Source organism: Phyllobacterium sp. A18/5-2 (genome assembly GCF_025452215.1).
Taxonomy (GTDB): Bacteria; Pseudomonadota; Alphaproteobacteria; order Rhizobiales; family Rhizobiaceae; genus Phyllobacterium; species Phyllobacterium sophorae.
The window spans coordinates 3346212-3403262 of sequence record NZ_CP104966.1 but is presented as its reverse complement, the minus strand read 5'-3'; the positions used below and the strand labels follow the sequence as shown (position 1 = coordinate 3403262).

Genomic DNA, 57051 nt, shown 5'->3' with positions numbered 1-57051 from the left:
GGCCCGATGCCGCAGACGCGCGAGCACATCCTGCTTGCCCGTCAGGTTGGCGTTCCGGCGATCGTTGTGTTCCTGAACAAGGTTGACCAGGTTGACGATGCCGAGCTTCTGGAGCTGGTTGAACTGGAAGTGCGCGAGCTTTTGTCGAAGTACGACTTCCCGGGCGACGACATTCCGATCGTCAAGGGTTCGGCTTTGGCTGCGCTTGAAGACTCCAACAAGGAAATCGGCGAAGACGCGGTGCGTGCGCTGATGGCGGAAGTCGACAAGTACATCCCGACGCCGGAACGTCCGGTCGACCTGCCGTTCCTGATGCCGATCGAAGACGTTTTCTCGATTTCGGGCCGTGGTACGGTTGTGACGGGCCGCGTTGAACGCGGGATCGTCAAGGTTGGTGAAGAAGTCGAGATCATCGGCATCAAGCCGACGACGAAGACGACGGTGACCGGCGTTGAAATGTTCCGCAAGCTGCTCGATCAGGGCCAGGCAGGCGACAACATCGGTGCGCTGATCCGCGGCGTTGGCCGTGAAGACGTGGAGCGCGGCCAGATCCTTGCCAAGCCGGGTTCGGTCAAGCCGCACACGAAGTTCAAGGCAGAAGCCTATATCCTGACGAAGGACGAAGGTGGCCGTCATACGCCATTCTTCTCCAACTACCGTCCGCAGTTCTACTTCCGCACGACCGACGTGACGGGTGTTGTGACGCTGCCGGAAGGCACGGAAATGGTCATGCCCGGCGACAACATCGCAGTCGATGTGACGCTGATCGTGCCGATCGCGATGGAAGAGAAGCTGCGCTTCGCTATCCGTGAAGGTGGCCGCACCGTCGGTGCAGGGATTGTTTCTTCGATTATCGAATAATCGAAGAACAAATCCCGGTTGCTACCAACCGGAACCGAAGATTGCGAGGCGAAAGCTCGCAGCTGGTGCAGGCATCGTATCGTCGATCATTGAATAAATTCGTCGAAAGACGGAACAATAGAAGGCGGTCCATCGGGCCGCCTTTATTATTAATGCCGAACGACCGTCGCGCTTCGGAGCGCAGTGTCCCGATTCGGCAAGCAAAATCTCATGCAGCCTTGAAAGCGTCTCGGCAGCATAACTATATGGTTTATGCGGTTCGCGAGATGCCAAGCCAGCGGTTCGCCCGAGCTGCAATGCCCAGGATTGTCGAACTCACGCATGAATTTTGCTCGAAGGTGCAAGAAGTCGTATGATGGGCCTTGAAAAGGCAGCGGCTTTGTGGAATGTACGCCCCGGACGTAGGGGAGTAGCTCAGTTGGTAGAGCGGCGGTCTCCAAAACCGTAGGTCGCAGGTTCGAACCCTGTCTCCCCTGCCAACGCATAGTCTGCCGGTACACGATTGGATGGTGCACTGACAGATGTTTGGAAAGAAACAAATCCGGGGGCCTTGTGTTTTTCCGGAATCGGTTCTATGTAACATTAACAGACACGCGGTGCGTGGAGCTGAACAGTCAGCTTTACGGGCCGCAATGGTGTGGACAGATGGTGTTGCATTGATTGCAGCGCAGCATGTTTACAGCAACATGACACGCACGAGCGGTAAATGGCATCCAAAACGAGATCCAATAACTTTTTTTCAGCAAGTGCGCGCTGAAACCGCAAAGGTCACATGGCCTTCGCGTCGCGAAACGCTCATTTCCACCGCGATGGTGATGGTAATGGCGTTTTTTGCTGCGATCTTTTTCTTCGCAGCTGATCAGTTGATGGCGTACGGGATCGATCTCGTTCTCGGTCTTGGTCGTTAACGCAGGCTGACAAGAAAATCGGGATTGGGAATCAATAATGACCGCGCGCTGGTATATCGTTCACGCCTATTCGAATTTTGAAAAGAAGGTCGCAGAGTCGATCGAAGAAAAGGCAAGGCAGAAGGGTCTGTCTCACCTTTTCGAGAAGATTCTCGTGCCGACCGAAAAAGTCGTCGAAGTGCGCCGTGGCCGTAAGGTTGATGCGGAGCGCAAGTTCTTCCCGGGTTATGTTCTGGTTCGTGCTGATCTGACCGACGATGCCTATCACCTGATCAAGAACACGCCGAAGGTTACGGGCTTTCTCGGTTCGGACAACAAGCCAATCGCGATTTCCGATAAGGAAGCCGAGCGTATCCTGACCCAGGTCCAGGAGGGTGTCGAGCGTCCAAAGGCTTCGATCTCATTCGAGATCGGCGAAAGTGTTCGCGTTGCCGATGGTCCGTTCGCTTCGTTCAATGGCACTGTTCAAGAAGTCGACGAAGAGCGTTCGCGTCTCAAGGTGGAAGTTTCGATTTTCGGCCGCGCCACGCCGGTCGATCTGGAATTTGGTCAGGTCGAAAAGGTCTGACTATTTGGCGGCTCTTTGAGCTGCCCGCCACGTCAGTGGCGATCATGGTGGGAGGTGAAGCGGCCTTTAGCCGGGCCATCAAGCCGCACCACCAAACTGCAACCGCTGGTTTTCCGGCATAATGTAAAGGCAGAGAAGTTATGGCTAAGAAAGTAGCAGGCCAGCTCAAGCTGCAGGTTTCGGCAGGATCGGCAACGCCGTCCCCGCCGATCGGACCGGCACTTGGTCAGCGCGGCATCAACATCATGGAATTCTGCAAGGCCTTCAACGCGGCTACGCAGGAGCTGGAAAAGGGTTCGCCCATTCCGGTCGTGATTACGTATTATCAGGACAAGTCCTTCACGTTTGCGATGAAGACGCCGCCGGTGTCTTACTTCCTCAAGAAGGCTGCAAACCTGAAGTCCGGCTCGAAAGAGCCAGGCAAGGTTGTTGCCGGCAAGATCTCGCGCGACAAGGTCCGCGAAATCGCCGAGGCAAAGATGAAAGACCTGAATGCAGCGGACGTTGAAGCCGCCATGCGCATGGTCGAAGGTTCTGCCCGTTCGATGGGCCTGGAAGTGGTGGGCTGAGACGATGGCAAAACTTTCAAAGCGTGTAGCGAAGGTTCGTGAAGGCGTTGATCGCAACAAGCTCTATGATCTGACTTCGGCGATTGCCATGGTCAAGGAGCGTGCGGTTGCCAAGTTCGACGAGACGATCGAAGTTGCAATGAATCTCGGCGTTGATCCTCGCCATGCGGACCAGATGGTTCGCGGCGTTGTCAATCTTCCGAATGGTACGGGCCGTACGGTTCGCGTGGCTGTTTTTGCCCGCGGCGAGAAGGCCGAAGAAGCTAAGAAGGCCGGTGCCGATATCGTCGGTGCAGAGGATCTGTTCGAGATCGTCAATGGCGGTAAGATCGATTTCGATCGCTGCATTGCCACGCCGGACATGATGCCGCTCGTCGGCCGTCTCGGTAAAGTTCTCGGCCCGCGCGGCATGATGCCAAATCCGAAGGTTGGCACGGTTACGGCTGACGTTGCCGCTGCCGTCAAGGCTTCCAAGGGCGGTGCTGTCGAATTCCGCGTTGAGAAGGCCGGTATTGTTCATGCTGGCGTCGGCAAGGCATCCTTCGATGCCAAGGCTCTGGAAGAGAACATCAAGGCATTCGCTGATGCCGTCACCAAGGCAAAGCCAGCTGGCGCCAAGGGTGAATACGTCAAGCGTGTCGCGATTTCTTCGACGATGGGCGCTGGCGTCAAGATCGATCCATCAACCGTACGTCCTGCGTAACTGTTGATTGAAGTCTCAAGCCTAACCGTTTGAGATAAAAGAATTCCAGGCCTTTCGGGGCCTGGATAACCGGATGAAAGTCCGGTTATCCTGTCCGAGATTGCGGGTGGTTCGCCTTAATATCGCAAGAACCCGCATGAGACGTGGAACAACCAGGTTTTGAGGGCTTCGCCCAATGAACAAGGTTCGAACCGTAGTTGCCTTTCGCTTGCAGCCGATTTCGGCGAAGCAGGGGGGACAGGATCCTCAAGTGCTGTGTGGTTCCAGTTTCAAATTGGCTCCTTGCAGCAAAAGGCAACCCGGCAGGGGCGCAATCAAGCGTTTCTGTCAAATGGAGAGAGACAGTGGAAAAAGCGGAAAAGCGCGAATTCGTCGCGTGGCTGAATGGAGTCTTCAAGGACTCTGGTTCAGTTGTCGTGGCCCACTATACCGGTCTCACCGTTGCGCAGCTGAGCGATCTTCGCTCCAAGATGCGTGATGCTGGTGGCACCGTTAAAGTCGCGAAGAACCGCCTTGCCAAGATCGCTCTTCAGGGCACGGATTCGGAAGGCATCGCTGATCTGTTCACAGGTCAGACACTCGTTGCTTATTCCAACGATCCGATTACGGCACCAAAGATCGCCATCGAATTTGCCAAGGGTAACGACAAGCTCGTCATCCTCGGTGGCTCGATGGGAGCAACAACTCTCGACCCTGATGGGGTAAAGGCTCTTGCCGCACTTCCATCACTCGACGAGTTGCGCGCAAAGCTGGTTGGTATGATCCAGACACCGGCAACACGCATCGCTCAGATCGTCAACGCACCGGCAGGTCAGCTTGCCCGCGTTTTCGGCGCCTATGCCCGGAAGGACGAAGCGGCATAAGGCCGTTCTCGCTGTCACAATATATCGAACCTTGTAAAGGAATACCAAAATGACTGATCTCGCAAAGATCGTAGACGACCTGTCCAACCTGACCGTTCTCGAAGCTGCTGAACTTTCGAAGCTTCTTGAAGAGAAGTGGGGCGTTTCTGCCGCTGCTCCTGTTGCTGTTGCTGCTGCCGCTGGCGGTGGTGCAGCTGCTGCCGCAGTTGAAGAAAAGACTGAATTCGACGTCGTTCTGACCGAAGCCGGTGCTAACAAGATCAACGTGATCAAGGAAGTCCGCGCTATCACCGGTCTCGGCCTCAAGGAAGCCAAGGACCTCGTTGAAGCCGCTCCCAAGGCGGTCAAGGAAGCTGCTACCAAGGACGAAGCTGACAAGATCAAGGCACAGCTCGAAGCTGCTGGCGCCAAGGTCGAACTCAAGTAAGTCTTGCGTTATTGGCGGGCAGGGCAACCTGTCCGCCAACTTGCCCCTCCGGGGGTTCCGGTACTGAACCCTTTTCCTGACGGCAATTTCGATGCTTTCAGGAAACGGGTTTTGTCCCGTTCACGGGGCCGCAGAAGCGGTTTTAAGAAACAGGCCAGTTTCTGGCATAAAGACGAGGAGCGACGATGGCTCAGACCCATTCTTTCAATGGTCGTAGGCGCGTACGCAAGTTTTTCGGTAAGATTCCGGAAGTCGCAGAGATGCCGAACCTCATCGAGGTTCAGAAAGCTTCCTACGATCAGTTTCTGATGGTGGAAGAGCCCAAGGGCGGGCGTCTGGATGAAGGTCTGCAGGCGGTATTCAAGTCTGTCTTCCCGATTTCGGATTTCTCGGGTGCTTCCATGCTCGAATTCGTCAAGTACGAGTTCGAGGCTCCAAAATTCGACGTTGACGAATGCCGTCAGCGCGATTTGACCTATGCCGCGCCGCTCAAGGTGACGCTGCGCCTGATCGTGTTCGATATCGACGAGGATACGGGCGCGAAGTCAATCAAGGACATCAAGGAACAGGACGTTTACATGGGCGACATGCCGCTCATGACGGACAACGGCACGTTCATTGTTAACGGCACCGAACGTGTGATCGTATCGCAGATGCACCGTTCACCAGGTGTTTTCTTCGATCACGACAAGGGCAAGACGCATTCCTCAGGCAAGCTGTTGTTCGCCGCTCGCGTTATTCCTTACCGCGGTTCGTGGCTCGACATCGAAGTTCGACGCAAAGGATGTCGTCTATGCGCGTATCGATCGCCGCCGCAAGATTCCGGCGACGTCGCTGCTGATGGCGCTTGGCATGGACTCGGAAGAGATCCTGTCGACCTTCTATAACGCCATCACTTTCAGCCGTGATGGCGATACCTGGCGGATTCCTTTCTCTGTCGATCGTTTCAAGGGCTTCAAGGCCACGACGGACGTGATCGATGCGGATACCGGTGAAGTCATTCTTGAATCCGGCAAGAAGCTGACGGCACGCAGTGCAAAGCAGCTGGCAGAGAAGGGTCTCAAGTTCATCAAGGCGACGGAAGACGACCTGTTCGGCTCCTATCTTGCCGAAGACATCGTCAACTTCGAGACGGGTGAAGTCTATCTCGAAGCCGGCGACGAACTCGACGAGAAGACCCTCAAGGTTCTTCTCGACACGGGTGTTTCGGAGATCAATGTCCTCGATATCGATCACGTCAATATCGGACCGTACATCCGCAACACGCTCGCCGTGGACAAGAACGAAAGCCGTCAGGACGCGCTGTTCGACATCTACCGCGTGATGCGTCCGGGTGAACCGCCAACGATCGACTCGGCCGAAGCCATGTTCAAGTCGCTGTTCTTCGACTCAGAGCGTTATGATCTCTCGGCTGTTGGCCGCGTGAAGATGAACATGCGCCTTGATCTCGATGCGGAAGACACCGTTCGCATCCTGCGCAAGGAAGACATCCTTGCCGTGGTCAAGATGCTGGTCGATCTGCGCGACGGCCGTGGCGAAATCGACGACATCGACAATCTCGGCAACCGCCGTGTGCGCTCGGTCGGCGAATTGATGGAAAACCAGTACCGTGTCGGTCTGCTCCGCATGGAGCGCGCCATCAAGGAACGCATGTCGTCCATCGAAATCGACACTGTGATGCCGCAGGACCTGATCAATGCGAAGCCGGCAGCTGCTGCTGTCCGCGAATTCTTCGGTTCTTCGCAGCTGTCACAGTTCATGGATCAGACCAACCCGCTGTCTGAGATCACGCACAAGCGTCGTCTTTCGGCATTGGGACCTGGCGGCTTGACCCGTGAGCGTGCAGGCTTCGAGGTACGCGACGTTCATCCGACGCATTACGGCCGTATCTGCCCGATTGAAACGCCGGAAGGCCCAAATATTGGTCTGATCAACTCGCTCGCAACCTTTGCCCGCGTCAACAAGTACGGCTTCATCGAAAGCCCGTACCGCAAGATCGTGGACGGCAAGGTGACGGACGAAGTCGTCTATCTGTCGGCAATGGAAGAAGCCAAGTACCATGTGGCGCAGGCCAATGTGGAACTCGACGCTTCCGGCGCGTTCACGGACGAATTCGTTGTCTGCCGTCATGCGGGTGAAGTTCTGATGGCGCCGCGTGAAAACGTGGATCTGATGGACGTTTCGCCGAAGCAGCTTGTCTCGGTTGCCGCAGCGCTTATTCCGTTCCTGGAAAACGACGACGCCAACCGCGCCCTGATGGGCTCGAACATGCAGCGTCAGGCCGTTCCCCTGGTTCGTGCCGAAGCGCCGTTCGTCGGTACAGGCATGGAACCGGTTGTTGCTCGCGACTCCGGTGCCGCCATCGGCGCACGCCGTACAGGTATCGTCGACCAGGTCGATGCGACCCGTATCGTTATCCGTGCAACGGAAGATCTCGTTCCTGGCAAGTCAGGCGTCGATATCTATCGCCTGATGAAGTTCCAGCGCTCGAACCAGAACACCTGCATCAACCAGCGTCCGCTGGTTCGTGTTGGCGACCGGATCGAAAAGGGTGACATCATCGCCGACGGTCCTTCGACGGATCTGGGCGACCTGGCTCTCGGCCGTAACGTGCTCGTCGCGTTCATGCCGTGGAATGGCTACAACTACGAAGACTCCATCCTGCTTTCTGAAAAGATCGTTTCGGATGACGTCTTCACCTCGATCCATATCGAGGAGTTTGAAGTCATGGCCCGCGATACGAAGCTTGGACCGGAAGAAATCACGCGTGACATTCCGAACGTTTCGGAAGAAGCGCTGAAGAACCTGGATGAGGCTGGTATCGTCTATATCGGTGCCGAAGTTCAACCAGGCGATATCCTCGTTGGCAAGATCACACCGAAGGGCGAAAGCCCGATGACGCCGGAAGAGAAGCTTCTGCGTGCCATCTTCGGTGAAAAGGCTTCGGACGTGCGTGACACCTCGATGCGCATGCCGCCCGGGACTTACGGTACAGTTGTGGAAGTTCGCGTTTTCAATCGCCACGGCGTTGAGAAGGACGAACGCGCCATGGCAATCGAGCGCGAGGAAATCGAGCGTTTGGCCAAGGACCGCGACGACGAGCAGGCTATTCTGGACCGCAACGTCTATGGCCGTCTGGCCGATGTTCTCAATGGCAAGTCTGCCGTTGCCGGACCGAAGGCGTTCAAAAAGGGCACTGTTGTCACGCAGGACGTCATGGGCGAATACCCGCGTTCCCAGTGGTGGCAGTTTGCCGTCGAGGACGAGAAGATCCAGGGCGAAATCGAAGCTCTGCGCAACCAGTACGACGACTCCAAGAAACTGCTCGAGCAGCGTTTCATGGACAAGGTCGAGAAGGTCCAGCGCGGCGATGAGATGCCTCCAGGCGTCATGAAGATGGTCAAGGTCTTTGTCGCTGTGAAGCGCAAGATCCAGCCAGGCGACAAGATGGCTGGCCGTCACGGCAACAAGGGCGTTGTTTCGCGTATCGCCGCTGTTGAGGATATGCCGTTCCTGGAGGACGGAACGCATGTCGACATCGTGCTCAATCCGCTTGGCGTGCCGAGCCGCATGAATGTCGGGCAGATCCTTGAAACGCATCTGGGCTGGGCCTGCGCCGGAATGGGCAAGAAGATCGGGGAACTGATCGAAGCCTACAAGGCACAGCACGCACAGGGCAACGGCGACATTGGTCCGCTGCGGGCGACGATCGAGTCGATCATTCCGGACAATGACCGCAATGAGCCGGTTCGCAACTATGACGATGAGAGCATCGTTCGTCTTGGCGAGCAGATGAAGCGCGGCGTGTCGATCGCAACACCGGTGTTTGACGGTGCGCATGAGCCAGACATCAATGTGATGCTGGAACAGGCGGGCCTGAAGTCTTCGGGTCAGTCGACGCTCTATGACGGACGTACGGGTGAAACTTTCGATCGTCAGGTGACTGTCGGCTACATCTACATGCTGAAGCTGCACCACCTGGTGGACGACAAGATCCACGCCCGTTCGATCGGACCATACTCACTCGTTACGCAGCAGCCCCTGGGTGGTAAGGCCCAGTTCGGCGGCCAGCGCTTCGGTGAAATGGAGGTCTGGGCCCTTGAAGCATACGGTGCGGCTTACACGCTGCAGGAAATGCTTACGGTCAAGTCCGATGACGTCGCCGGTCGTACCAAGGTCTACGAAGCCATCGTCCGTGGTGACGACACATTCGAGGCCGGTATTCCGGAGAGCTTCAACGTTCTCGTCAAGGAAATGCGTTCGCTCGGCCTTAATGTCGAGCTGGACGATACGCGCCAGCAGGAGCAGCAACAGGCCCTGCCGGACGCTGCAGAGTAAGAAGGGAAGGGTGCGCAGTTCGCTGCGCACCCGACCAGTTTGTTTCGAGCCGCTGCAGAAGCGGCATTTGATCTAGATGGACCGCGGCGGCGGATATCCATCGCAAGCAGAGGGCACTTTCTGCCCCATGGAGAAACGGCATGAACCAAGAGGTCATGAATCTTTTCAATCCTCAGGTACCTGTGCAGGCATTCGATTCCATCCGGATTTCGATCGCCAGCCCTGAGAAGATTCTGTCCTGGTCATACGGAGAGATCAAGAAGCCGGAGACGATCAACTACCGCACCTTCAAGCCGGAGCGGGATGGTCTCTTCTGTGCTCGGATCTTCGGGCCGATCAAGGACTATGAATGCTTGTGCGGCAAGTACAAGCGCATGAAATACAAGGGTATCATCTGCGAAAAGTGCGGTGTGGAAGTCACACTGTCACGTGTTCGCCGTGAGCGCATGGGCCATATCGAACTCGCGGCCCCGGTTGCGCATATCTGGTTCCTGAAGTCGCTGCCCAGCCGTATCGGCACGTTGCTCGACATGACCCTCAAGGGCATCGAGCGCGTTCTCTATTTCGAGAACTACATCGTGACCGAGCCAGGCCTGACTGCCCTGAAGGAGCACCAGCTCCTTTCGGAAGAAGAATACATGATTGCCGTCGATGAGTACGGCGAGGACTCCTTCACCGCACTGATCGGTGCTGAAGCCATTCATGAACTTCTGGCATCGATGGATCTGGAAAAGATCGCTGGCGATCTGCGCGAAGAACTGGCGACAACGACGTCGGATCTGAAGCAGAAGAAGCTGATGAAACGTCTCAAGATCGTCGAAAACTTCCTGGAATCGGGTAATCGTCCGGAATGGATGATCATGAAGATCGTTCCGGTCATTCCGCCGGATCTGCGTCCTCTGGTTCCGCTGGATGGCGGCCGTTTCGCGACTTCCGATCTGAACGACCTCTATCGCCGCGTGATCAACCGCAACAACCGTCTGAAGCGCCTGATCGAACTGCGCGCTCCTGGCATCATCATCCGCAACGAGAAGCGCATGCTTCAGGAATCGGTCGATGCGTTGTTCGACAATGGCCGTCGCGGCCGTGTGATCACCGGTGCCAACAAGCGTCCGCTGAAGTCTCTGTCCGATATGCTCAAGGGCAAGCAGGGCCGTTTCCGTCAGAACCTGCTCGGCAAGCGCGTTGACTACTCAGGCCGCTCGGTCATCGTGACCGGTCCGGAGCTGAAACTGCACCAGTGCGGTCTGCCCAAGAAAATGGCGCTCGAACTGTTCAAGCCGTTCATCTATGCCCGGCTTGACGCCAAGGGTTATTCCTCGACTGTCAAGCAGGCGAAGAAGCTCGTTGAAAAGGAAAAGCCGGAAGTCTGGGATATTCTCGATGAGGTCATCCGCGAGCATCCGGTTCTCCTGAACCGTGCGCCGACGCTGCACCGTCTTGGTATCCAGGCATTCGAACCCACCCTGATCGAGGGCAAGGCAATCCAGCTGCATCCGCTCGTCTGTACCGCTTTCAATGCGGACTTCGACGGTGACCAGATGGCTGTTCACGTTCCGCTTTCTCTGGAAGCGCAGCTTGAAGCCCGCGTTCTGATGATGTCGACGAACAACATCCTGCATCCCGCGAACGGTCTGCCGGTTATCGTTCCGTCGCAGGACATGGTTCTCGGCCTTTACTATCTGTCGATCGTTGCGGCCAAGGAGCCGGGCGAAGGCATGGCTTTTGCCGATATGGGCGAACTTCACCATGCCATCGGCAGCGGTGCTGTGACCCTGCACACCAAGATCAAGGGCCGCTTCAAGAGCATTGATGCGGACGGTAAGCCGACCTCGAAGATCTTCGAGACGACGCCCGGCCGCATGATCATCGGTGAGCTTCTGCCCAAGCACCACAATGTGCCTTTCGACATTTGCAATCAGGAAATGACCAAGAAGAACATCTCCAAGATGATCGACACGGTCTATCGCCATTGCGGTCAGAAAGAGACGGTCATTTTCTGCGATCGCATCATGCAGCTCGGCTTCAGCCATGCCTGCCGCGCCGGTATTTCTTTCGGCAAGGACGATATGGTCATTCCGGAAACCAAGGCAAAGCTGGTTGCTGAAACCGAAGCTTTGGCGACGGAATACGAGCAGCAGTACAATGACGGCCTGATCACTCAGGGCGAGAAGTACAACAAGGTCGTTGACGCTTGGGGCAAGTGCACCGAGAAGGTCGCCGATGAAATGATGGCGCGCATCAAGGCCGTCGAGTTCGATCCTGTCACTGGCCGCCAGAAGCAGATGAACTCGATCTACATGATGTCGCACTCTGGTGCCCGTGGTTCGCCGAACCAGATGCGTCAGTTGGGCGGTATGCGCGGTCTGATGGCCAAGCCTTCCGGCGAAATCATCGAAACGCCGATCATTTCGAACTTCAAGGAAGGCCTGACCGTGAACGAGTACTTCAACTCGACCCACGGTGCCCGTAAGGGTCTCGCCGACACCGCTTTGAAGACGGCTAACTCCGGTTACCTGACACGCCGTCTTGTTGACGTCGCGCAGGATTGCATTGTCATCTCTGTGGATTGCGGCACGACGACGGGCCTCACCATGCAGCCGATCGTTGATGCGGGCCAGGTCGTTGCGACCCTCGGTCAGCGTGTTCTCGGCCGGACCGCACTCGAAGACATCCTGCATCCGGTGTCAGGAGACGTGCTTGTCACCGGTGGCAACATCATCGACGAGTTCGATGTCGATGCCATTGAAAAGGCTGGCGTTCAGTCGATCCGCATCCGTTCGGCCCTTACCTGTGAGACCCGTGGCGGCATCTGCGCCAAGTGCTACGGCCGCGATCTGGCCCGTGGTACTCCAGTGAACCAGGGTGAGGCTGTCGGCGTTATCGCTGCCCAGTCGATCGGTGAGCCAGGCACGCAGTTGACGATGCGCACGTTCCACCTTGGTGGTACGGCACAGGTGGTCGATCAGTCGTTCCTCGAAGCCAGCTATGAAGGCACCGTGCAGATCCGCAACCGCAATGTGGTGCGTAACTCTGATGGCCATCTGGTCGTCATGGGCCGCAACATGGCCGTCGTCATCCTCGATGCGACCGGCAAGGAACGCGCTACACACCGCGTCACCTACGGTTCGCGCATCTATGTCGATGACGGCGATAACGTTAAGCGCGGCCAGCGTGTAGCCGAATGGGATCCGTACACTCGTCCGGTCATGACGGAAGTCGAAGGTCATGTCGAATTCGAAGACATGGTCGATGGTCTTTCGGTTACGGAAACGACGGACGAGATCCACCGGTATCACCAAGCGCGTGGTCATCGACTGGCGCTCGACTCCGCGTGGTTCGGATCTGAAGCCTGCTATCGTCGTCAAGGACAAGGCCGGCAAGGTTCTGAAACTGGCAAAGGGCGGCGATGCACGCTTCCAGCTGTCCGTGGAATCGATCCTTTCGGTCGAGCCCGGTTCACATGTGAAGGCGGGTGACGTTCTTGCCCGTATTCCGATGGAAAGCGCCAAGACCAAGGACATCACCGGTGGTCTGCCGCGCGTTGCGGAACTGTTCGAGGCCCGCCGTCCGAAGGATCACGCGATCATCGCCGAAATCGATGGTACGGTTCGTTTCGGCCGCGACTACAAGAACAAGCGCCGCATCGTCATCGAACCGAACGACGAGACGCTTGAACCTGTCGAATATCTGATCCCCAAGGGCAAGCCTTTCCATCTTCAGGACGGCGATGCCATTGAAAAGGGCGATTATATTCTCGATGGAAACCCGGCACCGCACGACATCCTGGCCATCAAGGGCGTGGAGGCTCTGGCTTCATACCTCGTCAACGAGATCCAGGAAGTCTATCGTCTGCAGGGCGTTCTGATCAACGACAAGCACATCGAAGTGATTGTTCGTCAGATGCTGCAGAAGGTCGAGATTACCGAGTCGGGTGATACCGGGTTCATCCCTGGCGACCACGTCGACCGGATTGAGCTGGACGAAATTAATGAGCGTCTTGAAGAGGATGGCAAGAAGCCAGGCTACGGCACTCCGGTGCTGCTCGGCATCACCAAGGCCTCGCTCCAGACGCCGTCGTTCATCTCGGCAGCGTCCTTCCAGGAAACAACACGCGTCCTTACGGAAGCGGCTGTTGCCGGCAAGATGGATGCTCTGCAGGGCCTGAAGGAAAACGTCATCGTTGGACGTCTCATCCCGGCAGGTACCGGCGGCACGGTCAAGCAGATCCGCCGCATTGCCGGTGCCCGCGATGAATTGATCATCGACGAACGGCGCAAGGAGTCGGGTGCAACAGCCGCCAAGGCAGGCCCGATGCTGACGGACATGACAGGCCAGCCGGCCGAATAAACCGGTTCCTGTAACAATGAACAAGGCCGCCCCGGGGAGATCCGGGACGGCCTTGTCTGTTTCAAGATTCAACCGAACGCACCAGAATTGCTCGTTGTAGTAGAGAATATTGGGTCAGATTCGCCGATTGTTGGGTAAGAACCGGCCAAGCTTGGGCCAAATTCGCAATGTTGCGCACAACCTCTCTACAAGAATGCACGTCGCCCGCCTCCCGGCTAGTCTGGCCGCGATTGAACGAAGCACCCGCCTGACAGCCAACCGTAACGTTTGGTACGGTTCGTAAGAATCTCAATTCCAGATTGCGGACAGCTGCATGAACCGGCAAGGCAGCACGCTACTCATTGAACTCTATGAGTGCAGCCTGACCGGTAAGGGCATTCTTGTAGGCGGAGAGGTGGGGTTCCTCGTCTGGCTCTTCGGTTAGCGTCCCGATCTCGAGAAGTTCCGCTTCGTCATAGCCTTCATTGGCGAGAATTTGCAGAGCGACGCTGACGAGATTGTCGGTGTCGTCCGTCATCAGCAGCAGATGGACCTGCCGCGGTTCCTCTTCCTTGTTTTTCCAGACATCGGCGACGATGAGCTGGACAGGTTTCGACTCGGATGGTGCTGATGACATTGAATGATTCTCGATTCCTGGTTTCAAGGGTGCAGAATGGATATTTTGACGCCTCTTATCATAATCCGGCGCGAAAACGCTGTGCACGATGTGAAATTTTGCTTGAATTAATGCCTCCTCGGCGAAACTATCTTTCATTCAGGCCACAAAGCGCCTGTAAACGCTGCAATCCTTAATAATATTTGGGGTTCAGGCTTGACGAGAGCCCGGGGACGAAGTATCAGCAGCCCATCTGAGCCGATGTGAGATTGGCTGTTTCGGAGCGACACGCTCTGGAGTTCATCTCAAACAGGGTTCGTTTTACGATCGAAATGCAATTTGCCGCTCGCATGAAGCCAACAGGGCTTCCTCTGCTTTTATTCGGGCAACCACCTCGCGGTGGTTTATTTGCCCGAATTCGTGCATGAGCATGGCGCTGAAACGGCCCTGACGGGCGAAGATACGAGATTTGTGAAAGAGGGAAGGTTGAATGCCTACCGTAAACCAGCTGATCCGCAAGCCGCGCACTGCGCCGGTAAAGCGCAATAAAGTCCCTGCTCTGCAGGAAAACCCGCAGAAGCGCGGCGTTTGCACTCGCGTCTATACGACGACACCGAAGAAGCCGAACTCGGCTCTCCGTAAGGTCGCCAAGGTGCGTCTGACGAACGGATTTGAAGTCATCGGATATATTCCGGGTGAGGGGCATAACCTTCAGGAGCACTCTGTCGTGATGATCCGCGGCGGCCGTGTGAAGGATTTGCCGGGTGTTCGTTACCACATCATCCGCGGTGTTCTGGATACCCAGGGCGTCAAGAACCGCAAGCAGCGCCGTTCCAAGTACGGTGCGAAGCGTCCGAAGTAAGATTTTCCGGGACTTTGGCCACCAGGTGGGTCAACCCGATGCAGATAAGAGACAAAGAATATGTCCAGACGCCATAGTGCAGAAAAGCGTGAGATCAATCCGGATCCGAAATTCGGCGATCTCGTTCTTACCAAGTTCATGAATGCAGTCATGCATCATGGCAAGAAGTCGATTGCTGAGCGTATCGTTTACGGTGCGCTTGAGTCCGTTGAGGCCAAGAGCAAGCAGGAGCCGGTTGCCCTGTTCCATCAGGCTCTCGACAATGTCGCGCCGCACGTAGAAGTTCGTTCGCGCCGCGTTGGTGGTGCGACCTACCAGGTTCCGGTCGATGTTCGTCCGGAGCGTCGTCAGGCTCTCGCTATCCGCTGGCTCATCAATGCAGCTCGCGGCCGCAATGAGACGACGATGATCGATCGCCTGTCCGGTGAGCTCCTGGATGCTGCGAACAATCGTGGCTCGGCCGTGAAGAAGCGTGAAGACACGCATCGCATGGCGGAAGCCAACCGCGCATTCTCGCATTACCGCTGGTAAGCGTCGAAACCCTATTCTTGAAGGCACCCTATCATGGCCCGCGAATATAAAATCGAAGACTACCGTAATTTCGGTATCATGGCGCACATCGACGCCGGCAAGACCACGACCACCGAGCGTATCCTTTATTACACCGGTAAGTCGCACAAGATCGGTGAAGTCCACGATGGCGCCGCAACCATGGACTGGATGGAACAGGAGCAGGAGCGTGGCATCACGATCACTTCGGCTGCGACCACCACGTTCTGGAAGGGCCGCGACGGCAAGATGCGCCGTTTCAACATCATTGATACGCCTGGCCACGTCGACTTCACGATCGAAGTAGAGCGTTCGCTGCGCGTTCTCGACGGCGCAATTGCGCTGCTCGATGCCAATGCCGGTGTTGAGCCGCAGACCGAAACCGTCTGGCGTCAGGCTGAGAAGTATCACGTTCCGCGTATGATCTTCGTCAACAAGATGGACAAGACCGGCGCTGACTTCTATCGCTGCGTCGATATGGTCAAGTCCCGTCTCGGTGCCAAGGCGCTTGTCATGCAGCTGCCGATCGGTGCTGAGAACGAGTTCAAGGGCGTTGTCGATCTGATCGAGATGAAGGCCCTGGTCTGGCGCGACGAGCAGCTCGGTGCACAGTGGGATGTCGTTGAGATCCCGGCTGACCTGAAGGACCGTGCAGAAGAGTTTCGTGAAAAGCTGATCGAGACCGCTGTTGAGGTCGAGGAAGCTGCCATGGAAGCTTATCTCGAAGGCAACATGCCCGACAACGAGAAGCTGCGTCAGTTGATCCGTATCGGCACCTGCCGCGTAGAATTCCATCCAGTATTCTGCGGTTCTGCTTTCAAGAACAAGGGCGTACAGCCGCTTCTTGACGGTGTCGTTGAATTCTTGCCTTCTCCGGTCGATGTTCCGGCGATCAAGGGTATCGATCCGAAGACCGATGCAGAAACAGTTCGTAAGTCGTCGGACGAAGAGCCTTTGTCGATGCTGGCATTCAAGATCATGAATGACCCGTTCGTTGGCTCGCTGACATTCTGCCGCATCTATTCCGGCAAGCTGACCAAGGGCATCTCGCTCGATAACACGGTGAAGCTGAAGCGCGAGCGTATCGGCCGCATGCTGCAGATGCACTCCAATTCGCGTGAAGACATCGAAGAAGCATTTGCCGGTGACATTGTTGCCTTGGCAGGCCTCAAGGAAACCACTACGGGTGACACGCTTTGCGATCCGCTGAAGCCGGTTATCCTGGAACGCATGGTGTTCCCGGAGCCAGTTATCTCGATCGCGATCGAGCCGAAGACCAAGGCTGACCAGGAAAAGATGGGCCTCGCGCTTAATCGTCTTGCTGCTGAAGATCCTTCCTTCCGCGTCAAGTCGGACGAAGAATCCGGCCAGACCATCATTTCCGGCATGGGCGAGCTTCATCTCGACATTCTCGTCGATCGTATGCGCCGCGAGTTCAAGGTCGAGGCGAATGTCGGTAATCCGCAGGTTGCCTATCGTGAATCGATCACCCGCAAGGCTGAAATCGACTACACACACAAGAAGCAGTCCGGTGGTTCGGGTCAGTTCGCTCGCATCAAGGTCGTCTTCGAGCCGCATGATGGCGATGAGTTCATCTTCGAGATCGAAGATCGTCGGTGGTGCAATTCCGAAGGAATACATCCCTGGCGTCGAAAAGGGTATCTTGAGCGTCATGGGTGCGGGTCCGCTCGCAGGCTTCCCGATGCTCGGCGTGAAAGCCACGCTGATCGACGGCGCCTACCATGATGTGGACTCTTCGGTTCTCGCCTTCGAAATCGCAGCTCGCGCTGCATTCCGCGAAGGTGCGCAGAAGGCCGGTGCCCAGCTGCTCGAGCCGATCATGAAGGTCGAGGTAGTAACCCCTGAAGATTACGTCGGTGACGTGATCGGCGATCTGAATTCACGTCGTGGTCAGATCTCGGGCACGGAAGCTCGTGGTATCGCTACCGTCGTCAATGCAAACGTGCCGCTGGCCAACATGTTCGGTTACGTGAGCAACCTGCGTTCGATGAGCCAGGGTCGTGCACAGTACACCATGCAGTTCGATCACTACGAACCTGTTCCGACAGCAGTCGCACAGGAAATTCAGAAGAAGTTTGCGTAACCAACCGGTTGCGCGTGACAGTTGAGTTGAGCCTGAGCAGGCGAACATAATAACGGAGAGCTCAGATGGCTAAGAGCAAGTTTGAACGTAACAAGCCGCACGTCAACATTGGCACGATTGGTCACGTTGACCATGGCAAGACGTCGTTGACGGCAGCGATTACGAAGTATTTCGGAGAGTACAAGGCGTACGATCAGATCGACGCAGCGCCGGAAGAGAAGGCGCGCGGGATCACGATCTCGACGGCACACGTCGAGTATGAGACGCCGGCGCGTCACTATGCGCACGTCGATTGCCCGGGCCACGCCGACTATGTGAAGAACATGATCACGGGTGCGGCGCAGATGGACGGTGCGATCCTGGTTGTCTCGGCTGCCGACGGCCCGATGCCGCAGACGCGCGAGCACATCCTGCTTGCCCGTCAGGTTGGCGTTCCGGCGATCGTTGTGTTCCTGAACAAGGTTGACCAGGTTGACGATGCCGAGCTTCTGGAGCTGGTTGAACTGGAAGTGCGCGAGCTTTTGTCGAAGTACGACTTCCCGGGCGACGACATTCCGATCGTCAAGGGTTCGGCTTTGGCTGCGCTTGAAGACTCCAACAAGGAAATCGGCGAAGACGCGGTGCGTGCGCTGATGGCGGAAGTCGACAAGTACATCCCGACGCCGGAACGTCCGGTCGACCTGCCGTTCCTGATGCCGATCGAAGACGTTTTCTCGATTTCGGGCCGTGGTACGGTTGTGACGGGCCGCGTTGAACGCGGGATCGTCAAGGTTGGTGAAGAAGTCGAGATCATCGGCATCAAGCCGACGACGAAGACGACGGTGACCGGCGTTGAAATGTTCCGCAAGCTGCTCGATCAGGGCCAGGCAGGCGACAACATCGGTGCGCTGATCCGCGGCGTTGGCCGTGAAGACGTGGAGCGCGGCCAGATCCTTGCCAAGCCGGGTTCGGTCAAGCCGCACACGAAGTTCAAGGCAGAAGCCTATATCCTGACGAAGGACGAAGGTGGCCGTCATACGCCATTCTTCTCCAACTACCGTCCGCAGTTCTACTTCCGCACGACCGACGTGACGGGTGTTGTGACGCTGCCGGAAGGCACGGAAATGGTCATGCCCGGCGACAACATCGCAGTCGATGTGACGCTGATCGTGCCGATCGCGATGGAAGAGAAGCTGCGCTTCGCTATCCGTGAAGGTGGCCGCACCGTCGGTGCAGGCATCGTATCGTCGATCATTGAATAAATTAAGGTTTTATGCGGAAGACGCCTGCTATAGGGCGTCTCCGCTAAACAAGGAAAAGATGAAATGAACGGTCAAAACATCCGCATTCGCCTCAAGGCGTTTGATCATCGGATCCTTGACGATCTCGACGCGGGAAATCGTGTCGACTGCCAAGCGTACCGGTGCCAACGTGCGCGGACCGATCCCGCTCCCTACACGGATCGAAAAGTTCACTGTTAACCGCTCGCCGCATATCGACAAGAAAAGCCGCGAACAGTTCGAGATGCGCACTCATAAGCGTCTTCTCGATATCGTAGACCCAACCCCGCAGACAGTTGACGCGCTGATGAAGCTCGATCTTTCCGCTGGTGTTGATGTCGAGATCAAGCTGTAAGGCTTGAGGACGGAAGGACGAACCGATGCGTTCAGGTGTAATTGCACAGAAACTGGGCATGACTCGCGTCTACAACGACGCAGGTGAGCATGTGCCGGTGACAGTACTCCGGATGGAGAACTGCCAGGTTGTGGCTCAGCGTACAGTCGAGAAGAATGGCTACACTGCCGTTCAGCTCGGTGTTGGACTGGCCAAGGTAAAGAATACGACAAAGAGCTTGCGCGGTCATTTCGCGACGGCTTCCGTCGAGCCAAAGGCGAAGGTCGCGGAATTCCGCGTCTCGGCCGACAATCTTCTTGATGTCGGTGTTGAGATCACCGCCGAACATTACGTTGCCGGCCAGAAGGTCGATGTGACTGGCACTTCGATCGGTAAGGGTTTTGCCGGTTCGATGAAGCGCCATAACTTCGGCGGTCACCGCGCTACGCACGGTAACTCGGTTACTCACCGCGCTCACGGTTCTACCGGTCAGCGTCAGGATCCGGGCAAGGTGTTCAAGGGCAAGAAGATGGCCGGTCACATGGGTCAGACCCGCGTGACGACACAGAACATCGAAGTCGTTTCGACGGACCTCGATCGTGGCCTCATTCTGGTCCGTGGTGCAGTTCCTGGTTCCAAGGGTGCATGGATCCTGGTACGCGATGCCGTCAAGGTAGCGCTGCCGGACAATGCTCCCAAGCCAGCAGGTCTCCGTCAGGCCGCAAATATCGAAGCAGCCGTGTCTGATGCAGAAGTCGCACAGACAACCGAGGGAGCCGAATAATGGATCTCACAATTACAACACTTGAAGGCGCCGAAGCCGGCAAGGTGAAACTCTCCGAGGAGATTTTCGGTCTTGAGCCGCGCGACGATATCCTTCAGCGCATGGTCCGTTACCAGCTCGCCCGCAAGCAGCAGGGTACGCACAAGGCAAAGGGCCGTTCGGAAATCGCACGGACCGGCGCCAAGATGTACAAGCAGAAGGGTACGGGCCGCGCCCGTCACCATTCGGCACGTGCACCGCAGTTCCGCGGCGGCGGCAAGGCTCACGGTCCGGTTGTTCACAGCCACGATCATGACCTGCCCAAGAAGGTTCGTGCTCTTGCGCTCCGTCATGCCCTGTCCGCCAAGGTCAAGGCTTCCGACCTGATCATCGTCGATGATCTGCTGTCGGCTGAAGCCAAGACCAAGGTACTTGTTTCGCAGTTCGCCAAGCTTGGCCTCGAAAATGCGCTTCTCATCGGCGGTGCCGAGATCGATGCGAATTTCCGTCGCGCTGCTTCGAACATCCCGAACATCGATGTTCTGCCAATTCAGGGCATCAATGTTTACGACATTCTGCGTCGTGGCAAGCTCGTGCTTTCCAAGGCAGCAGTTGAAGCTCTCGAGGAGCGTTTCAAATGACTGATCTTCGCCACTACGACGTGATCGTCAGCCCGGTCATCACGGAAAAGTCGACCATGGTTTCTGAACACAACCAGGTCGTCTTCAACGTCGCCAAGAAGGCAACGAAGCCGGAAATCAAGGCCGCAGTCGAAGCGCTGTTCCGCGTGAAGGTTACTGCAGTCAATACAGCTGTGCGCAAAGGCAAGGTGAAGCGGTTCCGCGGCATCGTCGGGCGCCAGAGTGATGTCAAGAAAGCAGTCGTGACGCTCGCCGAAGGGCAGTCGATCGATGTTTCGACTGGTCTCTGAGGGGCCGTGGAGTAAAGACAATGGCACTCAAACATTATAATCCAACCACACCAAGCCAGCGTCAGCTGGTGATCGTGGACCGTTCGGAGCTCTACAAGGGCAAGCCTGTCAAGGCCTTGACCGAGGGTCTGTCGTCGAAGGGTGGTCGTAACAACTCCGGTCGCGTGACTGCACGCTACCAGGGTGGCGGACACAAGCGCACATACCGCTTCGTCGACTTCAAGCGCCGCAAGCACGATGTAGCGGCCAAGGTTGAACGCCTTGAATACGATCCGAACCGGACCGCATTCATTGCGCTCATCCGCTACGAAGATGGCGAGTTGAGCTATATCCTGGCTCCGCAGCGTCTGGCAGTTGGCGACAGCGTTATCGCTGGCGCACAGACCGACGTGAAGCCGGGCAATGCGATGCCTCTGTCTTCGATCCCGGTCGGCACCATCATCCACAATGTGGAGATGAAGCCAGGCAAGGGCGGTCAGATCGCTCGCTCCGCCGGTACCTATGCGCAGCTCGTCGGCCGCGACCAGGGCATGGCAATTCTTCGCCTGAATTCAGGTGAACAGCGCCTCGTCCACGGTTCGTGCTTTGCCACGGTCGGTGCAGTATCCAATCCTGACCATGGCAATATCAGCCTTGGTAAGGCAGGTCGCAGCCGTTGGCTCGGTAAGCGTCCGCACGTTCGCGGTGTTGCCATGAACCCGGTCGATCACCCCCACGGTGGTGGTGAAGGCCGTACGTCGGGTGGACGTCATCCAGTTTCTCCGTGGGGCAAACCCACGAAGGGCAAGAAGACGCGCTCCAACAAGTCGACGGACAAGTTCATCGCTCGTTCGCGTCATCAGCGCAAGAAGTAAGAGAGGTAGTCTGAAATGGCTCGTTCAGTTTGGAAAGGCCCGTTCATCGATGGCTATCTTCTCAAGAAGGCTGAGAAGGTACGTGAGGGCGGTCGCAGTGAAGTTATCAAGATCTGGAGCCGCCGCTCCACGATCCTGCCGCAGTTCGTTGGACTGACCTTCGGCGTGTACAACGGTAACAAGCACGTTCCTGTTTCGGTCAACGAAGAGATGATCGGACACAAGTTTGGTGAATTCGCACCGACGCGTACCTATTACGGGCACGGCGCGGACAAGAAAGCGAAGAGGAAATAAAGATGGGCAAGGCTAAGGCTCCGCGCCAGCTTAAGGACAACGAGGCGAAAGCCGTTGCCCGCACGCTCCGCATCAGCCCTCAGAAGCTTAATCTGGTGGCTGCTTTGATCCGTGGCAAGAAGGTGAATGCCGCTCTTGCCGACCTTGAATTTTCGCGCAAGCGGATTGCAGGGACGGTGAAAAAGACTCTCAGAATCAGCTATCGCCAACGCAGAAAACAACCATGACCTGGATGTTGATGCTCTGGTTGTTGCTGAAGCCTATGTAGGCAAGTCAGTCGTGATGAAGCGTTTCCATGTTCGTGGCCGCGGTCGTGCAAGCCGGATCGAGAAGCCATTCTCGCATCTGACGATCGTCGTTCGCGAAGCTGAGGAAAAAGGGGAGGCCGCATAATGGGCCAGAAGATTAATCCGATTGGCTTCCGCCTTGGCATCAATCGGACCTGGGACTCGCGTTGGTACGCGAACACAGGTGAATACGGCAAGCTGCTGCATGAAGACCTGAAGATCCGCAAGTATCTGATGGACGAACTGAAGCAGGCCGCCATTTCCAAGGTGGTGATCGAGCGTCCGCACAAGAAGTGCCGCGTCACGATCCATGCTGCACGTCCGGGTCTGATCATCGGTAAGAAGGGCGCCGATATCGAGAAGCTGCGCCGCAAGCTGTCAGAAATGACCAATGCAGATGCCGCACTCAATATCGTTGAAGTCCGCAAGCCGGAAACAGACGCGGTTCTCGTTGCTCAGTCTATCGCTCAGCAGCTGGAACGCCGTGTTGCATTCCGCCGTGCCATGAAGCGCGCCGTTCAGTCGGCCATGCGTCTTGGTGCAGAAGGCATTCGTATCAATTGCTCGGGCCGTCTCGGCGGCGCGGAAATTGCGCGTATGGAATGGTACCGCGAGGGCCGTGTGCCTTTGCATACACTTCGTGCCGATATCGATTACGGAACTGCTGAAGCACACACTGCCTACGGCATTTGCGGCGTCAAGGTCTGGGTCTTCAAGGGCGAAATCCTTGAACACGATCCAATGGCCTCCGAGCGCCGTGCTGTTGAAGGTGATGCCAGCCATCAGGGTTCGGGCCGTCGCCGCGAAAACGCTTAAAATAGCGTCTTTCGGAAACGAGAATTTTGGAGTAGAGAACAATGCTGCAGCCTAAGCGCACAAAGTTCCGCAAGCAGTTCAAGGGCCGTATCCACGGCGCGTCGAAAGGCGGCACGGATCTGAATTTTGGTGCTTTCGGCCTGAAGGCCCTCGAGCCGAACCGCGTTACGGCGCGTGAGATCGAAGCCGCTCGCCGTGCAATTACCCGTCACATGAAACGTGCCGGTCGTGTGTGGATCCGGATTTTCCCGGATGTACCGGTCACCTCGAAGCCTACCGAAGTCCGCATGGGTAAAGGTAAGGGTTCAGTTGATTATTGGGCTTCCCGTGTCGCACCAGGCCGCGTCATGTTCGAGCTCGACGGCGTTTCGGAAGAAGTCGCTCGTGAGGCACTTCGTCTCGGAGCGGCCAAGCTTTCGGTCAAGACGCGCTTTATTCAGCGCATCGCAGAATAAGGGGTGGATGTCATGAAATCCGCAGAAGTCCGGGCGATGAGCCTCGATCAGTTGAATGAAGAATTGGGTTCCCTGAAGAAAGAGCAGTTCAACCTGCGCTTCCAGAAGGCAACCGGCCAGTTGGAAAAAACCGCTCGCGTCCGGCAGATCCGCCGTGATATTGCGCGCATCAAGACTGTCGCCCGCCAAAAAGCGGTCGAGAGCAAGGCTTAAGGAAGAAAACCATGCCTAAACGCATTCTGCAGGGCGTTGTCGTGAGCGACAAAAACGACAAGACCGTTGTGGTCAAGGTCGAGCGGCGCTATTCGCATCCGCTCCTCCAGAAGACTGTGCGCCAGTCCAAGAAGTACAAGGCGCACGACGAGAGCAATCAGTTCAAGGTCGGCGATGCCGTTTCCATCCAGGAATCGAAGCCGATTTCGAAAGACAAGCGTTGGGTTGTCGTTACAGACGCCCCGGCGAGCTAAAAATCTGTAGGTAAGTACGCAGCAATCGCGAGGGGCAAGGAAAGCCCAGTCCGGTTGAACAAGAAGAAGGCGGCTAGTCATGATTCAGATGCAAACAAACCTCGACGTGGCGGATAATTCCGGCGCACGTCGTGTCATGTGCATCAAGGTGCTGGGCGGTTCGAAGCGGAAATATGCTTCGGTCGGCGACATTATTGTCGTTTCGATCAAGGAAGCAATTCCGCGCGGCCGTGTAAAAAAGGGTGACGTGATGAAGGCGGTGGTTGTTCGCACCGCCAAGGACATCCGTCGCGCGGACGGGAGCGTTATTCGTTTCGACAAGAACGCCGCCGTCCTGATCGACAACAAGAAAGAGCCTATCGGCACGCGTATCTTCGGACCGGTTCCGCGCGAACTCCGCGCAAAGAGCCACATGAAGATCATCTCGCTGGCTCCAGAAGTATTGTAAGGAGCAGACGATGCAGAAGATCCGTAAAGGCGACCGCGTTGTCGTTCTTGCTGGTAAGGACAAGGGCCGTACCGGCGAAGTAATCAAAGTTTTGCCGAAGGACGAGCAAGCGCTCGTTCGCGGTATCAATGTTGTCAAGCGTCACCAGAAGCAGACACAGAATCAGGAAGCCGGCATCATTTCGAAAGAAGCGCCGCTCCATCTGTCGAATATTGCGATCGCCGACAAGGATGGCAAGCCGACCCGCGTTGGCTTCAAGATCCTCGAAGACGGCAAGAAGGTACGTGTAGCAAAGCGTTCAGGAGATCTGATCGATGGCTGATGCAAAGATCGAACCCCGTCTGAAGAAGCAGTACTTTGAAGTAGTACGTAAAGCGCTTCTCGAGGAGTTCAAATACGACAACGAGATGCAGATCCCCCGCATCACCAAGGTTGTCCTCAACATGGGCGTGGGTGAAGCTACGGCTGACTCCAAGAAGCCAACTGTCGCAGCCGAAGATCTGGCATTGATTGCTGGTCAGAAGCCGGTTATTACCCGTGCGCGCAATTCGATCGCTACCTTCAAGGTGCGTGAGAATATGCCGATCGGTACGAAGGTCACCCTTCGTAAAGAGCGCATGTATGAATTCATCGACCGTCTGATTACGATTGCGCTCCCGCGCGTTCGAGATTTCCGCGGCTTGAATCCAAAAAGCTTTGACGGTCGTGGCAATTTTGCCATGGGCATCAAGGAACACATTGTGTTCCCGGAAATCAACTACGACAAGGTTGATCAGATCTGGGGCATGGACATCATCGTTTGTACGACTGCAAAGACGGATGATGAAGCACGCGCTCTTCTGCGCGCCTTCAACTTCCCCTTCCGCCAGTAACGGCAAGCGTAGCGAGGTATATGAAATGGCTAAGACGAGCGCAGTCGAAAAGAACAAGCGCCGTGGTCTTCTGGTAAAGCGTTTCGCTGCAAAGCGCGCGCGCCTGAAGGCTATCGTGATGAATCAGTCGCTGCCGTTGGACGAGCGCTTCCGCGCTACCATCCAGCTGGCAGAACTGCCACGCAATTCCACCAAGGTTCGTATTCGCAACCGTTGCGAAGTTTCGGGCCGTCCGCGCGGTTACTACCGCAAGATCAAGATGTCGCGTATCGCATTGCGCCAGCTGGGTTCGCTCGGCCAGGTGCCCGGCGTCGTGAAGTCGAGCTGGTAAGGGAGAAGACGGATGTCTATGACAGATCCTCTCGGCGATATGCTGACACGTATCCGTAACGCAACGATGCGCAAGAAGGGCAAGGTTTCCACGCCTGCCTCCAAACTGCGTGCACGTGTTCTGGATGTTCTTCAGGCCGAAGGCTATATCCGCGGATATAGCCAGGTTGATTTCGAGAACGGCAAGTCCGAGATCGAAATCGAACTGAAATATTTTGAAAATGTACCGGTAATTCGCGAGATCACCCGTATTTCGAAGCCCGGCCGTCGTGTTTACGTTTCGGTCAAGTCGATTCCGCAGGTTGCGAATGGTCTTGGTATTTCCATCCTGTCGACGCCGAAGGGCGTGATGGCAGACCACGAGGCACGTGAACAGAATGTCGGCGGCGAATTGCTCTGCCGTATATTCTAAGCAGCGGCTTGGAAAGGTTTGAAAAATGTCTCGTATCGGTAAAAAACCCGTGGCAGTCCCGCAGGGCGTAACAGCCAGCGTAGACGGCCAGACCATCAAGGCCAAAGGTCCGAAGGGGGAACTCTCCTTCGTCGCCAATGACGATGTTGTGGTCAAGTTTGAAGACGGCGCCGTCAGCGTTAACCCGCGTGACGATTCCAAGGTCGCTCGTTCGAAGTGGGGCATGAGCCGCACGATGGTCGTCAACATCTTCACCGGTGTTAAAGACGGCTTCGAAAAGCGCCTTGAAATCAGCGGCGTCGGTTATCGTGCGGCCATGCAGGGCAAGAACCTGCAGCTGTCGCTCGGCTTCAGCCACGAAGTAGTCTACCAGGTGCCGGAAGGCATCACAGTTGCTGTCCCGAAGCCGACGGAAATCGTCGTCACCGGCATCGACAAGCAGCAGGTTGGCCAGGTCGCAGCTGAAATTCGCGAATATCGTAGCCCAGAGCCTTACAAGGGCAAGGGCGTGAAATATGCGGGCGAGAAGATCGTTCGTAAAGAAGGCAAGAAGAAGTAAGGAATTCGTGTCATGGCATCGCCGAAAGAAATCATTCAGCGTCGCGCTTCGCGTGTTCGCCGCCAGCTCAAGGCGGTTGCCGGTGACCGTCCGCGGCTCAGCGTCCACCGTTCTTCAAAGAATATCTATGCGCAAATCATCGATGATGCGCGTGGTCACACTATTGCATCCGCATCCACTCTCGAAGCTGACCTCAAGGGCAAGCTGAAGACTGGTGCAGATTCGGACGCAGCGGCACTGATCGGCAAGCTCGTTGCAGAGCGCGCTGTCAAGGCCGGCATCAAGGAAGTCGTCTTCGATCGTGGTGCTTATATTTACCACGGCCGTGTAAAGGCGCTTGCTGAAGCTGCCCGCGAAGCTGGTCTCAGCTTCTAAGGTAAAACTTTCGAAATCCGGAACTGCAAGGGCTTGTCTCTTGCAAGCCGGATTTCGCAAATATCATTCGTGCTACCGGAAAAGAAAAAGGAATTAGGAGCATGGCGCAGGAAAAGAGAAGCCGCGAGGATCGCGGCCGCAACGAAGAGCGCGATAGCGAATTCGTTGACAAGCTCGTGCATATCAACCGCGTCGCCAAGGTCGTCAAGGGCGGCCGGCGTTTTGGCTTTGCTGCTCTCGTCGTTGTCGGCGATCAGAAGGGCCGCGTAGGTTTTGGTCATGGCAAGGCACGTGAAGTGCCGGAAGCTATCCGCAAGGCGACTGAGTCCGCCAAGCGCGAAATGATTTTCGTGCCGCTGCGCTCGGGCCGCACCCTTCATCACGACGTTGAAGGCCGTCATGGCGCCGGCAAGGTTCTGCTTCGCGCAGCCACAGCTGGTACAGGCATCATCGCCGGCGGACCAATGCGCGCTGTCTTCGAGACGCTTGGCGTGCAGGACGTTGTCGCAAAGTCGCTCGGTTCGTCGAACCCGTACAACATGGTTCGCGCGACATTTGATGCCCTGAAGCATCAGATGCATCCGAAGGACATTGCTGCCCAGCGCGGTATCAAGTATTCGACACTGCAGGCTCGCCGCCGCGACGTGGTCGGTTCGGAAGAATAGGCCAGAAGCTGGCGCAGCAGGGCAGGGCCTTTGGTCCCTGCTCACTGTAGAGACTAAAGGACAAAGTCATGGTTGAGAAGAAGAAGGGTAAGACGGTTACGGTCGAACAGATCGGCAGCCCTATCCGCCGTCCAGCAGAACAGCGCGCAACGCTGATCGGCCTGGGCCTCAATAAGATGCATCGCCGCCGTACACTTGAAGATACGCCTTCAATACGCGGCATGATTGCCAAGGTTCAACATCTCGTCCGCGTTGTGGACGAGGCTTGATACCGGAGATTAGACAAATGAAACTCAATGATCTGAGTGAAAATCCAGGCGCCACCAAGGCCCGCAAGCGCGTCGGCCGTGGTATCGGTTCTGGTTCCGGCAAGACTGCCGGTCGTGGTGTCAAGGGTCAGAAGTCGCGTTCGGGCGTTGCCATCAACGGTTTCGAGGGCGGTCAGATGCCGGTTTACCGTCGCTTGCCAAAGCGCGGTTTTACCAACATCTTCTCGAAGAACTTCAACACCGTATCGGTTGGCCGCATCCAGACTGCGATCGACGCCAAGAAGCTCGACGCCAAGGCACCAGTCACGATCGAAGCTCTCAAGGCTGCCGGCGTTATCCGCCGCCCCAAGGACGGCGTTCGTCTCTTGTCGGACGGCGAGATCACGACTGCGGTAACGTTCGAGGTTTCCGGTGCATCCAAGGCTGCGATCGAGAAGATCGAAAAGGCCGGCGGTACCGTCAAGCTTCCAGCTGCTCCTGCAGCCGCAGAATAAATCGGACTATTCAGGCGGCGATCTTCACGATCGCCGCTTGTACCTTTTATCAAGGGCACATATCTGGGTAAAGCCGCCGATTCCCGTTTCGGGTGGCGAGGCCCTGACGGGCACAGACCGGAGACTATAATGGCTTCAGCCGCAGAACAGCTCGCGTCAAATCTCAATTTCTCTGCTTTCTCGAAGGCCGAAGAGCTCAAAAAGCGCATTTGGTTTACGCTCGGCGCATTGCTGGTCTACCGGCTCGGCACTTATATCCCGTTGCCGGGGATCAATCTCGAGGCCTATGCGCAGGCGTTCAACAATCAGGCGCAGGGCATCCTCGGGATGTTCAACATGTTCGCCGGCGGCGCCGTTGCCCGCATGGCGATTTTTGCGCTCGGCATCATGCCCTATATTTCGGCATCGATTATCGTCCAGCTGATGACTTCCGTCGTTCCGGCCCTGGAACAGCTGAAGAAGGATGGCGAGCAGGGCCGCAAGGTCATCAACCAGTATACACGCTACGGCACCGTGCTTCTGGCAACGGTTCAAGCCTATGCGATTGCGGTTGGTCTGCAGGGCAGCCAGGGAATCGTCGCCGATCCGGGTCCGTTCTTCCTGTTCTCGACCGTCATCACGCTTGTCGGCGGCACCATGTTCCTCATGTGGCTGGGCGAGCAGATCACTGCGCGCGGTATCGGTAACGGCATCTCGCTGATCATCTTCTCCGGCATCGTCGCCAACCTGCCGCAAGCTATATCCGGCACGCTGGAACTTGGCCGTACCGGCGCCCTGTCGACCGGCATCATCCTTGCCATCATCGTGCTGACGGTGGCGGTCATCGGGGTCATCGTTTTCGTAGAGCGCGCACAGCGCCGCCTGCTGATCCAATACCCGAAGCGCCAGGTCGGTAACCGCATGTTCCAGGGCGACACGTCGCACCTGCCGCTGAAGCTCAACACAGCGGGCGTTATTCCGCCGATCTTCGCTTCGTCGCTGCTGCTGCTGCCTGCCACGATTGCCGGCTTTGCCAATAGCCAGAACATGCCGGCCTGGGCGACGACGATCCTGTCATCGCTTGGTCATGGCCAGCCTGCCTATATGTTCCTTTATGCTGCGATGATCGTCTTCTTCGCCTTCTTCTATACGGCGCTCGTCTTCAACCCGAAGGATACTGCCGACCAGCTGAAGAAGCATTCTGGCTTCATTCCCGGCATCCGCCCCGGCGAACGCACGGCTGAATATATCGACTACGTTCTGACACGTGTCACGGTTCTTGGCGCCATCTACCTGGTCATCATCTGCATGCTGCCTGAATTCCTGATCTCGTGGGCCGGTGTTCCTTTCTATCTCGGCGGGACGTCGCTGCTGATTGTCGTGAGCGTGACTCTCGATACGGTTGCGCAGATCCAAGGGCACCTGATTGCGCACCAGTATGAAGGGCTGATCAAGAAGTCGAAGCTCCGTGGGGGGAAACGTAACAGATGAGATTAATACTTCTCGGACCACCGGGGGCAGGTAAGGGAACTCAGTCTCAGCGCTTGGTAGAAAAACTTGGTGTACCGCAACTCTCCACCGGAGACATGTTGCGCGAGGCGGTGAAGGCCGGAACAGATGTCGGCCTGCGGGCCAAGGCTGTCATGGATGCCGGCAACCTGGTTTCCGACGAAATCGTCAATGCGATCGTTTCTGACCGCATCGACCAGCCCGATGCGGTCAAGGGGTTTATCCTCGATGGCTATCCGCGCACACTTGTTCAGGCCGATGCCGTCGAACAGATGCTGGCCGACAAGGGCCTCGAACTCGATGGTGTCATCGAGCTTGAAGTGGACGACAATGTTCTGGTGGAGCGTATATCCGGTCGTTACTCCTGTGCGAAGTGCGGTACCGGTTATCACGATACGAACAAGAAGCCGCATGTCGCGGGTGTCTGCGACAAATGCGGTTCGACGGAATTCAAGCGCCGTCCGGACGACAATGCCGAAACGGTGCGCACGCGCCTGGAGGCATACTACAAGCAGACTTCGCCATTGATTGGCTACTACTATGCCAAGGGGAAGCTGAAGAAGGTCGATGGCATGGCGGACATGGAAGATGTCACCGCGTCGATCGAAAAAATTCTGTCGGAATTGTAACTCTGACAAAAAACTATCGGGGGAGTTGACTTTTCACAGCGATTCCTTCAAGTACGGCGCAAATTCGCTTGGATATAAAGCGGTCGGCGCCGATCCGGTAAAGCAGGTTCGGGGCTGATCGTTTGTGTTTGTCCCGGATATCATTTTTCATCCCGTCATCTGGCTGCCGCGTTGGCACTCCAGCTCTGCCGGTTAACAAGGAGAACAGACGTGGCTCGTATCGCTGGCGTCAACATCCCGACGAACAAGCGCGTTGTTATCGCGCTTCAGTACATTCACGGGATTGGTCAAAAGTTTGCTCAGGAAATCGTCGCGAAAGTCGGCATTCCTGCAGAGCGTCGCGTCAACCAGTTGACCGATGCGGAAGTCTTGCAGATTCGCGAGACCATCGATCGTGATTACCAGGTTGAGGGTGATCTGCGTCGGGAAGTTTCGATGAATATCAAGCGTCTGATGGATCTGGGCTGCTACCGCGGTCTGCGTCATCGCCGCTCGCTGCCGGTTCGCGGTCAGCGCACGCATACCAATGCGCGTACCCGCAAGGGTCCTGCCAAGGCAATCGCCGGCAAGAAGAAGTAAGTTTATTCCGGCGCGGTCCGCTGCGCCGGTTCTGCTTTTGCAGAGATCAGTGCTGGTTTCGCACTCTAACTGAAACCACGGTGGAGCCTCTGGAAATACGGAGGCGTCGAGATCAACTGAAAGGACTACCATGGCCAAAGAAGCCACGCGCGTTCGCCGTCGCGAGCGCAAGAATATTTCGTCGGGCGTTGCCCACGTCAATTCGACATTCAACAACACGATGATCACCATTACGGATGCACAGGGCAACGCGATTGCCTGGTCCTCCGCCGGTGCGCAGGGCTTCAAGGGTTCGCGTAAATCCACGCCTTTCGCTGCACAGATGGCTGCCGAAGACTGCGCCAAGAAGGCACAGGAACATGGCATGCGTTCGCTCGAGGTTGAAGTTTGCGGACCTGGCTCCGGCCGTGAATCGGCTCTGCGCGCACTCCAGGCTGCCGGTTTCACGATTACGTCCATTCGCGACGTAACGCCGATCCCGCACAATGGCTGCCGCCCGCGCAAGCGCTCGCCGCGTCTAATCTTTTGCGACAGGATTTGGCCGCATGAGCTGATTTTCAGCTCCTCTGCGGTTTCCACGCCTCAATGCCACGATTGGATGGTGGTAAAGGCAAGGATGAAGGAAAATTAAATGATCCAGAAGAACTGGCAAGAATTGATCAAGCCGAACAAGGTCGAGTTTCAGACCTCCGGCTCGAAGACCAAGGCAACGGTCGTCGCTGAGCCGCTTGAACGCGGCTATGGCTTGACGCTCGGCAATGCCTTGCGCCGTGTGCTCCTGTCCTCGCTGCGCGGCGCTGCCGTAACAGCTGTGCAGATCGACGGCGTTCTGCATGAATTCTCGTCGATCCCCGGCGTGCGTGAAGATGTGACGGACATCGTCCTCAACATCAAGGAAATCGCGATCCATATGGAGAGCGACGGTCCAAAGCGCATGGTCGTCCGCAAGGAAGGTCCGGGCGTCGTAACGGCTGGCGATATCCAGACCGTTGGCGATATCGAAATCCTCAATCCGGAACACGTGATCTGCACGCTGGATGAAGGCGCTGAAATCCGCATGGAATTCACTGTCAACACTGGCAAGGGCTACGTTCCGGCTGACCGCAACCGCGCAGAAGATGCTCCGATCGGCTTGATTCCGGTCGACAGCCTTTATTCTCCGGTTCGCAAGGTGTCTTACAAGATCGAGAACACCCGCGAAGGTCAGGTTCTCGATTACGACAAGCTGATCCTGCAGATCGAGACCGATGGTTCGATCTCCGGCGAAGATGCCGTTGCCTATGCAGCGCGCATTCTTCAGGACCAGCTGGCAATCTTCGTCAACTTCGACGAGCCGCAGAAGGAAGTTCAGCAGGAACAGGTTACCGAACTTGCGTTCAACCCGGCTCTGCTCAAGAAGGTCGATGAACTCGAACTCTCGGTTCGTTCGGCAAACTGCCTGAAGAATGATAACATCGTCTACATTGGCGATCTTATCCAGAAGACAGAAGCAGAAATGCTGCGCACACCGAACTTCGGCCGCAAGTCACTGAACGAAATCAAGGAAGTTCTGGCTTCCATGGGTCTCCATCTCGGTATGGAAGTTCCTTCATGGCCGCCGGAGAACATCGAAGATCTCGCGAAGCGTTACGAAGACCAATATTAAGAACCCGGGCTCTTGCCCGACAACAAAGCCCGGGCCGTGAGCCCGAAAAAGAGAAACTGAAGGAGAAGGCTCATGCGCCACGGTAATTCAGGCCGCAAGCTTAACCGGACTGCCAGCCATCGTAAGGCGATGTTTGCCAATATGGCTGCATCATTGATTGAGCATGAGCAGATCGTGACAACGCTGCCCAAGGCCAAGGAAATTCGCCCCATCGTTGAAAAGCTTGTCACGCTCGGCAAGCGCGGTGACCTGCACGCACGTCGTCAGGCCATTTCGGCAATCCGCGATGCGAAGCTCGTCGCCAAGTTGTTCGATACACTTGCTCCGCGCTACGGCCAGCGCAACGGCGGCTACATCCGCATCATGAAGGCGGGTTTCCGCACCGGTGACAATGCACCGCTCGCAGTCGTCGAATTCGTCGATCGCGATACCAGTGCCAAGGGTTCCAAGGACCTGGCCCGCGTTGCCGCCGAACAGGCTAGCGAAGCCGAAGCAGCGTAATCGACGCTTCGACGCTATAGGAATTGAAAAGGGGGCCCGCGCCCCCTTTTTTGTGTTTGTTGATTTGCCGGCGACGGCCCGGGAGAATTCAGCCTCCAATTTTTCCGGTGTAACCGTTACGTACTTGAATCGTTCAGATCGCTTCTCCAACCTTTCCGTATGAAAAGCTCCAGGGAGGGTTCGATGAACAGGAGTCAGCGAGAAAACACGCAACTCAATACAGCAATCGCAAATCGCAATCGCCGTTGGGTATCAGGAATGGCATTGCCAGTATGGTTGGCGGCTTGCGTCTTTGCCGGTGCTGCAGCGGCCCAGCAGCCGACACAAGCGCAGCAAAATGCGATCAAATCAGCCTGCCGCTCTGATTTCATGGCACAGTGCTCGGGTGTCCAGCCAGGCGGTCAGGCCGCCCTTTCGTGCTTGCAACAGCATAGCTCGTCACTGTCAGCCGGTTGCCAACAGGCGATTGGTGCCCTTGGAGGCGGGAAAACCGCACCGGCAGCGACTACGGGGAAAGCTTCTTCTGCAACTGCGCCAGCTGCGGCTGCGCCTGCCACACCCGCACCGACGTTTACGCCCCGCGAAGAAATGGCCATCGCGCGTCAGGAGTGCGGTCCGGACTTCAGGTCACTTTGCAGTTCGGTAGCACTTGGCGGGGGTCGCGGAATTGCCTGCCTGAGGAAGAACATGGCACGACTGTCGCCAGGCTGTCAGAAGGTGCTGACGGCGGGCAGGTAGCAGCTTCTTGCAGACACTGCCGGCTAATATCCCAACTCAAGTCCAACGCAGCTGGTGTCGGGCGTCGCCGGCCCGCATTTCGTGTTCGGGGGTGCCGCCCAAGACATGGCCACGATCGTCCGACGGTCACGCTTGACTAACACATATCTCCGTGGTTATAAGTCAATCAATAGCCAGCGGGTTATCGATCTAAATGACAAATGCTCACGATGTGCTCTTCAGAACGCTCGCGGATCCGACCCGGCGGGCCCTCTTCGAACGGTTGTGCCATGAAGGAGAGCAGACGGTAGGGGCACTGACAGCTCAGTCCGGGGTCTCGCAACCGGCTGTGTCGAAGCACCTCGGGGTCCTGAGGCGAGCCGGGCTGGTACGTGACCGCCATGAAGGACGACAGACCCATTATAGCGCGCAGCTCGGTGCCTTGGCCCCGCTGCTCGACTGGACAAAGGAAATGGCTGGGTTCTGGCAGAACCGGTTCGACCACCTCGAAGACTTGCTGAAAAGGATGGACCAATGAGCAAACCTGCTACCGAAGCGCTCTCCGTCAATGCCAAAAAGACATCCAGGGGGCCGGCGAAGGTCGCAAATGACGCCGCCGCCAAGGGGGCAAAGGCGGCCAAGCCGCGTATGGCGAAACCGAAGGTGCAGCCGAGCGAGCCCGGGAAGCCGGTCCTCCTCGCGGGCGGTAACCCGCAGATCGCGAAAGCCTATGGCGACGCCCCCGTGCAGGCTTACATTGCGGCGATGCCCGGTTGGAAGAGCGATGTCGGGCGCCGGCTCGATGCACTCATTGTGCGCACCGTACCGGGCGTGTACAAGGCGGTCAAATGGAACACGCCGCTCTACGGTTTTGAGGGCGAAGGCTGGTTCCTCGGCGTCCATTGCTTTGAGAAGTACGTCAAAATTACCTTCTTTCGTGGCACCTCGCTGCGTCCCGTTCCTCCCGTCGCGTCCAAGATGCACGACGTACGCTATTACCACATCCACGAGAACGACCAGCTTGACGAAGCGCAGCTTGCCGCTTGGGTAAAACAGGCGAGCGAATTGCCCGGCGAGCGCATGTGAATGGTCAGATGAAGAAAGCAGCCTGGAAAACACCAAGAGGACGAATCCAATGAGCCAAAGCGCGACCGAAACACGCTCAGTCGTTATCGAACGGGAGATGCCGCATCCGCCGGAAAAGATCTGGCGCGCGCTCACGCAACCACACCTGATCGCGGAGTGGCTGATGAACAACGACTTCAAACCGGACATGGGCCACCGTTTCAATCTTCGCGCCGACTGGGGCGCTGTAGACTGTCAGGTGCTTGCGATCGAGCCGAACAAGACGCTGTCGTACACGTGGGCGGCCTACGGGCTTGAGAGCGTCGTCACCTGGACCCTGACCCCGATGGGAACGGGGACCCATCTGCGCATGGAGCAGGCGGGTTTCCGTGCGGATCAGCAGCAGGCCTACGGGGGCGCCAAGAGCGGCTGGCAGCAGTTCTTCGGAAATCTGGAGCAAGTCCTGGCACGGATAGACTGAAATTCTGCCGGCACAGTTCAAAGTCAGGTCCTGTTTGGTCGCAAGATAGAAAAACAGCGGAATGAGGTGCAAACAACATGAAAAATAGCGCAACGACCACGGGCGAGATCGCCTTCCCGGCTGATCGACGCGAGGATCAAGGAACTGGATGATTGGCGGGGCAAGACGCTCTCCCATGTCCGCGCACTCATCAAACAGGCTGTCCCCGAGGTTGTCGAGGAGTGGAAGTGGAGAGGTGTCCCGGTTTGGTATAAAGATGGAATGATCTGCACCGGCGAGACGTACAAGAGCGCCGTGAAGGTGACCTTCGCCAAGGGCGCCTCGGTTGATGACCCTTCAGGACTGTTTAATTCCAGCCTGGAAGGCAACACCAGGCGCGCTATCGATTTCCATGAGGGGGATGAAATAGATGAGGATGCCTTCAAGACGCTCATACGCGCCGCTGCTGCCCTGAACAGGTCACCGGCGCGAAAGTCAACCACTTCCACCTGACTTCACCGGTCCGCCAGAGCCAGCTTGACCCCCAGCGCAACGAACGCTCCGGCAAATGTCCGGCGCATCCACGTCAATATCCGCGGACGCGAGATGACATGGTTGCGCACGGACGCGGCGAATAGACCGTAGGCGACGAACACGACGAAGGTCATCGCCATGAAGACACCGCTCAAGCTGAGCATGCGCATGAGCGGCTGGGGCTCGGCGCCACTGACGAATTGCGGCAGGAACGCCAGAAAGAAAATCGACAGTTTTGGATTGAGTATGTTGATCAGGATTGCGGTGATGGTCACTTGCATCAATGACCTTTCACCGCCGTCATCCTCGACATTCAGCGATCCCTTTTCGCGCAACGCGTTCCAGGCCATATAGAGAAGATAGGCGACACCCACATATTTGAAGGTGTGGAAGGCGAGGGCGCTTGTGTGCAGGATCGCCGCCAAACCTCCGATAGCCGCTGCCATATGTGGAATGATGCCGATTGTGCAGCCGGTTGCTGCCGCGAGCGCTCGCCTTGGCTCCCCGCGCGAGGCCGGTCGCCAGAGTATAGACCACCCCTGTCCCGGGCGAGATCACGATGATGAATGATGTAATGAGGAACTCGATGCCCACGATAATGCTCCTTAAGGGTTCAGTTAACGCACTGAAACCGAACGGGAGCCGTTCGTCTTGAACAGGATTGCAAGAGGAGCAAAAAATCAGGCGACAGCGGCAGCATAAGCACCCGGAGAGACACCGTATATGCGAACGAACAGGCGTGTCATATGGCTTTGGTCGGCGAAGCCGCTTGCTGCGGCGGCATCTGCCAGACCAGATCCTCGCGCGATCAGGCGGCGGGCGGCATCAATCCGCCGCTGCATGAGATAGGCGTGTGGCGTGAGACCAGTTGCCTTGGCAAAGCCGCGCAGGAGCTGAAACCGGCTCAGGCCGGATTCCCGGGCGAGATCCGCCAGTGTGATCGGGGCGGCCGGCTGATCGTCGATCAGAACCTGTGCCTTGCGCACGGCGAAAGGTGCCGGGCGGGATACCTTATTTTCTTGCCGTTTGTCGATGATGCCGTCAAGCAATGCCAACAAGAGCTCTTCGCGATGGAGTTGGGATGACGTGTTGCAGGGCGTTATCATGGTTGAAAACAGCTGCTGGAACAGCGCCGCCACGCTGGCATTGTCCATCACCGGCTGTGCAAACTCGCAACCCGGCCGACCGCCTTCATTCATGTCGCAAACGGCCTGACTGACAATCTCCGGGTCGAAATAGAGCATTCGCCACGAGCGGCCGGCATCGCCTATGGGCATGCCGTCATGCACCTCGCCGGGATTGACGGTGATGACATTGCCTGGCCCCGCTTCCACCGTGCCGCGACCGCTATGGGATTTCTGCGCGCCTTGATGAATGACGCCAATGCCATACTGCTCATGCGTATGCCGTGGAAAGGAATGGCGCGTTGCAGCCTCGATGACCTCAATACCGGCCACTTCGCAGGGATAAATCCTGAATTGACCCTTCAACACCCCATTTCCATTCCGCTTCTGCATGCGTACCGGGTCCCAAACAGACAAAACTTGCTCTAAGTTATCCCAAATCCCCGGTCTCAAGAAGGTGCAACCTGGGGCGGGATAAGAGGTGTAATCATATGTCTCAAATTTGCTTTGTTTCTTGGCTGGTATCTCCGTTCAAAATCACCACATTGGTCGAGACAGTTTGACTGATTCATTACGTATCCGGAGATTGATATGAGTTTCAAAGTCCCACCATCGACCCGGGCATTTTTCCTGTGCACCGCAGTTCTTGCCGGCATGGTGGCGCCACTTCATGCACAGACGGCCACCGATACGGCCAAGCAACTGCCCGCAACCCGCAGCGAGCTTCAGCTCTCCTTCGCGCCGCTCGTGAAGCAAACGGCTGGCGCCGTCGTCAATGTCTATGCGGCGCAAGCGGTACAGACACGCTCGCCCTTTGCCGGCGATCCGTTCTTCGAGCAATTCTTCGGTGGACAGCAGTTCAACGGCCCTCCGCGCGTGCAATCCTCGCTCGGTTCCGGCGTGATTGCCGATGCGTCGGGGATCATCGTGACGAACAATCACGTCATTCGCAATGCCGATACGGTGAAGGTTGCGCTATCGGATGGGCGGGAGTTTGACTCGAAAGTTCTTCTGAAAGACGAGATCCACCGACCTCGCGATCCTGAAGATCGATGCCGGTGAGCCGCTGCCCGCCTTGCCATTGGCCGATTCCGACCAGGTGGAGGTGGGCGATCTCGTGCTGGCCATCGGCAATCCGTTCGGTGTCGGGCAGACGGTGACGAGCGGTATCGTTTCGGCGCAGGCGCGAACACGTGTCGGAATTTCCGACTTCGATTTCTTCATACAGACCGATGCAGCGATCAATCCCGGCAATTCGGGCGGTGCACTGATCGATATGACCGGCAAGCTCATTGGCATCAACACCGCGATCTTTTCGCGTTCCGGCGGATCAATCAGGATCGGATTTGCCATTCCTTCCAATATGGTACGGGCGGTTGTTGAGACGGCAAAGGGCGGTGCGGACACGTTTGAACGCCCGTACATCGGTGCTGCTTTTCAGAATGTGACTCCGGATGTCGCTGAAGGGCTTGGCATGAAACAGCCCTATGGCGCCCTGGTGACGAATATCACCAAGAACGGACCGGCAGAGAAGGGCGGGCTGCTCGTCGGCGATGTGGTTTTATCGGTGGATGAGATGCGGATCGAAAATCCGGACGGGCTTGGTTACCGCCTGAGCACCGCAGGCATAGGCAAGACGATAAGGCTGGACGTATTGAGCCGCTCGAAGGAAAAGACCATCACGGTCGTCTTGGAAAAGCCGGGACCGGACTCCCCGGACAATCAGATGCTCATTCAGGGCAGAAATCCCCTTTCCGGTGCGCATGTTATCAAGCTCACTCCGGAAGGTGCGGCGCGTCTGCGCCTGCCGTCCGATACGGAGGGCGTGGCGGTTGACAAAATTTTCCCGAATACGCCCGCCGCGCGGATCGGCTTGCAGCCCGGCGATATTGTGCGTGGGATAAACGGCGCGGAAATCGCAACCATGGCCGATCTGACAAAGGCAATGTCAAGCAAGCCGGTGCTTTGGCGCTTCGAATTTGAGCGGGGTGGTGACATAATCAGGCAAGTCATTCGCTAGAAGAGATAGGTAGAGAGTATGGCGGATCTGTTTTCGGTCCATGACGATCCGGCATTGGACAGGAGCCGGCCGCTTGCCGACCGGCTGCGGCCGAAAACGCTGGGGGAAGTCACCGGACAGGAGCACCTGACCGGCCCGGAAGGTGTATTGACGCGCATGATCGATGCCGGTTCGCTTGGCTCGATGATTTTCTGGGGCCCGCCGGGAACCGGCAAGACGACAGTGGCACGGCTGCTTGCCAATGAGACCAATCTGGCTTTCGAACAGATTTCCGCTATCTTTTCCGGTGTCGCCGACCTGAAGAAGGTCTTTGACATGGCGCGGGCACGCAAAATGTCCGGCCGCCAAACTCTGTTGTTTGTCGACGAGATCCATCGCTTCAACCGGGCGCAGCAGGATTCATTCCTGCCGGTAATGGAGGACGGGACAATCGTCCTCGTCGGAGCGACCACGGAAAACCCTTCATTCGAACTGAACGCCGCTCTCCTGTCTCGCGCCAGGGTTCTGGTGTTTCACCCGCATGACGAGGCAAGCCTCAGCGCCCTGCTGGAGCGTGCGGAGGGCCATGAGAGCAAAGCCTTGCCCTTGACTGCGGAGGCACGCGCGAGCCTTGTCCGGATGGCTGACGGCGACGGACGGGCAATCCTGACGCTTGCCGAGGAAGTCTGGCGCGCGGCACGCGACGGCGAGCTATTCGATGCCGAGCGGGTGCAGCAGATCGTGCAGCGCCGGGCGCCGGTCTATGACAAGAGCCAGGACGGACACTACAATCTTATCTCGGCCCTGCATAAGTCTGTGCGCGGATCCGATCCCGATGCTGCGCTCTATTACCTTTGCCGGATGTTCGACGCGGGCGAGGACCCGCTTTATCTCGGCCGGCGGCTGGTACGCATGGCCAGCGAGGATATCGGCATGGCTGATCCGCAGGCGCTCGTGATCTGCATTGCCGCGAAGGATGCCTATGACTATCTGGGCTCGCCGGAAGGCGAACTCGCCTTGGCGCAGGCCTGCGTCTATCTCGCCACCGCGCCGAAATCCAACGCTGTCTATACGGCCTACAAGGCCGCCATGGCGGTCGCAAAACAGAATGGCTCGCTCGTTCCGCCGAAGCACATCCTCAATGCTCCGACCAAGCTGATGAAGGGCGAAGGGTATGGCAAGGGTTACGCCTATGACCATGATCAGCCCGATGCCTTTTCCGGCCAGAACTATTTTCCGGACGCCCTCGGCCGGCAGACGTTCTACGATCCGCCGGAGCGCGGCTTTGAACGTGAGATCCGCAAACGGATCGATTACTGGAACAAGCTTCGCCAGGAACGCGGAGAAGAATAAGGAAAGGCCGCTCAATAGCGGCCTTTCGTTTGCGTGGACGTTTGCGCGTTAGAGCCCGAGGCTCTTAAGCAGCTTCCGGCTTGCGCGGGAATGGCGTGACGTTTGCCGTGTCGTCGTCGAGCTTCAGGCCGCCGGCTTTGAGCAGCGAGGTGAAGCGGCCGTTCTGACGCGCCAGCTCATCGAAGCTGCCGGATTCGATTACTTCACCCTGATCCATGAAGAGCACGATATCGGCGTCGCGGACCGTGGAAAGACGGTGTGCGATGATGAACGTCGTGCGGTTCTGGCACAGCTTGTCCACTGCAACCTTGACGCGTGCTTCGGTTTCGACGTCGAGCGCACTGGTTGCCTCGTCGAGCACGAGGATCGGCGCGTCCTTGAGGATGGCACGGGCAATGGCAACCCGCTGGCGTTCACCGCCGGAGAGCTGCGAACCGCGTTCGCCAACAACCGTGCCGTAGCCGCCGGACTTCGCGAGGATGAAGTCGCTTGCATCGGCAGCTTCGGCAGCAGCAAGCACGTCCTCGGCACTGGCTTTCGGGCGGCCAATACGGATATTGTCCTCGATCGAACGGTTGAACATGCCGGCATCCTGGAACACCGTAGCGATGGCGTTGCGCAGCGAACGGCGGCTGATCGTGCGCGTATCTATGTCATCGACAAGAATACGGCCTTCCTTTGGATCATAGACACGCTGCAGCAGGTTGATCAGCGTCGTCTTGCCGGCACCGGTCGGGCCGACAATCGCAACTGTCTGACCGGCCTTTGCCTTGAACGAGACATTCTTCAGGCCCTGGGTCGAATTGGCGAATTCGAACGACACATTCTTGAATTCGACATCGCCGCTGACATTGTCAATGTCATGAACCGTCTTTGGTTCTACCGCATAGGCCGCGGAGGCTTCCATATCGAAGAAATCCTCAAGCTTTGCGCGGGCCGCGAAAATCTGGTTCACAAAGGCGCTGAGCTGATCCAGGCGACCAATGAGCAGGCCGGCGAAGCCGATGAACGACACGACCTGACCGACCAGCATTTGGCCTTGCATGACGAAATGTGCGCCGAGGGCCAGAACCACGAGGATGGATATAGTAGACGCCATGCGGTTGATGCCGGCGGCCAGGGCCCACCAGTTCAGTACAGGGTATTGCGCGGCAAGCAGCTGCTTCGCGTAGGACTGCAGCGCACGCGTTTCTTCGTCGATACGATTGTAGCTTTGCAGGACAGAGATATTGCCCATCGAGTCGGTAACGTGGCTGAAGGCCGTAATGTGATGACGCTCGACCTGAGCCTGACCGTCCTTGGTCTTTGCTGTCACAAAGCGGCTCACGAGGACATAAACGACACCCAGAACCGCCAATACGGAAGCCAGACGCCAGTCCTGCGCCACAGCCATGGGAATGAGCCCGACGAGCGCAACGGTGGTCGCGAGGTGAGTGCGCATGAATTCGAGCCACAGGCCGAACAATGTCTCGATGGCGCGCAAAAGCGTATGCATCGCATTGGATGTGCCGCGCTGGTGGTGCCACGAAAGCGGCATGCTGATCACGCGATTGTAAGATTCGGTGAGTACGGCGAGTTTGCGCCGATGCGCAAGCCGGTCGGCCTCCCTCGCAACGAGTACATTGGCGCCGATGTGGAACAAGCCAACTGCAGCCAATTGAGTAAGGGGAACCCATATGTCCGCCTTGTCAGCAATTGCCTGGATGACGAGGCCCATTAGCAACGGCTCAAACAGCATCGTCAGAGCCAAGGCGATGTTGACCACGCAGATAAACACGGTCGCGCGCTTTTCAGCGCCGAGATATTGGAGCGATTTCCAATAGATGTTCAACAATGACACTATGCCACTCCGCTTGCTTGGGCTGCTACTCACGCCGCAGATTGACTCTGCATCAGACTCTTGTGCACCGCAATATTCAATGCTCTAAAGTCTTCGTAGTTGTGCGTTCCTACAAGGAACATTTTTCTACGTCGCGTAACGTCCCGTGATGATTCAACCATTTGAGTTCACAAAATAAACTGGCCGAGCTGAATGTAAAATGAACGCAATATTACTTGTGGCATCCGGCGGAGCGATAGGCTCTGTTGCGAGGTACCTTGTCGGGGTCCTGATGACCCGGGCTTTTGGTGCGAATTACCCCTATGGGACGCTGACGGTGAATGTTGCCGGCGGTTTTCTGATGGGGCTGTTCATCGGCATTATGGCGCAGCGGCTTGAAGGATCGATGGACCTGAGGCTGTTTGTTGCGGTCGGGATCATGGGGGGATTCACCACGTTCTCGTCATTTTCGCTCGATGTTGCCGTGCTTTGGGAGCGTGGTGAGCTCCTCACTGCGCTGATTTATGTCCTTGCAAGCGTGATCTTGAGCATTGGCGCGCTGTTTTTAGGATTATGGCTCGCAAGAATGACTGCATAGTGCTATTCGCCTGAGCAAAAGGTGGAAGTAATGGCAGCGGTAGAACAAAAGACAGTCGATACGGGTGAGGCGGAAATGCGTCTCGACCGGTGGTTCAAGGTACATTATCCGGGTCTGGGTTTCGGGCACCTGCAGAAATTGCTGCGCTCTGGCCAAATCAGGATCGACGGATCCCGCGCCAAATCCGACACAAGGCTGCAGGCCGGACAGACTGTCAGGATTCCGCCGCTTCCGGTGGATTCGAAGGCCGAAGGTCATCTGACCGGCAAGAGCATTCGCGGCCGTGAGGACGGCGATGTCCTGTCGCAGATGTTGCTCTACGAAGATCCGAAGGTTTTCGTGTTCAACAAACCGGCCGGTCTGGCAGTGCAGGGCGGCTCCGGTGTCAATCGCCATGTCGACGACATGCTGGAAGCCTGGCGCAACAAGAAGGGTGAGAAGCCCCGCCTGGTTCACCGGCTGGACCGCGACACGTCCGGCGTCCTTGTGGTTGCCCGTACACGCGGCGCGGCACAGGCGTTGACTGCCGCTTTCCGTGAACGCGAGACGAAGAAAACCTATTGGGCGCTGGTGAAGGGCATACCACGCAAGCGGGAAGACAAGATCACCACCTGGCTGGTCAAGGAAACGACCCCAGACGGCGACCGCATGCGCGTTGCCCAGCATGGTGAGCCGGATTCGGATCACGCCGTTTCCTACTATCGTGTGATCGAGATCCGCCGGACAGGTTCTGACCTGGCTGGAAATGGAGCCCTATACGGGCCGGACACACCAGCTGCGTGTTCATGCCGCTCATATTGGCTGCCCCATCATTGGTGATCCGAAGTATTTCGAGGCGGACACGAACTGGTCGTTTCCAGGCGGTATCCAGAACCGCCTGCATCTGCATGCCCGCCGCATCCGTGTTCCCAACCCTTCGGGTGGCGTGATCGACGTGACCGCGCCGTTGCCGCCGCATATGGTGCAGACGTGGAATTTGCTGGGTCTGGACGAACACGACGGGGATGACGACAGTTAGAATCTGTCCCGCAATACTCTAAACCAAAATTGGACTTCGACGATGCGTAACGATCTTTTCAATATGGATGCGAAACAGGATCTTTCCGATCCGGATCCGGTTCGCCGCGCACAAATCCAGTCAAAACTGCCATTACCCAAGCGCTTCTACAAGGAGGCCGCAGTTGCCGAGCGCGAGGGCAAGTTTGCCATCGAGCTCGACGGGCGCGTCGTCAAGACGCCGGCCCGGCAGAACCTTTGCCTGCCGACGCGGGCTGCCGCGCAATTGATTGCCGACGAATTTTCCGCGCAGGAAAAGGAAATCGATCCGGCGCGCATGCCTGCAACGCGCCTCGCCAACACGGCAATCGATGGGATCGTCAATGACCCGCAGGCGGTTCTGGAAGATGTATTGCGCTTCGCCTCATCCGACATGCTGTGCTACCGCGCCGGCTCGCCTGAACGGCTGGTCAACCGGCAGACCGAACTCTGGGATCCGATCATCGAATGGGCAGCATCCGCTCTCGGTGCGCGCTTTGTGCTCGCAGAAGGCGTGATGCATGTGGAGCAGCCGCGCGAGGCGCTTGGCGCGTTCAGCGTTCATCTCGGCGGGTTCAGTGACCCGTTCGCCATTGCAGCCTTGCACATGATTACCACGCTGACCGGATCGGCGATCCTGGCGCTGGCTGTGGCCAAGGGCGAGATTTCGGGCGAGCAAGCCTGGAAGCTGGCGCATGTCGATGAAGATTGGACGATCGAGCATTGGGGCGAGGACGCGGAAGCCGCTGCTCGCCGCGCAGTCCGCGAACACGAAATGATGGCCGCAGTGAAGATGCTTGAAGCGGTTTCGTCTCTCTGAATCGCCATTTTCAGGACAATAGGATTCGCGCCAGCTTCTGAGTTGCAATTTTAAGCAACTGTAGGTCGACAAAATGATCGTATAGAGTTGTGTGAAAATATGCTTGATGCAATTGTTAGTTGATATTTCATATTTATATGGTTGCAAGTTTATAATTATATTACAACTTTGGTATTATATTTGTCTAATAATGCTGGCCTAGCGGTCATACTTTGGTATAACTTACCTTATGCCTGCATGCCGCAGGAGGGGCGAGGAGACCTGCAATGATCCTGGGGCACAATCCAATTGCGTGGGCACTCGCCGTCACCCAACTGACAGCCGCGCCAGCTGGCGTTCCGCGCAATCCGGAACGCCCCATGAATCCTTCGTCATGCAAGGAAGCGCTGGACCGTGTTGAGGAAGCCGCGGAAGGCAGTCCGCTGATTTCGTCTGAACGAAATAAAATGTTGCTGCGCGAGGCCATCAAGAAGGCCAAGCAGCAGTGCCTTACCAGCCCGCCAAAATAGATTTCAGATTAACGACTGTCTGTTGATCCGGCTGAAGCCTTCAGCCGGCAGGGAGGTCGTGTGCCATTTTTTAGCGACAACCGGGAGGAATGAGCATGCCAAACATTGTGGAAACAACAGATGCGGCCGCCAGTACCAGCACGAGCTATGCACTGGTTGCCGGGCAATCCGCCCAGGGCCAACTTGCAGTTGCGGGAGACCGCGACTGGTACCGGATCGATCTCGTCGCGGGCCAGACATATACATTCGGTATGACCGCAACCGGCGATGCCGCCAGCCAGGTGCGCGATACCTATCTGCGTCTGCGCGACAGCGCAGGCATGCAGATCGCCTTTGATGATGACAGTGGTGACGGATTGAATTCGTCGATCACCTTTACTGCGATTACCTCCGGTACCTACTACCTCGATGCGGGCGCGTACAACGATGTCTCGGCCGGCCAATATGATCTTTCGGTTGCTACCGAGACTCTACCGCCGCCGCCGGCAGGCAGCGAGACGACCGATGCAGCCGCGAGCACTGCCACCACCTATGCGCTGGCGGGCGGGCAAACGGTTCGAGGCAATCTCGCAGCGACGGGGGATCGAGACTGGTACCGCATCGAACTGGTTGCGGGGCAGACCTACACATTCGCCATGGCGGGAAGCGGGGCGGCAGGTGCCCAGGTTCGTGATACCTATCTGCGATTGCGCGACAGCACGGGTGCACAAATCGCCTTTGACGACGACAGCGGGGAAGGGCTGAATTCGACGATAAGCTTTACCGCGACTTCATCCGGCGTCTATTATCTCGATGCAGGGTCATACAACAATGCCTATGCCGGCCAATATGATCTTACAGTTGCGGGACCGCCTCCCCAGCCACCCCAACCGCCTTTCGATCCAGGCGATCCGCTGCCGCCGGCGCGCGTCACGGAGACTGCCGACGCGGCCGCCAGCGCCACAACGGCATATTCGCTTGCTATCGGGAAGTCGGCTCAAGGCCAGCTTGGCACTGCAGGCGACCATGACTGGTACGGCGTAAACCTCGTTGCTGGCCAGACCTATACATTCGCGATGGTAGGAACCGGCATCTCCGGGGTCAACGATAGCTATTTGCGGCTTTACAGTGGCGCTGGCGCGCAAATTGCCTACGACGACGACGGCGGACCTGGGGGCAATTCCACCATTACCTTCACCGCAACGACGTCCGGGACCTATTATCTCGATGCGGGCGCCTATAACGACGCTTCTGCCGGTCAGTATGGATTGTCTGCGACCTTGGGAAGCAAAGCCTCCTACGACGAAATGATGGGCGCAGGCGCCCTGATCCGACCCGGCGCGTCATGGAGCACGCCGGGCACGGCTGCAAGCGTCACCTGGGGTATCCGCCAGTCCTCGGCCACTGCGACCGATGCGTCGGGAAATCCGACGCCTTTCATCGCGCCCTCGGCAGCGCAGATCGCTAGCGTACAGGCGGGCCTTGCCTTATATTCCGAAGTTGCGAACCTCACCTTCAGCCAGGTCAATCCCGGCGGCACAACGAATGATGCGACAATCCTGGTGGGTGCGTATTCGTCCAATGTGGATGGTGCGGGAGCATTTGCCTATTACCCCGGATCAACGGCCAGCGGCGATTTGGCTGGAGATATCTGGCTCAACAATACGAGCGTGTCGACCACGTCGCTGCCGAATGGCAGTTTCAGTGCCTTCGCCATTGCTCATGAAATGGGCCATGCAATGGGCCTCGCGCATCCGGGAGACTACAATGCGGCTCCCGGTCTTCCCATCACCTATGCCAACAATGCGCAATTCGTTCAGGATGACCACCAATACTCGGTGATGAGTTATTTCGACGAGTCCAATACCACTGCGTCATATAATGCTTATGCCGACACACTGATGCTGTATGACATTCTTGCCGTGCAACAGCTCTACGGCGCCAACATGACCACCCGCGCCGACAATACGGTTTACGGATTTCACTCGAATGCCGGGTCTGTCTACGACTTCGCGATCAACCGGGATCCCGCACTTTGCATTTGGGATGGCGGCGGCACCGACACGGTCGACGCGTCCGGATTTGGTCAAAACCAGATGATCGATCTGCATGACGGCTCGTTTTCCAACATGGGCGGATTTACCGGGAACATATCCATCGCCTTCGGCGCGATCATCGAAAACGCCATCGGAGGCAGTGGGTCAGACACCTTGACCGGCAATAGCGCCAGCAATGCGCTGACCGGGGGAGCCGGCGCCGACACCTTCTGCTTCAAGGATTTCCTGGGTGTAGGATTCAGTATCGACACGATCACGGATTTCTCCGCGCAAGACGATACGATACGGCTGGACCCGGCGATTTTCACAGCACTTGCGCCGGGCGGCCCGCTTTCGGCCGATGCTTTCCACGTCGGCTCGATAGCCGCGGATGCCTCGGATCGGATCATGTACGACAGCGGAAGCGGCGCGCTTTACTACGACCGCGACGGTGCAGGGGGTCGCGCCGCGGTCTGTTTCGCAAACCTTTCAGGCGGGCTGGCCGTGACCAGCGCGGACTTCCAGGTTGCATAGCGGAGTCCAAACTAAAACCCCGGCTCGTGCCGGGGTCTTTCCTCGTGGAATGTGGTCCAATCAGACCGAATAGTACATGTCGTACTCGACCGGATGCGGGGTCATTTCGAAACGCATCACTTCGGCCATCTTCAATTCGATGAAGCTGTCGATCTGATCGTCATCGAACACGCCGCCGGCCTTCAGGAAGCCGCGATCCTTGTCGAGGCTCTGCAGGGCTTCACGCAGCGAGCCGCAGACGGTCGGGATCTTCTTGAGCTCCTTCGCAGGAAGGTCATAGAGGTCCTTGTCCATCGGTTGGCCGGGATGGATCTTGTTCTTGATGCCGTCGAGGCCGGCCATCAGCATCGCGGCGAAGCCGAGGTAGGGGTTGGCTGTCGGATCCGGGAAGCGGATTTCAACGCGCTTGGACTTCGGCGAGGAGCCGAAAGGAATACGGCATGACGCGGAGCGGTTGCGCGCTGAATAGGCCAGCAGAACCGGAGCCTCATAACCTGGAACCAGACGCTTGTAGGAGTTGGTCGAAGGGTTGGTGAAGGCATTGATCGCCTTGGCATGCTTGATGATGCCGCCGATGAAGAACAGGCAGTTTTCCGAAAGGCCCGCATATTCATTGCCCGCGAAAGTCGGCTTGCCATCCTTCCAGATCGACATGTGAACGTGCATGCCCGAACCGTTGTCGCCGAAAATCGGCTTCGGCATGAAGGTTGCGGTCTTGCCATAGGCATTGGCGACCTGATGCACGACATACTTGTAGATCAGCATCTTGTCGGCGTTGCGGGTGAGGGCGTCGAACTTGATGCCAAGTTCGTGCTGGGCAGCGGCCACTTCGTGATGGTGCTTTTCAACGCGCACGCCCATTTCGGTCAGAACCGTGAGCATTTCCGAGCGCATGTCCTGCGCGCTGTCGATTGGCGGTACGGGGAAGTACCCGCCCTTGACGCGCGGACGGTGACCAAGGTTTCCGGTTTCATAGTCGGTGTCGTCATTGGACGGCAGTTCGGTGGAGTCGAGTTTGAAGCCCGTATTGTATGGATCAGCCTTGTACTTGACGTCGTCGAAGACAAAGAATTCAGCTTCGGGGCCGACGAAGATTGTGTCGCCGATGCCTTCGGCCTTCATGTAGGCTTCGGCCTTCTTGGCGGTTCCGCGTGGATCGCGATTGTAGGATTCACCGGAAATCGGATCGAGAATGTCGCAAAGGATAACCATCGTCGACTGGGCGAAGAAGGGGTCCATGTGAACCGTATCGGTGTCTGGCATGAGCACCATGTCGGACTCGTTAATGGCCTTCCAGCCAGCAATGGAGGAGCCGTCGAACATGACACCGTCGGCAAACATATCTTCATCGACTTCGGCAATGTCCATCGTCACGTGCTGCAACTTCCCCTTTGGATCGGTGAAGCGGAGGTCAAGGAACTTTACGTCGTTGTCCTTGATCTGTTTCAGAATATCTTTGGCGGTCGTCATGTCAATTTTCCTTATTCAGCGACGATGAAGGTTGTTGCCGGCGCGAACGCACCTGCAGATGGGTGTGGGGATCAGATGGCGTCGATGCCGGACTCGCCGGTCCGGATGCGCACAACTTCTTCGATGTTGGAGACAAAGATCTTTCCGTCGCCGATACGGCCGGTCTGCGCGGCCTTGCGGATCGCCTCGATGGCGGCCTCGACGGATTCGTCGCCCAAAACGATCTCTACTTTTACCTTCGGCAAGAAGTCGACGACATATTCGGCGCCACGATACAATTCGGTATGACCTTTTTGACGGCCAAAGCCTTTGGCTTCCGTGACTGTGATGCCTTGAAGGCCCACTTCCTGCAGTGCCTCTTTCACCTCATCCAGTTTGAATGGTTTGATGATGGCTTCGATTTTCTTCATCAGAGAACAGTCTCCCTATGCATAGCAACGGGCCTCTTGCCCGCTTGCCACAACAAAAAGCAGGAAGCATGCCAACTGGCCTCCCGGGTGGAAATAAATCCATGAATAGGATTTTATCGGGGAAGAAACGTAAATTCCTTCAACCTTTGGTGCGCTGCTACCGCAATAAGCCACTCGCCATCAACCGAAGTTGATGAAAAAAAGATGCAAGTTGCATATAAAATAGGCGGCACGTGCTTGCTGGCGCGCACAATTACTACGCAACGCGCTCTTTCAACGCCCGTGCTGCCTGCGGAGCGCGCACTTTGCCTTCATGGATGAAATAAACGAAAACATCCCGGGCTCGTCTCTTTGCGTGCTCATTCGGCGAGGCGAGCGGCAGGTCATCAGGTTCGCCGCCATTTGCCCAAACATTGGTGCGCTCTGCCCATTTGTCGAGCGCATCGGCTGGGTAGGCGGTCTCGATGGTATCGTCGCCCTTCTGCAGGCGGGCATATATGAAGTCCGCGGTGACATCGGCGATTTCGGGATATTCGAAATGTTCGGCATAGACCACCGCGACGCCGTTCTTGCGTGCCAGGGCGATAAAATCGGGATCGATGAAAGAAGGATTGCGGACCTCAACGGCGTGACGCAGGGGAAGACCGTCGTGCTTCTTCGGCAGGAGTTCGAGAAAGGCGCCAAAGTCATCCGCATCGAATTTCTTGGTCGGGGCAAACTGCCAAACGACTGGCCCAAGCCGGTCGCCCAGTTCGACAATGCCGGACTTGACGAAGTATTCGATGGAATCGCCGGCTTCGGCAAGGACACGGCGGTTGGTGACGAAGCGATTGCCCTTGACCGAAAAAATGAAGCCGTCCGGGACTTGGCTGGCCCATTTGGCGAAAGTCGCCGGCTTCTGCGTGCCATAATAGGTGCTGTTGATCTCGATTGTCTGCAGATGCTGGCCTGCGTATTCGAGTTCCTTGGTCTTGGAGAGACCTTCCGGGTAGAAGGTGCCGCGCCACGGCTCGAAAGTCCAGCCGCCAATGCCGGTTCGTATGGTTACGCTTTCGCTCATTCCGCTTCTCCTCCCTTCAATGCCAGATTGAAAAAACCCGCCACGAGGGCGGGCTTCAGGTCATTCCGCGGCCGCCTGCACCTTGTGTCCGGGACGCCGGCGCAGAAGCTCCTTGAGGAACTGACCAGTATAGGAGCGGTCGACTTCGACAATGTCCTCCGGCCGGCCAACAGCGACAATCTCGCCGCCGCCATCACCGCCATGCGGTCCAAGGTCGATTACCCAGTCGGCCGTCTTGATGACCTCGAGATTGTGCTCGATGACGACGACGGTATTGCCTTGATCCACCAGTTCATGCAGGACTTCAAGAAGCTTCGCTACATCGTGGAAATGCAAGCCAGTTGTTGGCTCATCGAGGATGTAGAGCGTGCGGCCGGTCGCCTTGCGCGACAATTCCTTGGCGAGCTTTATGCGCTGCGCTTCGCCGCCGGACAGGGTATTGGCCTGTTGACCGACATGGATATAACCGAGGCCGACCTTGGCAAGTGTCTGCAGCTTGTCGCGTACTGCCGGAACTGCGGCGAAGAACTCGGCACCTTCCTCGACGGTCATATCGAGCACGTCGGCGATCGACTTGCCCTTGAACAGAACCTCCAGCGTCTCGCGGTTGTAGCGCTTGCCATGGCAGACATCGCAGGTGACATAAACGTCCGGCAGGAAGTGCATCTCGATCTTGATCACGCCATCGCCCTGGCAGGCTTCGCAGCGCCCGCCCTTGACGTTAAAGGAGAAGCGGCCGGGCTGATAGCCACGTGCCTTCGCCTCGGGGAGACCGGCAAACCAGTCGCGGATCGGAGTAAAAGCGCCTGTGTAAGTTGCCGGGTTGGAGCGCGGCGTGCGGCCGATCGGCGATTGGTCGATATCGATGACCTTGTCGAGAAATTCCAGCCCGTCGATGCGGTCATGGTCAGCAGGATGTTCGCGCGATCCCATGATGCGGCGCGATGCGGCCTTGAACAGCGTTTCGATCAGGAATGTCGATTTGCCGCCACCGGAAACGCCGGTCACGGCGGTGAATGTGCCAAGTGGAATCTCTGCGGAGACGTTCTTGAGATTGTTGCCGCGCGCACCGACGATCTTGATGCGCTTCTTGGTTGTCTTGCGCCGCTCCGATGGCACAGCCACCTCTATGGCTCCGGACAGATATTGGCCGGTGAGCGATTTCGGGCTGGCCATGATATCGGCGGGCGACCCTTGCGCAATGATCTCGCCGCCATGAATACCTGCGGCCGGACCAATATCGACAACATAGTCGGCGGTGAGGATCGCATCTTCATCGTGCTCGACGACGATAACGGTATTGCCGAGATCGCGCAGGTGGCGCAGGGTCTTCAACAGTTGCTCGTTGTCGCGCTGATGCAGCCCGATGGACGGCTCGTCGAGCACATAGAGCACACCCGTAAGGCCCGACCCGATCTGCGAGGCCAGGCGGATACGCTGGCTTTCGCCGCCGGACAAGGTTCCGGAATTGCGCGACAGCGCCAGATAGTCGAGACCGACATCGTTGAGGAAGCGCAAGCGCTCGCGAATTTCCTTGAGGATACGTGCCGCAATCTCGGTCTGTTTTTCGTTGAACGTCTTGTCGATTTCGCGGAACCAGGCGTCGGCATGGCGAATGGACTTCTCGGTGATCTGACCGATATGCATGCCGCCGATTTTCACGGCCAATGCTTCAGGCTTCAGCCGGTAGCCATTGCAGGCAGGACAGGGGGTGCCGGACATGAAGCGCTCGATCTCTTCGCGCGACCAGGCAGAGTCGGTCTCCTTCCAGCGCCGCTCGAGATTTGGAATGACACCTTCGAACGGCTTGGTGGTGCGATAGGAACGCAGGCCGTCATCATAGGCGAACTGCACCTCACGGCTGCCCGTGCCGTAGAGAATGGCCTGCTGCGCCTCCTCGTTCAGATCGCTCCAGCGGTCGCCAAGCTTGAAGCCATAGGCAGCGCCAAGGGCATCCAGCGTCTGATTGTAATAGGGCGAGCTCGATTTCGACCACGGGGCAATTGCACCATTCTTCAGCGTCAGACTCTCATCCGGCACGATCATCGTCGGATCGATCGCCTTCTGCGTGCCAAGGCCATCGCAGGTGGGGCAGGCGCCGAAGGGATTGTTGAACGAGAACAGGCGCGGCTCGATTTCCGAAATGGTGAAGCCCGAAACCGGGCAAGCGAATTTTTCCGAGAACATCAGCCGCTCATGGGTATCGTTCTTGGACTTGTTGGCGGATTCACTTCGATGTTTCGTCAGCCGGAAGCGGCTTATCGGCAAATTCCGCAACGGCAATGCCGTCGGCCAGCTTCAGGGAAGTTTCAAGACTATCCGCCAAGCGGGCGGCAATATCGGACCGCACGATGATACGGTCGACCACGACGTCGATATCGTGCTTGTATTTCTTGTCGAGTGCAGGGACATCGGCGATCTCGTAGAAAATGCCGTCAACTTTCACGCGCTGGAAGCCGCGCTTCTGGAGGTCGGCCATTTCCTTGCGATACTCGCCCTTACGGCCGCGGACGATTGGCGCAAGAACAAACAGGCGAGTGCCCTCTTCAAGCGCGAGAACGCGGTCGACCATCTGGCTTACAGTCTGGCTTTCGATCGGCAGACCGGTTGCCGGAGAATAGGGGATGCCGACACGCGCGTAGAGCAGGCGCAGATAGTCGTAGATTTCCGTGACAGTGCCAACCGTCGACCGCGGGTTGCGGCTGGTTGTCTTCTGCTCAATGGAAATAGCCGGAGAGAGACCGTCGATCTGATCCACGTCCGGCTTCTGCATCATCTCGAGAAACTGCCGCGCATAGGCGGACAGGCTCTCGACATAGCGCCTCTGCCCTTCGGCATAGATCGTGTCGAATGCGAGCGACGACTTCCCCGATCCGGACAGGCCGGTCATGACAATCAGCTTGTCGCGCGGCAGGTCGAGATCAATGTTCTTCAAATTGTGTTCGCGGGCGCCGCGAATGGAAATGTATTTCTGATCGCTCATGTCTGTTTGCCTTTGAGAGGGCACGCTATTCTGGAAGGAGGTACTGCCCTCTGGCGAGAGGCTTTCCTATATTTAGAAAGTCCCTGCCGTTTTGCGAGGTCAAACCCTGATGGAATCACCATAGCCATGTTGACATTGTTAGAGCAAGTGATAGAACAAAAAAAGAACAAATCGCGCAAGTCATGCTGACATTGAGTGAAAGCTGTCGCAGTCTCATGGTTGCCCGCGAAAACCTTGTGAAAGATGGCGATTGACGGGCGGCGGGCGTTGAAAGTCTCCTGACAAATCTGGCAGGAGCGTTTCGCAAGGCGTCAATGCTGATATGGCCAGGAACGGTATATTGTGGATAGCGGTAATCAGTTGCCCGCCATGAATGCGGCTTCTGTATGATGGCGCAAATTTTAAAATCGGAATTTACGGAGTTTAAATCATGGCAGGCAGTGTCAACAAGGTCATTTTGGTAGGAAATCTTGGCGCTGACCCGGAAGTCCGGCGGTTGGGTTCGGGTGACCCGGTCGTTAATCTCCGCATTGCGACGTCGGAAAGCTGGCGCGACAAGAACAGCGGTGAACGCAAGGAAAAAGACTGAATGGCATAGCGTTGTCATCTTCAATGACAATCTGGCCAAGGTTGCCGAGCAGTATTTGAAGAAGGGCATGAAGGTCTATCTCGAAGGTGCGCTGCAGACCCGCAAGTGGCAGGACCAGACGGGCAATGACCGCTATTCGACGGAAGTCGTTTTGCAGAAATTCCGCGGCGAGTTGCAGATGCTCGATTCACGCGGCGAGGGCGCCGGAGCTGGCGGCGGCCGTTCGTTCGACAACAATTCGAGCCGTGGCCAGGTCTCGGACAACGACTACGGCTCCGATTTCGGTCGCTCCAGCGCTTCATCCAGCAGCTCATCCAGCGCAAGCGGCGGGAATTTCTCGCGCGATCTCGACGATGAAATCCCGTTCTGACAACTGGACGGATCAGACAGCGGATGAATAGTGCAAACGCCCGGTCATGATCAGTGATCTGGGCGTTTACGCCGGACTTTTTTCGATTGCTTTCGCTGCCGCTACCGTTCTGCCGATGCAATCGGAAGCGGCGCTCGCCGGCCTTCTCCTCAGCGATGCCTATTCACCGGCAGTTCTGATTGGCGTTGCCAGCGTTGGCAATGTGCTCGGCTCAATCGTCAACTGGCTGCTTGGCCGCGGAATCGACCGGTTCCGCGATCGCAAATGGTTTCCCGCCAGTCAGGCGCAGCTTGATCGGGCTGCGTCCTGGTATCAACGCTACGGCAAATGGACGCTTCTTTTGAGTTGGGCACCCATCATAGGTGACCCGCTGACGGTAATTGCCGGGGTATTGCGGGAGCCCCTGCTCAGCTTCGTTATCCTTGTAGCCATTGCCAAGACCGGTCGCTACCTCGCGATTCTGGCACTGACCACAGGCTTGTAAGCTGCCGCATCAGGGATGCATTTTTGCGCCTTTGGTGATTTTGTCGACCAGCTTCCTGTCAGCCCGCATGGCGATGCCAACGACCTTTGCATCATCCGGGGCGAACTGCGCGAAGACCGCGCGGTTTGCCGCATCATGGCCGGTGGAGAACATCTCCTCGACGTAGAGACAGGTTCTGATATCGCGCTCGAGCGAACGGCGGTGAATATTTGAAATCGTTGCCTGATCGGCTGCCAGCACGATCACTGGCTGAATTGACAGGGGGTTATAGATGTTGCCAGCACGGTCGCGGTAGGGTTCGCCGATCACCTCAGGTGATTGGGCAACGATGCCGCTGGTGAGAAATGCGGCCACATTCAGCGCTTGCCAGGACGCAAGGTCGTTTCGCAGCACGATTGCAATTTTGGTATCGAACATCGATATAGGTTTCCGTGTCATGAAGAGTTGGGCTTATGCTGGACGTTTTAGGCGAAGAGGCAGTGCACAGTCTTGGACGTTTGTGCGAACTACCCGGGCAGGACGCCATCCTGTCGGCACCTTCCAATCCAGGCCTTGAACGGATCGAAGCGCGCTTTGCCGGCGATGGCTACGACCTGCACCGGCATGACACCTATGCGATCGGGGTGACGCTGCACGGTGTCCAGACGTTCTGGTATCGCGGCCAGCGGCGCTATAGCCTGCCCGGCAATATCATCGTGCTTCATCCGGACGAGATCCATGACGGCGGGGCCGGTACCGATGATGGCCTGCGCTATCGCATGCTCTATCTCGAGCCGTCGCTGGCGCTGCAGTCGCTGCGCGCCGGCTCGCTGCCGTTCGTCAAAGACCCGGTTTTCGCTGATCCGGCCATGGCGGCCATTCTGTCGGCCGCTCTCGACAATCTTGACGAGGAATTGGATGAGTTGGCGGTCGACGATATCATTTCCCGATTGACGCAAAGCCTGGCCCGGCACGCCCGGCAGAACGTCAAGCCATTGGGGCCCGCTGCTGTGCGGCAGACGGAACTGGCGCGTGATTATCTTGAGGAACATGCCTTGCGTCTTGTCCGCTCAGGCGAGCTCGAGGCGGTAAGTGGGCTTGATCGTTACACTTTGTCCCGGCATTTCCGGGCGCTATACGCCACAAGTCCCCACCGTTTCCTGCTGATGCGCCGCCTGCAGCGGGCACGCGAGATGATCAAGGCCGGCGACCCACTGGCCGAGATCGCGGCGGCGGCGGGATTCACGGACCAGAGCCATCTCAACCGGCAATTCAAGAAAGCCTTCGGCTTGACCCCCGGACGCTGGGCAGCCCTGATCGGCGTCAATTCTGGCTAGCACACACGATACCTCAAGGCTGGTGCGCGTGTGGTGCAATTGTCCGGCCCGGCGCCGTCTGTTAGACAGGCGTTCGGTTTGTGCATCGGAGCCCTGTCATGACGGAACCCCAGACGCCATCGAATACGCGGCACCGCCTGGTCATCGTCGGTGGAGGCTTCGGTGGACTGGAGACGGTCCACAATCTTCGTAATGCCGATATAGACATCACGCTTATCGACCAGCGCAACCATCATCTGTTCCAGCCCTTGCTCTATCAGGTGGCGACTTCGACATTGGCGACATCGGAAATCGCCTGGCCGATCCGGCATCTGCTGCGGAAGTACAAGAATGTCAAAACGCTGCTGGGTACGGTCGAAGCGGT

53 protein-coding genes, 1 tRNA gene and 12 pseudogenes (2 of these 66 running past the window's edge) are annotated in these 57051 nt (G+C 57.2%); 57 read left to right on the top strand and 9 right to left on the bottom strand.

Features of this window, described 5'->3' with window-relative positions:
- From tuf (N8E89_RS16965) to rpoC, 10 genes and pseudogenes are all read left to right on the top strand, one after another.
- On the top strand, window positions 1-861 hold the 3' portion of the coding sequence (gene tuf, locus N8E89_RS16965; RefSeq protein WP_106663204.1) for an elongation factor Tu. Its footprint begins 315 nt before the window's first position; the window shows 861 of its 1176 coding nt (coding positions 316-1176); the start codon falls outside the window, past its left edge; the stop codon is at window positions 859-861.
- A 403-nt stretch (window positions 862-1264) separates the two neighbouring features.
- A tRNA-Trp gene (locus N8E89_RS16960) sits at window positions 1265-1340 on the top strand.
- 207 nt (window positions 1341-1547) lie between these two features.
- Complete coding sequence (secE, locus tag N8E89_RS16955) at window positions 1548-1769, top strand: preprotein translocase subunit SecE (RefSeq protein ID WP_262261941.1); 222 nt, start codon at window positions 1548-1550, stop codon at window positions 1767-1769.
- Window positions 1770-1806: 37 nt separating this feature from the next.
- On the top strand, window positions 1807-2337 hold the full coding sequence (gene nusG, locus N8E89_RS16950; RefSeq protein WP_027229726.1) for a transcription termination/antitermination protein NusG: 531 nt from the start codon (window positions 1807-1809) through the stop codon (window positions 2335-2337).
- A 140-nt stretch (window positions 2338-2477) separates the two neighbouring features.
- The gene (gene rplK, locus N8E89_RS16945; protein ID WP_106663205.1) at window positions 2478-2906 is read left to right on the top strand and encodes a 50S ribosomal protein L11; all 429 of its coding nucleotides are present in this window, start codon (window positions 2478-2480) and stop codon (window positions 2904-2906) included.
- A 4-nt stretch (window positions 2907-2910) separates the two neighbouring features.
- Window positions 2911-3609, top strand: a complete 699-nt coding sequence (gene rplA, locus N8E89_RS16940) for a 50S ribosomal protein L1 (RefSeq protein WP_106663206.1) — start codon at window positions 2911-2913, stop codon at window positions 3607-3609.
- 344 nt (window positions 3610-3953) lie between these two features.
- The gene (gene rplJ / locus N8E89_RS16935) at window positions 3954-4472 is read left to right on the top strand and encodes a 50S ribosomal protein L10 (RefSeq protein WP_106663207.1); all 519 of its coding nucleotides are present in this window, start codon (window positions 3954-3956) and stop codon (window positions 4470-4472) included.
- A gap of 49 nt (window positions 4473-4521) precedes the next feature.
- Window positions 4522-4899 (top strand): 50S ribosomal protein L7/L12, encoded by a 378-nt coding sequence (gene rplL / locus N8E89_RS16930; RefSeq protein ID WP_099999172.1) that lies wholly within the window; start codon window positions 4522-4524, stop codon window positions 4897-4899.
- A gap of 185 nt (window positions 4900-5084) precedes the next feature.
- Window positions 5085-9237 (top strand): annotated as a pseudogene (gene rpoB / locus N8E89_RS16925) (DNA-directed RNA polymerase subunit beta).
- Between the two features lie 140 nt (window positions 9238-9377).
- Window positions 9378-13587 (top strand): annotated as a pseudogene (gene rpoC, locus N8E89_RS16920) (DNA-directed RNA polymerase subunit beta').
- A 334-nt stretch (window positions 13588-13921) separates the two neighbouring features.
- On the opposite strand, the gene N8E89_RS16915 reads toward rpoC, so the two are convergent.
- On the bottom strand, window positions 13922-14203 hold the full coding sequence (locus tag N8E89_RS16915) for a hypothetical protein (RefSeq protein ID WP_106663354.1): 282 nt from the start codon (window positions 14201-14203) through the stop codon (window positions 13922-13924).
- Between the two features lie 469 nt (window positions 14204-14672).
- Here N8E89_RS16915 and rpsL point away from each other — a divergent pair, with 469 nt between their 5' ends.
- The 36 genes and pseudogenes from rpsL to N8E89_RS16735 all read left to right on the top strand — a co-directional run bounded on the left by rpsL (window position 14673) and on the right by N8E89_RS16735 (window position 36178).
- Window positions 14673-15044 carry a 30S ribosomal protein S12 gene (gene rpsL / locus N8E89_RS16910; RefSeq protein WP_008121760.1) on the top strand — a complete coding sequence of 124 codons (372 nt, stop codon included), beginning with the start codon at window positions 14673-14675 and terminating at the stop codon, window positions 15042-15044.
- 60 nt (window positions 15045-15104) lie between these two features.
- Window positions 15105-15575 carry a 30S ribosomal protein S7 gene (gene rpsG, locus N8E89_RS16905; protein ID WP_105732683.1) on the top strand — a complete coding sequence of 157 codons (471 nt, stop codon included), beginning with the start codon at window positions 15105-15107 and terminating at the stop codon, window positions 15573-15575.
- A 33-nt stretch (window positions 15576-15608) separates the two neighbouring features.
- A pseudogene (fusA, locus tag N8E89_RS16900) lies at window positions 15609-17697 on the top strand (elongation factor G).
- A 65-nt stretch (window positions 17698-17762) separates the two neighbouring features.
- A complete protein-coding gene (gene tuf, locus N8E89_RS16895; protein ID WP_106663204.1) occupies window positions 17763-18938 on the top strand; it encodes an elongation factor Tu in 1176 nt (391 codons plus the stop codon).
- A gap of 63 nt (window positions 18939-19001) precedes the next feature.
- Window positions 19002-19311, top strand: a pseudogene (gene rpsJ / locus N8E89_RS16890) (30S ribosomal protein S10).
- Between the two features lie 25 nt (window positions 19312-19336).
- The gene (gene rplC / locus N8E89_RS16885) at window positions 19337-20074 is read left to right on the top strand and encodes a 50S ribosomal protein L3 (protein WP_106663211.1); all 738 of its coding nucleotides are present in this window, start codon (window positions 19337-19339) and stop codon (window positions 20072-20074) included.
- Window positions 20074-20694 carry a 50S ribosomal protein L4 gene (rplD, locus tag N8E89_RS16880; RefSeq protein WP_106663212.1) on the top strand — a complete coding sequence of 207 codons (621 nt, stop codon included), beginning with the start codon at window positions 20074-20076 and terminating at the stop codon, window positions 20692-20694. The genes rplC and rplD overlap by 1 nt, the downstream gene beginning before the upstream one ends.
- Window positions 20691-20984: a 50S ribosomal protein L23 gene (locus tag N8E89_RS16875; protein ID WP_106663213.1), complete on the top strand. Its 294-nt coding sequence runs from the start codon at window positions 20691-20693 to the stop codon at window positions 20982-20984. The genes rplD and N8E89_RS16875 overlap by 4 nt, the downstream gene beginning before the upstream one ends.
- A 20-nt stretch (window positions 20985-21004) precedes the next feature.
- A complete protein-coding gene (rplB, locus tag N8E89_RS16870; protein WP_105732688.1) occupies window positions 21005-21838 on the top strand; it encodes a 50S ribosomal protein L2 in 834 nt (277 codons plus the stop codon).
- 15 nt (window positions 21839-21853) lie between these two features.
- The gene (rpsS, locus tag N8E89_RS16865; protein WP_008124912.1) at window positions 21854-22132 is read left to right on the top strand and encodes a 30S ribosomal protein S19; all 279 of its coding nucleotides are present in this window, start codon (window positions 21854-21856) and stop codon (window positions 22130-22132) included.
- Window positions 22133-22134: 2 nt separating this feature from the next.
- Window positions 22135-22525, top strand: a pseudogene (rplV, locus tag N8E89_RS16860) (50S ribosomal protein L22).
- Window positions 22525-23235, top strand: a complete 711-nt coding sequence (gene rpsC / locus N8E89_RS16855; protein ID WP_099999161.1) for a 30S ribosomal protein S3 — start codon at window positions 22525-22527, stop codon at window positions 23233-23235. Before rplV ends, rpsC begins: the two are co-directional and overlap by 1 nt.
- 41 nt (window positions 23236-23276) lie before the next feature.
- A complete protein-coding gene (gene rplP, locus N8E89_RS16850; protein WP_106663214.1) occupies window positions 23277-23690 on the top strand; it encodes a 50S ribosomal protein L16 in 414 nt (137 codons plus the stop codon).
- A 12-nt stretch (window positions 23691-23702) separates the two neighbouring features.
- Window positions 23703-23903, top strand: a complete 201-nt coding sequence (gene rpmC, locus N8E89_RS16845) for a 50S ribosomal protein L29 (protein WP_027233168.1) — start codon at window positions 23703-23705, stop codon at window positions 23901-23903.
- 11 nt (window positions 23904-23914) lie between these two features.
- Window positions 23915-24157 carry a 30S ribosomal protein S17 gene (gene rpsQ / locus N8E89_RS16840; protein ID WP_091876997.1) on the top strand — a complete coding sequence of 81 codons (243 nt, stop codon included), beginning with the start codon at window positions 23915-23917 and terminating at the stop codon, window positions 24155-24157.
- Between the two features lie 79 nt (window positions 24158-24236).
- Entirely contained in the window at window positions 24237-24605 is a 369-nt protein-coding gene (rplN, locus tag N8E89_RS16835) for a 50S ribosomal protein L14 (protein WP_008124924.1), read from the top strand.
- Between the two features lie 10 nt (window positions 24606-24615).
- Window positions 24616-24927: a 50S ribosomal protein L24 gene (rplX, locus tag N8E89_RS16830; RefSeq protein ID WP_106663215.1), complete on the top strand. Its 312-nt coding sequence runs from the start codon at window positions 24616-24618 to the stop codon at window positions 24925-24927.
- On the top strand, window positions 24920-25477 hold the full coding sequence (rplE, locus tag N8E89_RS16825; protein WP_099999156.1) for a 50S ribosomal protein L5: 558 nt from the start codon (window positions 24920-24922) through the stop codon (window positions 25475-25477). Before rplX ends, rplE begins: the two co-directional genes overlap by 8 nt.
- 25 nt (window positions 25478-25502) lie before the next feature.
- A complete protein-coding gene (rpsN, locus tag N8E89_RS16820) occupies window positions 25503-25808 on the top strand; it encodes a 30S ribosomal protein S14 (RefSeq protein WP_099999155.1) in 306 nt (101 codons plus the stop codon).
- 12 nt (window positions 25809-25820) lie between these two features.
- Window positions 25821-26219, top strand: coding sequence for a 30S ribosomal protein S8 (gene rpsH / locus N8E89_RS16815; protein WP_099999154.1), 399 nt, complete (start codon window positions 25821-25823; stop codon window positions 26217-26219).
- Between the two features lie 25 nt (window positions 26220-26244).
- Complete coding sequence (gene rplF, locus N8E89_RS16810; protein WP_106663216.1) at window positions 26245-26778, top strand: 50S ribosomal protein L6; 534 nt, start codon at window positions 26245-26247, stop codon at window positions 26776-26778.
- 12 nt (window positions 26779-26790) lie between these two features.
- On the top strand, window positions 26791-27153 hold the full coding sequence (gene rplR, locus N8E89_RS16805) for a 50S ribosomal protein L18 (protein ID WP_091876984.1): 363 nt from the start codon (window positions 26791-26793) through the stop codon (window positions 27151-27153).
- Between the two features lie 101 nt (window positions 27154-27254).
- On the top strand, window positions 27255-27818 hold the full coding sequence (gene rpsE / locus N8E89_RS16800; protein ID WP_091922984.1) for a 30S ribosomal protein S5: 564 nt from the start codon (window positions 27255-27257) through the stop codon (window positions 27816-27818).
- A gap of 68 nt (window positions 27819-27886) precedes the next feature.
- Window positions 27887-28087 (top strand): 50S ribosomal protein L30, encoded by a 201-nt coding sequence (gene rpmD, locus N8E89_RS16795; protein ID WP_106663217.1) that lies wholly within the window; start codon window positions 27887-27889, stop codon window positions 28085-28087.
- Window positions 28088-28104: 17 nt separating this feature from the next.
- The gene (rplO, locus tag N8E89_RS16790) at window positions 28105-28581 is read left to right on the top strand and encodes a 50S ribosomal protein L15 (protein ID WP_106663218.1); all 477 of its coding nucleotides are present in this window, start codon (window positions 28105-28107) and stop codon (window positions 28579-28581) included.
- Window positions 28582-28710: 129 nt separating this feature from the next.
- Window positions 28711-30051, top strand: coding sequence for a preprotein translocase subunit SecY (gene secY / locus N8E89_RS16785; RefSeq protein WP_106663219.1), 1341 nt, complete (start codon window positions 28711-28713; stop codon window positions 30049-30051).
- A complete protein-coding gene (locus N8E89_RS16780) occupies window positions 30048-30698 on the top strand; it encodes an adenylate kinase (protein WP_106663220.1) in 651 nt (216 codons plus the stop codon). The genes secY and N8E89_RS16780 overlap by 4 nt, the downstream gene beginning before the upstream one ends.
- A 210-nt stretch (window positions 30699-30908) precedes the next feature.
- Window positions 30909-31277: a 30S ribosomal protein S13 gene (gene rpsM / locus N8E89_RS16775; RefSeq protein ID WP_106663221.1), complete on the top strand. Its 369-nt coding sequence runs from the start codon at window positions 30909-30911 to the stop codon at window positions 31275-31277.
- 130 nt (window positions 31278-31407) lie between these two features.
- Window positions 31408-31785 (top strand): annotated as a pseudogene (gene rpsK, locus N8E89_RS16770) (30S ribosomal protein S11); the annotation flags it as partial.
- 123 nt (window positions 31786-31908) lie between these two features.
- Window positions 31909-32922: a DNA-directed RNA polymerase subunit alpha gene (locus N8E89_RS16765; protein WP_099999147.1), complete on the top strand. Its 1014-nt coding sequence runs from the start codon at window positions 31909-31911 to the stop codon at window positions 32920-32922.
- Between the two features lie 72 nt (window positions 32923-32994).
- Window positions 32995-33423 carry a 50S ribosomal protein L17 gene (rplQ, locus tag N8E89_RS16760; protein ID WP_106663222.1) on the top strand — a complete coding sequence of 143 codons (429 nt, stop codon included), beginning with the start codon at window positions 32995-32997 and terminating at the stop codon, window positions 33421-33423.
- Between the two features lie 279 nt (window positions 33424-33702).
- A pseudogene (locus N8E89_RS16755) lies at window positions 33703-34161 on the top strand (hypothetical protein); the annotation flags it as partial.
- Between the two features lie 193 nt (window positions 34162-34354).
- The gene (locus N8E89_RS16750; protein ID WP_106663224.1) at window positions 34355-34678 is read left to right on the top strand and encodes an ArsR/SmtB family transcription factor; all 324 of its coding nucleotides are present in this window, start codon (window positions 34355-34357) and stop codon (window positions 34676-34678) included.
- A gap of 110 nt (window positions 34679-34788) precedes the next feature.
- Window positions 34789-35226 (top strand): DUF1801 domain-containing protein, encoded by a 438-nt coding sequence (locus N8E89_RS16745; RefSeq protein ID WP_245448662.1) that lies wholly within the window; start codon window positions 34789-34791, stop codon window positions 35224-35226.
- Between the two features lie 49 nt (window positions 35227-35275).
- Window positions 35276-35686 carry an SRPBCC family protein gene (locus N8E89_RS16740; RefSeq protein WP_106663226.1) on the top strand — a complete coding sequence of 137 codons (411 nt, stop codon included), beginning with the start codon at window positions 35276-35278 and terminating at the stop codon, window positions 35684-35686.
- An 84-nt stretch (window positions 35687-35770) separates the two neighbouring features.
- Window positions 35771-36178 (top strand): DUF1801 domain-containing protein, encoded by a 408-nt coding sequence (locus N8E89_RS16735; protein WP_262261939.1) that lies wholly within the window; start codon window positions 35771-35773, stop codon window positions 36176-36178.
- Window positions 36179-36180: 2 nt separating this feature from the next.
- Here the strand turns inward: N8E89_RS16735 and N8E89_RS16730 are convergent.
- A pseudogene (locus N8E89_RS16730) lies at window positions 36181-36793 on the bottom strand (LysE family translocator).
- Window positions 36794-36879: 86 nt separating this feature from the next.
- Window positions 36880-37692 carry an AraC family transcriptional regulator gene (locus N8E89_RS16725; protein ID WP_162707138.1) on the bottom strand — a complete coding sequence of 271 codons (813 nt, stop codon included), beginning with the start codon at window positions 37690-37692 and terminating at the stop codon, window positions 36880-36882.
- 285 nt (window positions 37693-37977) lie between these two features.
- Here N8E89_RS16725 and N8E89_RS16720 point away from each other — a divergent pair.
- Window positions 37978-39343: pseudogene (locus N8E89_RS16720) on the top strand (DegQ family serine endoprotease).
- Between the two features lie 18 nt (window positions 39344-39361).
- Complete coding sequence (locus N8E89_RS16715; protein WP_106663230.1) at window positions 39362-40675, top strand: replication-associated recombination protein A; 1314 nt, start codon at window positions 39362-39364, stop codon at window positions 40673-40675.
- Between the two features lie 64 nt (window positions 40676-40739).
- On the opposite strand, the gene N8E89_RS16710 is transcribed toward N8E89_RS16715, so the two are convergent.
- Window positions 40740-42515, bottom strand: a complete 1776-nt coding sequence (locus N8E89_RS16710; RefSeq protein WP_106663231.1) for a glucan ABC transporter ATP-binding protein/ permease — start codon at window positions 42513-42515, stop codon at window positions 40740-40742.
- 199 nt (window positions 42516-42714) lie between these two features.
- On the opposite strand from N8E89_RS16710, the gene crcB reads away from it, so the two are divergent.
- The 5 genes and pseudogenes from crcB to N8E89_RS16685 all read left to right on the top strand — a co-directional run bounded on the left by crcB (window position 42715) and on the right by N8E89_RS16685 (window position 48005).
- Window positions 42715-43092 (top strand): fluoride efflux transporter CrcB, encoded by a 378-nt coding sequence (gene crcB, locus N8E89_RS16705; RefSeq protein WP_106663232.1) that lies wholly within the window; start codon window positions 42715-42717, stop codon window positions 43090-43092.
- 30 nt (window positions 43093-43122) lie between these two features.
- A pseudogene (locus N8E89_RS16700) lies at window positions 43123-44110 on the top strand (RluA family pseudouridine synthase).
- A 42-nt stretch (window positions 44111-44152) separates the two neighbouring features.
- The gene (locus N8E89_RS16695; RefSeq protein ID WP_106663234.1) at window positions 44153-44947 is read left to right on the top strand and encodes an ATP12 family chaperone protein; all 795 of its coding nucleotides are present in this window, start codon (window positions 44153-44155) and stop codon (window positions 44945-44947) included.
- 266 nt (window positions 44948-45213) lie between these two features.
- Entirely contained in the window at window positions 45214-45456 is a 243-nt protein-coding gene (locus tag N8E89_RS16690) for a hypothetical protein (protein ID WP_106663235.1), read from the top strand.
- A gap of 95 nt (window positions 45457-45551) precedes the next feature.
- Window positions 45552-48005, top strand: coding sequence for a M10 family metallopeptidase C-terminal domain-containing protein (locus N8E89_RS16685; protein WP_262260548.1), 2454 nt, complete (start codon window positions 45552-45554; stop codon window positions 48003-48005).
- Between the two features lie 60 nt (window positions 48006-48065).
- On the opposite strand, the gene glnA is transcribed toward N8E89_RS16685, so the two are convergent.
- The 4 genes and pseudogenes from glnA to uvrA all read right to left on the bottom strand — a co-directional run bounded on the left by glnA (window position 48066) and on the right by uvrA (window position 53928).
- Complete coding sequence (glnA, locus tag N8E89_RS16680; RefSeq protein WP_106663237.1) at window positions 48066-49475, bottom strand: type I glutamate--ammonia ligase; 1410 nt, start codon at window positions 49473-49475, stop codon at window positions 48066-48068.
- A gap of 71 nt (window positions 49476-49546) precedes the next feature.
- A complete protein-coding gene (locus tag N8E89_RS16675; protein WP_008123000.1) occupies window positions 49547-49885 on the bottom strand; it encodes a P-II family nitrogen regulator in 339 nt (112 codons plus the stop codon).
- A gap of 256 nt (window positions 49886-50141) precedes the next feature.
- Window positions 50142-50945: a DUF72 domain-containing protein gene (locus tag N8E89_RS16670; RefSeq protein ID WP_262260546.1), complete on the bottom strand. Its 804-nt coding sequence runs from the start codon at window positions 50943-50945 to the stop codon at window positions 50142-50144.
- A gap of 60 nt (window positions 50946-51005) precedes the next feature.
- Window positions 51006-53928 (bottom strand): annotated as a pseudogene (gene uvrA, locus N8E89_RS16665) (excinuclease ABC subunit UvrA).
- Between the two features lie 430 nt (window positions 53929-54358).
- Between uvrA and N8E89_RS16655 the strand changes: the two are divergent.
- Together N8E89_RS16655 and N8E89_RS16650 are read left to right on the top strand one after the other, a co-directional pair.
- Window positions 54359-54887 (top strand): annotated as a pseudogene (locus tag N8E89_RS16655) (single-stranded DNA-binding protein).
- Window positions 54888-54936: 49 nt separating this feature from the next.
- Entirely contained in the window at window positions 54937-55371 is a 435-nt protein-coding gene (locus N8E89_RS16650) for a YqaA family protein (protein WP_106663356.1), read from the top strand.
- Window positions 55372-55380: 9 nt separating this feature from the next.
- Here N8E89_RS16650 and N8E89_RS16645 read toward each other — a convergent pair whose 3' ends face one another.
- A complete protein-coding gene (locus N8E89_RS16645; protein ID WP_106663241.1) occupies window positions 55381-55788 on the bottom strand; it encodes a PTH2-like family protein in 408 nt (135 codons plus the stop codon).
- Window positions 55789-55823: 35 nt separating this feature from the next.
- Here N8E89_RS16645 and N8E89_RS16640 point away from each other — a divergent pair, with 35 nt between their 5' ends.
- Both N8E89_RS16640 and N8E89_RS16635 read left to right on the top strand, forming a co-directional pair.
- Window positions 55824-56687, top strand: coding sequence for an AraC family transcriptional regulator (locus N8E89_RS16640; protein ID WP_106663242.1), 864 nt, complete (start codon window positions 55824-55826; stop codon window positions 56685-56687).
- A 98-nt stretch (window positions 56688-56785) separates the two neighbouring features.
- Window positions 56786-57051, top strand: the start of a protein-coding gene (locus N8E89_RS16635; protein WP_106663243.1) for an NAD(P)/FAD-dependent oxidoreductase. Its footprint extends 1042 nt past the window's final position; the window shows 266 of its 1308 coding nt (coding positions 1-266); it begins with the start codon at window positions 56786-56788; the stop codon falls past the right edge of the window.

Coding starts and splice junctions, on each gene's coding strand:
- secE (WP_262261941.1), top strand. CDS start 1,548: ATGACACGCACGAGCGGTAAATGGCATCCAAAACGAGATCCAATAACT.
- nusG (WP_027229726.1), top strand. CDS start 1,807: ATGACCGCGCGCTGGTATATCGTTCACGCCTATTCGAATTTTGAAAAG.
- rplK (WP_106663205.1), top strand. CDS start 2,478: ATGGCTAAGAAAGTAGCAGGCCAGCTCAAGCTGCAGGTTTCGGCAGGA.
- rplA (WP_106663206.1), top strand. CDS start 2,911: ATGGCAAAACTTTCAAAGCGTGTAGCGAAGGTTCGTGAAGGCGTTGAT.
- rplL (WP_099999172.1), top strand. CDS start 4,522: ATGACTGATCTCGCAAAGATCGTAGACGACCTGTCCAACCTGACCGTT.
- N8E89_RS16915 (WP_106663354.1), bottom strand. CDS start 14,203: ATGTCATCAGCACCATCCGAGTCGAAACCTGTCCAGCTCATCGTCGCC.
- rpsL (WP_008121760.1), top strand. CDS start 14,673: ATGCCTACCGTAAACCAGCTGATCCGCAAGCCGCGCACTGCGCCGGTA.
- rpsG (WP_105732683.1), top strand. CDS start 15,105: ATGTCCAGACGCCATAGTGCAGAAAAGCGTGAGATCAATCCGGATCCG.
- tuf (WP_106663204.1), top strand. CDS start 17,763: ATGGCTAAGAGCAAGTTTGAACGTAACAAGCCGCACGTCAACATTGGC.
- rplC (WP_106663211.1), top strand. CDS start 19,337: ATGCGTTCAGGTGTAATTGCACAGAAACTGGGCATGACTCGCGTCTAC.
- rplD (WP_106663212.1), top strand. CDS start 20,074: ATGGATCTCACAATTACAACACTTGAAGGCGCCGAAGCCGGCAAGGTG.
- N8E89_RS16875 (WP_106663213.1), top strand. CDS start 20,691: ATGACTGATCTTCGCCACTACGACGTGATCGTCAGCCCGGTCATCACG.
- rplB (WP_105732688.1), top strand. CDS start 21,005: ATGGCACTCAAACATTATAATCCAACCACACCAAGCCAGCGTCAGCTG.
- rpsS (WP_008124912.1), top strand. CDS start 21,854: ATGGCTCGTTCAGTTTGGAAAGGCCCGTTCATCGATGGCTATCTTCTC.
- rpsC (WP_099999161.1), top strand. CDS start 22,525: ATGGGCCAGAAGATTAATCCGATTGGCTTCCGCCTTGGCATCAATCGG.
- rplP (WP_106663214.1), top strand. CDS start 23,277: ATGCTGCAGCCTAAGCGCACAAAGTTCCGCAAGCAGTTCAAGGGCCGT.
- rpmC (WP_027233168.1), top strand. CDS start 23,703: ATGAAATCCGCAGAAGTCCGGGCGATGAGCCTCGATCAGTTGAATGAA.
- rpsQ (WP_091876997.1), top strand. CDS start 23,915: ATGCCTAAACGCATTCTGCAGGGCGTTGTCGTGAGCGACAAAAACGAC.
- rplN (WP_008124924.1), top strand. CDS start 24,237: ATGATTCAGATGCAAACAAACCTCGACGTGGCGGATAATTCCGGCGCA.
- rplX (WP_106663215.1), top strand. CDS start 24,616: ATGCAGAAGATCCGTAAAGGCGACCGCGTTGTCGTTCTTGCTGGTAAG.
- rplE (WP_099999156.1), top strand. CDS start 24,920: ATGGCTGATGCAAAGATCGAACCCCGTCTGAAGAAGCAGTACTTTGAA.
- rpsN (WP_099999155.1), top strand. CDS start 25,503: ATGGCTAAGACGAGCGCAGTCGAAAAGAACAAGCGCCGTGGTCTTCTG.
- rpsH (WP_099999154.1), top strand. CDS start 25,821: ATGTCTATGACAGATCCTCTCGGCGATATGCTGACACGTATCCGTAAC.
- rplF (WP_106663216.1), top strand. CDS start 26,245: ATGTCTCGTATCGGTAAAAAACCCGTGGCAGTCCCGCAGGGCGTAACA.
- rplR (WP_091876984.1), top strand. CDS start 26,791: ATGGCATCGCCGAAAGAAATCATTCAGCGTCGCGCTTCGCGTGTTCGC.
- rpsE (WP_091922984.1), top strand. CDS start 27,255: ATGGCGCAGGAAAAGAGAAGCCGCGAGGATCGCGGCCGCAACGAAGAG.
- rpmD (WP_106663217.1), top strand. CDS start 27,887: ATGGTTGAGAAGAAGAAGGGTAAGACGGTTACGGTCGAACAGATCGGC.
- rplO (WP_106663218.1), top strand. CDS start 28,105: ATGAAACTCAATGATCTGAGTGAAAATCCAGGCGCCACCAAGGCCCGC.
- secY (WP_106663219.1), top strand. CDS start 28,711: ATGGCTTCAGCCGCAGAACAGCTCGCGTCAAATCTCAATTTCTCTGCT.
- N8E89_RS16780 (WP_106663220.1), top strand. CDS start 30,048: ATGAGATTAATACTTCTCGGACCACCGGGGGCAGGTAAGGGAACTCAG.
- N8E89_RS16765 (WP_099999147.1), top strand. CDS start 31,909: ATGATCCAGAAGAACTGGCAAGAATTGATCAAGCCGAACAAGGTCGAG.
- rplQ (WP_106663222.1), top strand. CDS start 32,995: ATGCGCCACGGTAATTCAGGCCGCAAGCTTAACCGGACTGCCAGCCAT.
- N8E89_RS16750 (WP_106663224.1), top strand. CDS start 34,355: ATGACAAATGCTCACGATGTGCTCTTCAGAACGCTCGCGGATCCGACC.
- N8E89_RS16745 (WP_245448662.1), top strand. CDS start 34,789: ATGGCGAAACCGAAGGTGCAGCCGAGCGAGCCCGGGAAGCCGGTCCTC.
- N8E89_RS16740 (WP_106663226.1), top strand. CDS start 35,276: ATGAGCCAAAGCGCGACCGAAACACGCTCAGTCGTTATCGAACGGGAG.
- N8E89_RS16715 (WP_106663230.1), top strand. CDS start 39,362: ATGGCGGATCTGTTTTCGGTCCATGACGATCCGGCATTGGACAGGAGC.
- crcB (WP_106663232.1), top strand. CDS start 42,715: ATGAACGCAATATTACTTGTGGCATCCGGCGGAGCGATAGGCTCTGTT.
- N8E89_RS16695 (WP_106663234.1), top strand. CDS start 44,153: ATGCGTAACGATCTTTTCAATATGGATGCGAAACAGGATCTTTCCGAT.
- N8E89_RS16690 (WP_106663235.1), top strand. CDS start 45,214: ATGATCCTGGGGCACAATCCAATTGCGTGGGCACTCGCCGTCACCCAA.
- N8E89_RS16685 (WP_262260548.1), top strand. CDS start 45,552: ATGCCAAACATTGTGGAAACAACAGATGCGGCCGCCAGTACCAGCACG.
- glnA (WP_106663237.1), bottom strand. CDS start 49,475: ATGACGACCGCCAAAGATATTCTGAAACAGATCAAGGACAACGACGTA.
- N8E89_RS16675 (WP_008123000.1), bottom strand. CDS start 49,885: ATGAAGAAAATCGAAGCCATCATCAAACCATTCAAACTGGATGAGGTG.
- N8E89_RS16670 (WP_262260546.1), bottom strand. CDS start 50,945: ATGAGCGAAAGCGTAACCATACGAACCGGCATTGGCGGCTGGACTTTC.
- N8E89_RS16645 (WP_106663241.1), bottom strand. CDS start 55,788: ATGTTCGATACCAAAATTGCAATCGTGCTGCGAAACGACCTTGCGTCC.
- N8E89_RS16640 (WP_106663242.1), top strand. CDS start 55,824: ATGCTGGACGTTTTAGGCGAAGAGGCAGTGCACAGTCTTGGACGTTTG.